We start from the raw sequence: 57,671 nt of genomic DNA on the forward strand, positions 1-57,671 counted from the left end.
CGCACCGGGTCCAGCGTCGCTGGCCCGACACGTACAAGATCGCGGGGTTTGATCGAGTGCCAGGCGGGAACGCCGACGGGATGCGGGCACTGTTGACGAGGATCGAGCAGGCGACCGGGCTGGATCGGATCGGCGACCGACTGCAACAGTCCGTCCAGCGACGGATCAGCGGCGAACGTGTCCGGGACCTGCTGCACGGGGTGTGGCTGGGCCATCCGCTGCACCCGGTGCTGATCCAGGTGCCGATGGGCGCCTGGCTCAGCGCGGCCGTACTGGACCTGCTGCCCAACCACCGACGGGCAGCGACCACCCTGATCGGAATCGGCACCGTCGCAGCCCTGCCAGCGGCGATCACCGGAGCCAACGACTGGGCCAGCCTGTCTCGGGAACAGCGCCGGATCGGACTCGTCCACGCCGCTGCCAACGCCATTGCCCTGGCCTGCTATGCCGGCTCAACGATCGCCCGGATAGGCGGTCGGCACCCGGCCGGGCGCAGGCTCGGTTTCGCCGGTCTCGCCGCCGCCGGTGCGGGCGGATTCCTCGGCGGACATCTCGCGTACAAACAGGCCGCCGGGGTCAACCAGGCCGTGCCGGAACTGCACCGGATCTCCGCCGGCTGGCACCCGATCGTCGAGTTCGCCAACCTGCCCGAATCGGGAATGGCCAGCCGGCAGGTGGACGACGTGCCGGTGCTGGTCTACCGGCATGGCGAGGATGTCACGGTGCTGCTGGCGCACTGCGCCCACCAGAACGGGCCCCTCGACCAGGGTGAGGTGATCAGCGCGGACGGCCATGCCTGCGTGGTGTGCCCGTGGCACGGCAGCGCGTTTCGGCTGACCGACGGCACGGTCGCGCACGGGCCGGCCGCCACCGACCAGCAGGTGCTGCGCAGCCGGGTGGTGGCCGGCGTCGTGCAGGCCCAGCTGCCCTGAGTCGGCTGGGACCGGGACCGGCGGTCATGTCCCGGTGACGGCGGTCATTCCCGGTAACGGCGGTGCCGGCCGGACTCCGCCGGCGCACCGGCGGCACGCCGCTTCAACCCCAGCATCGTCCCGATCTGCGCACCCACGATGCTTGCTGCGGTGATAACGGCGGCGACCGCGAGCGGCCGGTTCAGCTCCGGCTCCGGTCCGGACCGGCCGGCGGCGACGTTGCCGCCGAAGTTGCCGGTCGGCTGATCGTTGCCGACCTGCCAGGCCGGTTGTTCAGCCGGAGCCGTGCCGGGCGCCGACGGCACGGCCGGCGACACCGGGCCGTCGGCCGGGGCTGGTGGCGCCTGAGGAGGCGCCGGGGTTTCCACGGCCGGAGGGGTCTGCCCAACCGGCGGTGTCTGCTCGACCGGCGGTGTCTCCCGCTCCGGCGAGGGCTGCCCGGTCGGCGGTGCACCAGCCGGACCGACGACCGAACCGGTGGCGTGCCGACGTACCCCGGAATCGGCCGCGTCCGCTGGCAACTCGATCAGCTGTCCGGCCCGGATCCGGTCCGGATTCTGAATGTCGTTGATCTCGGCAAGCTGCCGGTAGTCGCCGAACTCACCGAGATAGCGATCGGCGATGTGGCCCAGATAGTCCCCCTTGGCCACCCGGTAGACCGGTGCCTCGTCGGGCTGGGCCGGACCCGACGGAGCGGCGGCCGCGAGCGTGGTCAGCGCGGCCGGTGCCACCAGTGGGGCGGGGGTGCCGGCACCGTCGCGGCCGACCGACGCGGCCAGCTGGTTGGGAGTCAGTTGGTGTCCGGCGGCCGTCGGCTGATCAGCGGCGGCAGGACCGGTAGTCGCGGTGGTGGCCGCCACCGTGGTGGCCACGGTGGAGACAGCCGGTCCGGGGCCGGCAAAGGCAGCGGCCGGGCTCGCCACCAGGATCAGCGAGATCGACCCGACGAGAGCTGCGGCGACCCGCTGTTGCCTGCTCAGCCCCGGCAGTTTCGGCGCCGACCGGCGGAGCAGCCGGGCGGGGATCTCGACCAGTACGGACAGCAGGAACGTGGCCCAGCCGAGCCAACCCGCGACGGCCAGCGCCCGCAGGAACAGTTGGCCGTCGTCGCGGCTGGTCAACGCCGTACCGATCTCGGCCAACCCGGGCAGGTGGTCGGGCAGCGGATTGCCGGCGAACGCGATCAGCGCGGCAGGCGCGCCGGCGAGCAGGATCAGCAGGATGATCAGGGCGCCCAGGCCGGTTACGACCTGCCCGAGCCGCCGGGCCGCAGAGACGCGTGGTGCGCGCATGGCCGCTCCTAATTGAGGGGGTCGATCCGCTCGTGGGGTCGTCCACGCCGGACTAGGGGTCAGACCGGAGCACGGCGGTGGCCTGCCCGGTGACCGTGATGGTGGAGGGGTATCCGAACAGGTTGAGCATGGTGGTCTGGTACGCCATGTCGATGGTCACGGTGATCCGTTGGTCGTTCTCGGTGAAGGTCGTGGTGTGGTCGGTCACGCCCGGCAGGCTGTCGAGGTAGCCATCGACCGCAGCTGTCGCCGCCGCCTTGTCGAGAAACCGGCCTTCGCCGCTCACCACCCCCGCGACGTCGATCTGCTGTCCGCCGGTGCGGGCCGCTTCGGCGGCGAGGTTGTCGGCCCGCTGGAGGGCCCGATACTTGCCGGCCGCGTCCACGGTGATACCGATCACGATGATCACCGCCATGAAGGTGATCGCGAGGAAGACACTGACCCGCCCGCCGTCGCGGCTGTCGGGTCGGTGGTCCCGGGTGACGCGCCTCATTGCCGCCCCCGGAAGCGATCAAGGGGCGATCGGAATTCGGCGCTGAGCTGCCGGTCGCCGGACACCCACGGTAGCCCCAGGTCGCCGAACTGGACGGTGCAGGTCACCCGGACGTGAATCAGGGCGGTGGCGGCGCCGGGCGCGGTGTCGAACGCCTGCGACAGGGTGTCGACGCCGTTGTGGACATAGCTGATCGTCGGCTTGTTGACGCAGGAGAAACCCTCCCAGTCGAGGCGTTGTTGGGCAGCTTCAGCCGCGCTGGCCTGCGCCTGCGTCACGGTGCGGGAGATGGAGGCGGCGCGGGCGGCGTCGTGCGCGGCCGCGTCGAGCGCATTGCGGGCCAGCACCGTCCGTCCACTGACCCAGGCGACGACGATCAACAGCAGGAACGCCTGGGCGAGGATCGCCACCTCCACCGAGACGGACCCGCGTTCCGCCGTGCTACGCCGCCACACGGTCAGCCCCCCGAAGCCTCGACGAACCGTTCGATCTCACCGTTGGCGGTCTCGCTGACGGTGAACTCGACCCACGGCACCAGCGACAGTGCCTTACCGCTGACCGTGTAGGACACGTACTGGCCGTCGGGGCCGACCACCGGCGCGGGCAGCGGATCGGCGTCGAGCCAGTCGCCGGCGTCGGCGAGAAACTCGGCAGCCCGTTGCGCACCGACGTCGGTGCCGGCGTTGCCACTGCCCAGAGCGTCGTACCCGCGCTCCGCGCTGACCGCCTGCTGGGCCGCGCTCAGCGCGACGGTACGGGCGAGGAACAGCGCGGCGACCTGGATGGAAGCGAAGAGCAGCAGCAGGATCGCGGGCATCAGAATGGCCAACTCGACCGGGCTGGCGCCGCGGTCGCCCCGCCCCGTGCCGGCACCGTCGACGAGGCACCGCAGCCGTACGCCGGTGCGGGCCACCGGGGTGGGGGTGGCCCGCACCGACATGCGGGTGGGGTGGCGGCGCATCGCTCGGATCAGTTGCCGCCCGGCACGTTCCCGGGATCCGGCAGGTCGTCACCCGGGCTCGGGTTGGAGTTCATGAAATCGAAGGCCAGGTCGGAGGCCCAGGTCAGGACAGCGATCGCGACGAGCGCGAGGCCGACGATGATCACTGCGGTCGGCACCGGGCTGTCCCCCCGGTCCTGCTCCCGGTCGTTACGGATCTCGCTGATCCGATCGGCGACCGTGAGGTACAGGTAGGTCAGTATGGCCATTGTGATGTCCTTTCGTGCGCCTGGCGGGGGTCCGCCCTCAGATGCGGGCCAGGAAGGGGTACAGAACAAATCCGATGAGGACGAAGACCAGGAACGCGCCCGGGATGTCGAGCCGGCCGGTGACCGCCTCGGCCCGGGCCAGGTTGTCCGTCCTGATCTGATCGCGCAACGAGTCGGCGCGGCTGCGCAACGTCTCGTGCACCTGGGCGCCTTCGGTGCCCGATGACTGCATGATCGATCCGACGTCGCCGAGTTCCGGCACGCCGATCTGTTCGGCCAGGTCCCGCAGCTCGTCCCAGGGCGAATGCATCTGCAACTGGGCCAGCCGCAGCGACTCCCGGATCCGCTCGAACACCCAGCCGTCGCACACCTTCGCCGCCCGTTCCAGCGCCTGCACCGGTCCGTGCGCGGCCGACAACTGCAACGCGACCAGGTCCAGGTACGTGCACACCGCCCGGCTGAACTCGCGCCGGGCCTGTTTGGCCTTACTGAGAACGTCCTGGTGGGCGAGCAGGGCCGCACCGGCGGCGATGGCGAGGCCGACGACCACCGGGACCACCACCGGCAGCTCGAATCCGACAGCGGACAGGACGATGCTCGCCACCGGTGGCGCGGCCAGCCCGATCAGCGCCGACAGCAGCAACGACAGGGCATACTGTTCGGGTGTCCTGCCGAGCAGGGCGAGTTCCTTGTGCGGTGGCCGCAGCCAGCGGACCACACCGGTCAGCCACTGCAGGTCCTGACTGCCGTCGACGTCACGCGCGGGCGCCCGTTCCGCGCTGTGATGCAGCCGACGCAGCGCCGGAGTGAGCGCGGGCGATGCCGGGCTGGCCTCCCGGACCAGCAGGAACACCCCGAGTCCGACGAGGGCGCCGGCGACCACCGCGATGGTCAGTTGCACGTTCAGAATCACCGGAGGACCTCCTCCGGATCCGGGGCGGCGAGGAACCGGGCCGGCCGGGGTGGAATGCTCATCTGCCGCACCCAGACGAGCAGTGCCACGAACAAGCCACCGAGAGCGATCATCACCAGCTGACCGCTCGGTGTGCCGTACGGGGCCATGTACTCGGGATTGATCAGCCCGTACCCGAGGACCAGCAGCGTCATCACGGTGAGGAACCGGACCGCGAACCGGGGCTGGGTGCGTTTGGCCTCCACCTCGCGACGGGTGGCCACCTCGGCGGCGGCGGCGTTGGCGATCGAGCCGAGTACGTCGCCGAGCCGCTCCCCTCGATCGGTGAGGTGCAGGATCAGCGCCGCCATCACCTGGTCGCAGACCGGGTCACCGATCTCGTCGGCGAACGCCAGCAGCGCGGTCCGGCCGAGCCAGCCGGCCTGCAGCCGGGCGGCCAGGTCGCGTACCTCCGGGTTGATCTCGGCCGGTGCGGTCGCGACCGTACCGATGATGGCCTGCTGCAGGCCCTGGCCGGTGCCGGAAACGTCCTTGAGCCGGCGGGTCCACTCGCCGACCGCCTCGATCCGGGCGATCGCCCGCCGTTCCGCCTTGCCGACGCTGAACAGCCACGGCGCACCGGGTACCGCGACCGCGACCAGCAGGCCGGCGACCGGCAGCCCGGTGATCAGGAACGCGAACGCTCCGGCGAGTACGGCGGCGGCCAGTAGCGCCTGATACTGCCGCTGCTCCCGGCGGCTCGCCCCGGTGCCCTGCCACAACCGGCGCAGCAGCAGACTGGTGCGCGACGGCGGTCCCGGCGGCCGGCTGGTGCCGATCACCGCGACGACGGTGAGTACCAGACCGGCGGCGCAGGCCGCGCCGGCGATCACCGCGATCACCTCGATGTTGGCGGGCAAATTCATTGGCGCACCCGCAGCAGGCTGTGCCGCGGCCGGCGCCAGCCGCCGACCCCGGCCTCGATGAAGCGGGACAGCCCCCGGGCGTCGTAGCCGACCCGCAGCAGTTGCTCGCGGATTCGTTCGGGCAGGTGCCGGGGGATGGCCCGGCCGTCGGCGCCGGGGCCGAAAACGGTGGTGGTCGCGATCCGGCCGCCTTCGCCGACGCCGACGACCTCTTCGATGTGCGAGACGAACCGGTGCTTGCGCCCGCCGATGCCGGTCTCGTCCTCGACCGTGACGTAGACGATCAGGTCGAGGGCGTTGCCGGCCATCCGCCGGGCCTGGTCGACGGTCATCTCCCGACCGTGTGACAGGGCCAGCTCGACGATCCGCTCACCGACCCCGGACGGGGTACGGGCGTGGATGGTGCACATCGAACCGCGGCTGGTGGTCATCGCCTGCAGCATCGGGACGATCTCCCGGGACCGGACCTCGCCGACGATGATCCGCAGCACGCCCATCCGCAGCGAGATCGGGATCAGATCGGCGATGCTGACCTCACCGGCCGGCCGTCCGTCGAGGCCGCGCTCGCCGTGGCCCTCGCGTGCCTCGAAGCTCATCACCGCCCGGTGCCGGTCGGTGCGCCGGGCGGGGAGCAACTCGCGACTCTCCTCCAGCAGCACGTACGGCTCGTCGGGCGGGATCTCGTTCATCAACGCCCGGATGATCGTGGTCTTGCCGGCGCCGGCCAGCCCGGCGACCATGATGTTCAGCCCGGCCCGCATCGCCGCCCGCAGGAAGTCGCGGCCCAGCACGTCGATCATTTCGTCGAGGTCGGGCCGGCCGCCGGCCACGTCGTCGAGGCTGATGTCGAGCGTGTTGTGCTTGCGGATCACCGCGTACGGGCGGTGGCTGACCAGGTAGACGGCGGCGAGCCGGCTGCCGTCGGGCAGCTGCAGGTCCAGCGTCGGTTTCGAGGTGGACAGTGACCGTTCGGTGGAGCCGGCCCGCCGGGCGGCGGCCTGCAGGATCTCCACCAGCTCGTCGTCGCTGTCCGCGATCGGGTCGTGCCAGTCGATCTGGCCACTGCGTCGGGTGATGCGTACCTGGTCGCAGCCGAGGATGTGCACTTCCTCGATGGAGTCGTCGACCAGCAGGGTCTGCAGCCGACCGAGCCCGACGAGTTCGGCGGTGACCTGGTCGAGCAGCACCCGCTCCTCGTACGCGGTGAGCGGGGTGCCGGCCCGGCGGACCTGATCGGCGTACTCGGCGACGACGGCGACGGCGATCCGCGCCCGCTCGACGTCTTCCTCGTCGATGGTGAACTCACGGCCCCGCTGCCAGCGGGTGAGCCGGGTGCTGAGCTCGCGCCGCAACTCCCGGACCAGGGCGAAGTCGGTGCGGGGCCGCTGTGTGGCCGGAGCGCTCGCGGCGGGCACCGCCGGCAGACTCGCGGTCGGCGGTCCGCTGGTGACCGCCGACTGGTAGCCGTTGGGCAGTGGCGGCTGGAGCCCATTGGGCAGTGGCGGCTGGAGCCCATTGGGCAGTGGCGGCTGGTGCCCGTTGGGCAGTGGCGGCTGGAGCCCGTTGGGCAGGGCCGGGGCGGCGGTGCCCGGTGCCGGCGGTACGGGCACCCCCGGGACCGGCGGCACGATCCCTGCGGCGGGGCCGGCGCCAGTGCCGTCGTGCCGGCTGCCGGGCGTCGTGCCGGCCGGTGCGGTACCTACGGCGGCGGCGAGCGGCCAGTTGTGCCGGGCGGTATGGCTGTGGGGGGCGGGTTCGCCGGGGATGCCGTTCGGGCCCAGCGGCGGGGTGATCGAGGTGACCGGATCCTGGTTGCCGGGCCACGGCCGCCGCTGGGCGTGTCGGGGTACCCCGTGCTGGGGTTGACCCTGGTGGGGTTGACCCTGCTGCGGCTGGCCGTGCCAGGGGTGGCCGGGGTGCTGCGCCGACTGCGGGTCCGGCCGTTCGCCGCCTGACGAGTGTCCCTGACCGGCCGGCTGGGTCCGGTCGATCGGCTGCACCTGACCGGTCGGCTGGGCCTGGTCGTCCGGGTCGTTGCGAGGGTCGCTCAGCACCGGTTCAAATCGCATTCGGCACCCCTTCCGCGACAGGCCACCGCAGCCGGGCCTGCCGGCGCTCGATCAGCGAGCGCACCGGAACCTCCAGCGCGTTGGCCGCGCGCAACAACGGCCGGTTGAGCTTGACGGTGCCGCCGTGGCCCAGCACCTCGGCGGTGCGCGGATCGGCCGGCAACCGGGCGATCACCGGCAACTGCAGCGCCTTGCTGACCTCAGACCGGCTGTGTCCGTCGCCGACCAGCAGCAACCGCAGCGACCCGGGTGGCACCCGGTGCTCGGTGAAGTCCCGCTCGATCGCCTGTACGGCGGCCCGGGCACTGGACAGGTCGGGCAGGTGGGCGGCGCAGACGACCAGCACGATGGTGGCGGCCCGCAGGATCGGCCAGGGTGGGCTGGTCACGTAGAGCCGGCCACAGTCGACAAGCACGTCGTACGGTGGTTTGCCGTGCTCCAGGCTGACGAAGAAGTCGGCGAAGCGCTGCCACAATGGGGTGACGCTGCCGATCTGCGCCGGGTCGATCACGCCGGGCAGCAGCAGCCGTTCCCGGCGTGGTGCGTCCAGGTCGACGAGCTGACTCCAGAACGCCTCTTCCAGGTTGCCGTCGCGCAACTCGCTCACCGCGAGCTCCCCGATGCCCCGTGGACCCTCCAACGCGCCACCGAGGTAGCCGGCCATCAACGACCCGCCGGCCGGATCGCACTCGGCGAGCACCACCCGGTGATGCCAGGACAGGGTGCAGGCCAGTGCGCTGGTGGTGACGCCGGGGGAGCCCTTGGCGGCGACGAGGGCGACGATCGCCATGGTCAGGCCGCCGAGGTCAGGACGACCGCGATCCGGTTCTCGGCGGCGAGCACGACGACCGGTGGTACGTCGCGTACGGCCAGTGCCAGGTAGAGGATGAAGCTGCCACGCTCGGACACGGTCACGTCGATGACGGTGGCGTCGAACCGGGTGACCGCCGCGTCCCGGGCATCCCGGTCGGGGGTGCCGACCAGCAGCAGCTTGTCGCCCGGGTGCAGTTGCCTGGCCGGCACCTGCTCGGCCCGTAGCCCGAGCGCGATCTGCTGCTGGTCCGCGCCGATCATCGGCTCGTTGGTCAGGTGCGCGGGGGTGAGCAGGCTGCCCGGCACCAGGGCGACCGCCGCCCGCAGGCCGATCACCTGGTCACGCTGGCTGGCCGGCACCGGCTGGATGCCCTGCCCGCCGGCGACCTGGACGGTCACCAGGTCGTCGGCGGACAGCACGGTGCCGACCGGTACGTCCCGGGCGACCGCCAGGTAGGAGCCGGTCGCCCGGACGGAGGTGACCGCGAACGCGGACCCGAGCCCGCCGAGCGCGATCAGCAGCACCGCCAGGCCGAGCAGGCCGGGACGCATCCGTCGCTGCCGGACGATCTTCGGCGGGCTGACCGGGCTGTCGACCCCACCGGCGCCGGTACGCGTGGTCGCCACGGTCATTCCCGTACCACCTGAAGCTCGTCGACCTCGATCGTCGCGGTGTTGGACACCTCGACCGTGTCGAAGACCTCCTGGAAGACGCCGTTGATCTCCCAGTAGACCTCCCAGTACGCGGTCGCGGTGATCGAGTACGTGCCCGGTGCGGAGTAGCCCTCGTCGTATCCGCAAGGTGGGTTCCACACGTTGCTGGTCTGCGGGTTGTACCTGGTGAAGGCATTCGCCCGGCTGCAGGTGACGGAGTCACCGTTGCCCATCCGGTACGTGACCCGGGTGACCTTGCCAGCTACTCGGACGGTCAATCCCCGGTCGGATCTTTCGGCGTCCAGTTCTCCCCAGGAGGCTTGGGTGTGTTCGGACCAGAGCCAGATCGGCACCCCGACCAGGCCGGGGTCGCCAGGGCCGGGCGCGGTGCGGATCGCCGGCTTGGCGAACGTGATCGCGGCGTAGGCGCGGCGGCGCAGCTCGTCCGGGTCCGGCGGGGCCTCGTATCCCGGTGGCGGGTCGTCCAGCCAGACCGGTTCCTCCCCGGACTGCCCGGCGACGCAGCTGCGCAGGTACGCGGTCTGCCCGTCCGCGCCACCCGGCGGCTGCGGCTCGGCGACCCGGTAGTAGCAGCCGTCGTCGCGGTTGAACCAGCCGAGGATGTCGTCGTAACAGTCCAACTCCTCGCCGTTGCGCATGCAGGGCGTGAACCCGCCGCCGGGATTGCCGGTGCCGGGACCGTTTCCGCCGCCCGGACCACCGGGGGTGCCCGGGTCCTCCACCCACGCGTCGCAGCCGGGCTGGGTGGGGCTGCAGCCGCCACCGGAGTCGCCGTCGTCCGCCGCGATGGCGGCGGACGGGCTGGTCAGGGCGAGGCCGGCGGTGGCCAGCAGGACGGTGATGGCGAGCGCGGTGACCGTACGCCGTCGGCGGCCGTGGACGCGGGTCAGCATGGCTGGTCCGGGTGCGAGGTTCCGGCGCTGATCAACCAGCGACCGTCGTCGTAGCGGGTGGCGATGGCGGTGGCCAGGTAGCGGCCGACGGCGGTGCCGGGGACGACCTCGTCCTTGTCGTCGGCGTACACCAGGCGGTAATTCGTGGCGTCCAGGCAGTCCTGGATCGCCACGGTCGCCGGAACCGTATCCAGATTGACCTCGGTCACCGCGGGTTCGGAGATTAGCGAGCCGGTACGCATGGCCCCGTGCTCCTTCGCGTCTCGAATGCTCAGCCGGACCCGGGTCAGGAGCGGGTCGGCCAGATACTTCTTCAAATCGGGATGATGTGGGTTGACCTCGTGTTCGGCTTCCTCCGCCACCGCGAGGTAGCCGGCGTACGCGGCCAGGGCGGCATCGGCTGCTTCGGCGGTGGCTGGGTCGTTCGTCGGCACCGGCGCACGTAGCGGTGGCAGCGCGGCGGACTGCTCCGTGGCGCACGCGGTCAGGCCGGCTGCCGCGACCGCCATCGCGGCGAGCAGCCCTGCGGCCCAGCGTGGTTGCCTTGCGCCCAACGGTCCGTCCTCCTCGGGTGCCCGTCCCGCCAAGCCGGGTACGGCGACACTCGCTATCACCAACATCGATATGTTGGCGTGTTCCTGCCTTGTCGACGGGAATTGTCCAGGCTTGCCTCCGGCTGATGCGACCAGCTGTCGACCGATGCAATTCCGCCGGTCAGCCAGAAGTTTCCCGGAGGTAGTGCACCGCTCAAGGGGGGAGCATAGGCTGACGTCCGCGACAGCAACAGGGGCAATTGAGAACAACACTCAGGGTTACGATCTTCGGGCTTGGCGCCGGTGGGAGGCGGTTCGATGTGTATCCATTTCGATCTTGCTTTCCGGGGTGGTTCGCGTCTTCGCGCCAAGCGGACCGATATGATCGAAATCGGGCAGCCGGACCTCCGAATTGCCGGAGACGGTCGTGTTCTGTCCGATTTGGAAGTAGGCTTCGCGGCGACCTGCTGCCGCTGTGTCGGTTGTCCGCCGCGGCGTGGCGTCAGGTCCGGCCGCGCACGTGTGTCGCCGACGCTACTCAAAGTTAGCGATCATGAAACTACTTTGAGTAGCCGAACTAGGGTGGGTCGGATCGTGAACGGTGGTGCCGATGCCTAGCGGTCGTCCGGTAGGTACCCGCACCCACGGACATCCGGCCACCGGTGGAGCGGTCGGGCAACAGAGCCGGCTGCTCGCCGTACTCATGATCATGCCCTTGCTGCGATGGGCGGTCGCCACCCACTCGGTGCCCGCCGGGGACCCCTGGCGGACCGGCTGTCCACAGTGCCAGGCGCCGATACGGGTAAGCGGACCACTACGGACGCTGTCACCGCTGGGCCGGTGCGGTGCCTGCGGTGCGCGGATCGGCGCACCGCCGCTGGCCGTCGAGATCGCAGCGGTAGCGGCGCTGACCGGCTTGGTCCTCGCCAGCCATCCGTGGCCGGTGAGCGTCGCGCTGCTGTGGTGGATCGGCTGGATGATCCCACTGGTCTTCATCGACGTCGCGGTGCACCGGCTGCCCGACCGGCTGACCTATCCGGCCGCGTTCGGCACCTGGCTGATGCTCGGTGCCGCCGCGCTCGTCACCGGTCGCCCTGACGCCTGGGTCCGGGCACTGGTCGCCGGGGTGGGCGTCGGACTGCTGTTCGCCGCGACGACGTTCGTGTTCGGCGCCCGCGGCTTCGGGCTCGGTGACGCCAAGCTCGCGCTCAGCGCGGCGGCGGTGCTGGGCTGGTTCGGCTGGCCACAGGTGATTCTCGGCCTGCTGATCGCCTTCGTCGCCTCCGGCGGATGGGCGGTGCTGCTGCTCGCCGCCCGCCGGATCCGCTGGACCCAGCAGTTGCCGTTCGGTCCGTTTCTGGTGCTGGGAGCGTTGGCCGGCGTGCTGCTCGCCAGCTTGTAGGGTTTCATAACCCGTGACGGAGCCTCATGACCGATGTCGGATGGATGTCAGATTCGACACTGATGCGGAATCGGGTCCGTTTCGTCCGAAGGGTGACTTCTCGGGGTACCGCGTTGGTGCGGCGTGACAGTGGCGCTGGAACCGGACAGGTCCACCGTCGGACGCGACACCTTAGCCAGCGCCGCAATGTCCTTCTTCAGTCGGCTCTCGGCATGCCACAACACGATCCGCGCCCGCGTCCCGACCACCGCCGATACTTCAGCACTGTTGATCAGCGCCCGAAGCTCAACCTGCTCGTCCGATGTCAACTCCACCAAGAAGCGAACCACAACGGCATCACGTAAAGACAACAGAATCACGAGACACTAGTCGCTGATATGGCAGCCCTGTGGTGGTTCGCACTGCTGCTTGTACCCGCTCAGCTCTGTACGCCCGGACGGCCACCCTGGCGGCCTTGACTTGGCACCCGCGCTCGCAGCTGGCTTGGCGCCGGGTGGGCTGCCAGGCGTATCGTTCGGGCAGTGATCAGCGCCGGATGACCGGAGTGGCCTAGCCAGGGATCCAATCCGCCCCGACGAGGTGGATCTGGTCCTCGTCGGCCGGCGGGCGCCCGTCTCCGCAGGTGATCTTCGCGTCGTGGTCGGTGATGACGTCGGCGGCCGGGCTGTAGACGTCGCGCTTGAGAAAGGTGAAAAACGTGGCCTGGTTCAGCACGACCGGTTCCGGTCGGCCGATCCAGCCCGCCCACAACACGGTAACCTGGTATTTCTTGCCGGGCTCGCGGGGTTCGACCTTGGCCCACACCATGCCGTAACCGACGCCGTGCACGCCGAACTCGCAGTGGGCGGTGCGGACCCCGGTCTCTTGGACCTGCATGGCGGCCAGGATGAACAGCACCCCGAGAACACCGGTGATCGCGGTGGCACGCCGGAAGCCCCGGGGGCGCTGTCGCTGTCGGCGCCACTGCACGCCGAGGTTGATCAGCCAGACCAACGCGGCCGACGAGCACACCAGAAGCGCCATCCCGAGTGAGCTGTTGATCTCGTAGGGCAGCGCGGGCTGGAACAGCATGACAGCGACCGCTAGCACCACACCGGCGAGGCCCAGCACGGTGCCGAGGGTGTCCCCGCCGCCCTGTGGCGCCGGGCTGCTGTCGGTGTGGGTAGTCATATCTCGGTTCTCCGCAGCTCAGTGGTAGTCAGCAGACCGGGACGTGGTTGTCGAAGTACGGCGTGCCCCGCAGGCTGCCGGAGGTGCTTCCGTTGTTGTAGAAGGCGTCGGCGGAGGCCCAGTAGGTGTTGTTCCACGGACTCGACGCGATGCGGTACCAGGCCGTGTTGCCGTTGGCGACCCGGAAGCCATCGGCCCGGCAGGCGACCTGCACCGTGGTCCCGGCTGAAATCACCGGGCCGGGAGAGCCTCCCGCGTTCTGCCGATTCGTCCAGGTATGGGTCATGCTGCCGGCGGTCTCCGCGAACGTGGCCGGCTCGGCCGGCTCGGGCTGTGCGACGGGCTGGTCAAGCGGCCTGCTCCAGTCGCTTAGGTTCCGGACGACGGCGTACATGCCATCAGCCTCCTTGAAGCAAACCTGCAGGTTCACGTACTGCGTCCAGTCGCTGAAGCGGTAGTTGCAGATTGACTTCATCTCCGCGCGGAACCGGTCGTCGATCCATCGGCGGGTGTTTTCGTCCCGCCGGAGCGTCAGGCTCTTGCCGTAGTTGCGGTAGCCGAAGTCGTGTTGCTGGCAGGCCGGGTGGAACAGCTTGCGCCAGCTCTCCGGCGTGGGCCTGCTGCAGCTGTCGGTGTCCCAGTCGAACTGGTTGTACGGCACCGGCTTCCGGCACTTGTCGATGTTGTCCAGCGTCCCGCAGCCCGCGGCGACGAAGTTCGCCTTGCGCTCGGCGAACTGCCGGTTGCCCAGCAGCATCGTCTCCTTGGCATAGCGGACCTGCTCGGCACGCTGAGCGGCGGTGATGGCCTCGGCGGAGGAGGCGGGCACCACGGCCAGAGCCAGAGTGCCGGCGGTCAACAGGGCGGCCAGCCGACGCCTGGTGAGTCGCGTCGTACCGCGCGGTTCCCGATGGCGGCCCGCCGTGGTCCGCCAAGACCTGTCGTTCATGAGATCGTTCCCTTCAGCGGTCAGTCGACGGCTCCCGATCGACGGTGCGATCGGGGAGCCGGGCGGCCTCACCCCCTCGTAGGCCGCCGAGTCGAGTGTGATCGCCACGGTGGCTCTCCGGCGTCCTGTGTTCACCCCACACAATGGTGTGAACTGCGCCGATACCGTTGGTCCGCAAACGTTTGCCGACGACGGGTAGGCTCTGATGCCGTACGTCCGACCTGGTCGGGTTGCAGAGACCGCGCGACTCGCTCGCTCCGGTGACGCGGTCGAGAGCCTTCGTGCAGCTGGCCGCCGATACGCTGCCATGATCAGAGTAGTCACGCTACCGATCGCCGCGGCGGTCGCGACAGCCGCCGCTGAGTCGCCGCGGATGCGATATGCCTGCGCCGCCGCCTCGCTGGTACTCGCGGGCTGGAGCGTCTTTTACGCCCGCCAGGTCTTTCGCAACCCGCCACGCTGGGTCACCGCAGTGGATGCGAGCATGCTGGCGGCGCTGGCTCTCGCCACGCCCTGGCTTGTCTCGGCAAGCTGGTTGAACAGCGGAAAGTCATGGATTGTGCCGTTCTGCACGTTCGCCTGCGTGGCGTACCAGTATTACGAAGGGCGGATGCCCGGCAGTCTCGCCGGTCTCGTCGTTATCACGGGCATGGTTGTCGGGACGGTCACCGGGCGCCCCGAGGGTTCGGTGATCGACGGTGTGATCACGGCGTGCTGGGCAGTGTTCGTCACGGGCTTGGCCCGGTTGCTCTGGACGCTGGTTCACCGGGGCGGCGAGCTGGCCGACCAGACGATCGCCGAGGCGGAGACCGCCCGGCGGCAGAGCCGGATCGCCGCGCTGGAACGCGCCGACGAGCGGGCCTCCAACCGAGACCTGCACGATCACCCGGCGACGACACTGTTGTTGGTCGGCCTGGGTTTGGCCGATCCCAGGATCGGCGAGCAAGCGGAGCGCGATCTGGCGGTGCTGCGCCGGCCGGCCGACGAACGGCCGCCGGCCCGGACCGATCTGTGCGGCCTGCTCGCGGTTGCCTGCGACGAAGCGCGGCTTCCGGTCATCCGCACCGGGGCCGAGCAGCTGATTGTGCCGACGAACGCTGCGCGAGCCATGACCAACGCGACGATCGAGGCGCTGACTAACGTCAGACGGCATTCCGGTGCAGAGTCGGCCGAGGTACATGTCGCCGAGGATGGGGACATCGTGATCGTCGAGATCCGGGATGAGGGGCACGGGTTCGATCCGGAGCGGGTACCCGCGAGCCGGCGCGGTGTCCGGGAGTCGATTCGCGGCCGGATGGCCGAGATCGGCGGGTGCGCCGCCATAGAGTCGGAGCTCCGGCGCGGCACCACCGTTCGTCTGCGGTGGACCCATGCCTGAGCAAGGACACCTAGCGGAGATCACGCGGCGGCTGCAACACGGCCTGCGGATCGCGGTGGTGATCATCGCTGCGGTCATTCTGATCTTGCCGCTGAGTTTCGCGCGCTACATCGATCGCTACCACCCGCTATGGCCGCAGATCATCGCATACGCCGTCTTGAGCGCCGTGGTCGTCGCCGAGGCGATGCTCGCCGCCCGGCGTCGTGGCTGGTCCCGTTGGCGGTGGCCGGTGCTCGCCATGGTCCTCGCGGCCGACGTGCTGGCTCGCGCCTTTCTGGCCCCCGGCGCTGCGGTCACCTCGGCGGACTGGATTTTCGGGGCACTCGGCTGGATGGGTGTGATCCTGCTGCTGGATCGGCCGCTCGGCTACCTGGTGGCCTTTCTCGGCATGCACGAGGCGGTGACGCTCGCCGCGATCCTGCTGCCCGGAGCCGGTACCCGAGACGTCCTACTCAACTTCGTCGCCGGCTCGCTGGGCACCATCGGGTATCCGCTGGCCAGCGGAATCGCCGCGGTCGCGCTGCGCGGGGTGGCCCAGGCAGCGGCCCGGGCCACCTATGAGACGGAGGAGAGGCGTACGGCCGAGGAGAGCTCGGAGCGCATCCACAGAAACCGCCAGGCGCGCCTCGCCGCGCTGGACGAATCTGCGGGCCGCCTGCTGCAAGGGCTGGCCGACGGCACGCTGGATCCCGCGGATCAGCAGGTAAGGCAAGAGTGTGCGATCGAAGCCGCACGCATGCGCCGGCTCTTCGCCGAGGCCGATGCCGCCGCCGAGCCGCTCAAGCACCTCCTGGAACAGGCCTCCGACGTTGCCACACGCCGAGGGGTGAAGGTCGACCTGTTCACGGTGGGCAGCTGGCCGGACCCACCGCCGGAAATCCGCCGGTCACTCACCGACGCCGTGCTCCCCGCCATCACCGCGGCGTGGTCCGAGGCCCGGATCGTCGTAATTTGCATCGGCGGTGTTCTGTCCGTCAGCGTCCGAGCCGACTGCAGCATCATGGGATCGTTCCCGACCACGGATCCGGCAGTGCGTGTCACTGCCACCTCGGATGACGACACGACCTGGGTGGAAGCACAATGGGCGACCGGTTGACGACCGCTGTACTGATCGAGGACCACGCCGGGATGCGTGAGGGCATCCAGAAGTGGTGCTCGGAGGCCGACCCCCCGATCGATCTGGTCGAGGCGGGCGGCCAGGTAGCCCTGGCCTGGACCGGGCCCGGCCGCAGCGCCGACGTGGTCATCCTCGACCTCCTCGTTGAGGGAAAGGACCAGTTCGACACGATCACCCGGCTCGCCGAGTCCAAGCGGCATGTGGTGGTGTACACGATGTACGAGGGCGAGGAGACAGCGGTGCAGTGCATCGACCGCGGCGCCTCGGCGTACATCGCCAAAAGCGAGGAAAAGGACCACCTGATCCGGGCCGTGCGCGCGGCCGCGATCGGCGAGACTTACACCACGCCGAAGCTGGGCGGCGCGATTCTGGTAGACCCCAAACAGCCCCAGTTGTCCGAGCAGGAGAAGAAGGCGTTGTTGCTCTGGTTGCAGCTGGGCTCGAAAGCCGAGGTCTCCCGCAAGATGTTCGTGTCCGAGAGCACTGTCGACGAATACATTGCCCGCGTCCGGGTCAAATACGCATACGTCGGCCGGCGGGCCTCGACGAAGTCCGAGCTGACCGTCCGCGCGATCAAAGACGGCCTGATCACGGTCGAGGAACTGGAAGCGCTCCTCGATCGTCGCGACACCTGACCGCCCTGACGCGCCGCACCATGCCGGGTGCCGGCGTCAGTCTCCGCGACGTCCAGATCGCCGCCCGCCACGCCGATCCCAAGACCACCGTGGGCTACGACCGGGCATGCAAGAACATCGACCGGCACCCAACTACATCCTCGCCGTCTACATGGCCTCCGGTACATAGCACGGACCGGCCGCCACGATCATCCTGGTGGCCGGGCAGCTGTTCACGTGCCGCAGGCCGGTCAGCTGACGACGATCCGGTCGATGTCCGGCGAGTGCCCGGAGAACCGTAGCGTGTTCCGGCCGGCGGACAGCTGAGCTTCAAAGGTGTGCGTCGCCGGCGTCTCCCACCCGCCGGAGCTGGCCACCGGATACTCCTTGATCGAACCGCCGTTGATCTGGACCACGATCTTCCGCTGCCCGTCGGACTCGTAACGGACCGCCACGGTACGGGTGCCGGCCACCGGCAGGGTGACGTACACCTCCAGAAAGTTGACGTCGTGGACGTACTGGACGCGGGCTCCGCCGTCACAAGTGGCGCAGTCGGCCACTTTGGCGTCACCGGCCAGGAGATTGCCCGGTGCCTCGGCCTCGACACTCACCGCTGTGAAGCGCGGCACGACCGGTGTGGACACCGGAGCGCCGGCCGGGGTCGACCCGGCGGGCCGGGCCGAGGGCGTGTGCGGTGGCGCCGATGTCCCGGCCGTTGGCAACGGCCCGGTCTGCTCCGACTCGGCCGGATCGAGGCTCGGTCTGGGCCACCGCGGCAGGGCTTCCTCCGGTGCGGTGACCGCTTCGCCGTCCGCCACGGTCGGGCCGGGCGCGGACGGCTGGTCAGGGCCGACGATCTGGATCAGCACCAGGGCGAAGGCGAGTGGGACCGCGGCCCACAACATGATCAGCGGTCGGCTCCGTGCTGATCCGCTGGGTGGCCCGCCCTCCGGCTCCATCCGCCACAGCCTATCCGACGATGTCGGAAATGGACCCGCCGCTGGGGCGGGGCAGGGCAGGTCGTTGCCGGTATCCTCGATCGGGTCCGGCTGTCGGCGGCCGGCGTGAGATGCCGCAAGGCGCGCGAGCGGCCCGGGAGGTCCACACCGTGCCAACCAGAGTCCCCGGTTTGGCGCTCGGCGCCGCCCTGATGCTGATTCCCAGCTCAACGCCGGTGACGGAGCAGAGCGTCATGGAGCTGATGGCGGCGCCGGCCAGCACGGGCCCGGTGAAGTACTACATCGTGGGCCCACCGGTGAACAGCCAACCGGAGTACCTGTTCGCCATCGCCGCCGCCACGCTCGGGGACGGCAACCGGCTGCAGGAGATCTTCGACCTGAACGAGGGGCGTCTGCAGCCGCACGGCCATCGGATGGTGGACCCCACCCGGATCGAACCCGGCTGGGTGCTCCTCCTTCCGCCGGATGCCTCCGGTCCCGGCGTGATGGTCGGAGATCCTCCGGTCGTCGCCCCGCCGGAGGTCGTCGCGATTGAGCCGCGTCCGGCCGATCGACCATCGACGTGGTCCCCGTCCGACCTGCTCCGTCGGCTGATCAGCGCAGTGCTGCTGACGACGGTGATCGCCCTTGTCGGCGCCGCGTTGCTGTTGCTCTGGCGGGGCAGCAGATGATGCCGACCACTGTCGGCGTCGCCTCCTGGCGGGCCGCAGCCTCCGTGGTCGGCAGATGGTCCGTCGGACCCGTCGCAGCCGTCGCGGTAGCTGTCGTCGTATCAGCCCCGGCGGTGGCCGCGCCGACCCCGGTGCCGGCGGCCGCACCGGGGCCGGGCTGTCCGACGCCGGTTGATCAGGTCGTGACCGAGGTGTCCTGGGCACAACTGCGACTGGCGCCGGATCTGGCGTGGCCGAGCGGCCGTGGCCGGGGGATCGCCATCGGTGTGATCGGCTCGGGCGTCGACGCGGCCGCACCGGCGTTGGCCGGTCAGGTAGCCGTAGGTGCCGACATCGTCACGGGCAGAGGTTTCGCCAATACCGACTGTCTCGGCGTGGGCACGGAGATGGCCGGGGTGGCCGTGGCCCGCTCCCGGCCGGGCAGCGGCCTGGTGGGAATCGCGCCCGACGCGACCGTCATTCCGATCCGGACCGGAGCCGCCGACGGTCCACGGCGTTCCGCCCAACTCTCCCTGGGGCTGCAGGTAGCGGTATCCGCCGGTGCCAGCGTGGTGATGCTCGCCGGGGCCGTGGACCTCACAGACGCGGACGTGGCCGGGGCCGTTCGCGCGACGACCGCCCGCGATGTGGTCGTCGTGGTCGCGGCGGACCAGCTCGTCGGCGACGATCGGATACCCGGCATGCTCCGGGTCGGTGCCGTCGACGCGGCGAATCGCCTGATCGGAGACCACCAACCGGACACGGTCGACGTCCTGGCCCCGGGCGCGGTGGTCGTCACGCTCAGCGCGAACGGTTCAGGCGAGGTGGTACGGACCGGCTCGCACCTCGCGGTCGCGTTCGTGGCCGGGCTGGCCGCCGTTGTCCGCTCGTCGTCCGCCGGGCTGTCGGCGATCACCACCACCGAACAGATCAAGCGGACGGCCGATCGCCTCGGCGGCGTACAGCCCGATCCGGTCACCGGCTGGGGGCTGATCAACCCAGGGAAGGCGGTCCAGGCACAGCCGGACGAGATAGACAGCAGTGTCGAGCCCGCACCGAGCAGCACTGCCCGCACCGACTGGAGTTTCGCCCTGATCGGCCTCGTCCTGATCAGCTCGATCCTGGTCGGTGCGTTGATCGCCGGCCGGACGTGGCGTGCCGCCGCTCGGCGGCCAGGCTGAGGACAGGACGGGAAGGTGTCCGTCGGCCTCGACCGGTGGATCGTGCCGTCCGGACGGTGCCGGTTGCCTCAGCAAGGGTTATCCCGCAGAAGAAATATGCGTCGATCGGGCCTGATCTGCGTCGGCAGCTGACGCGTCAACCTGTCAGCTGGCGAGGGAACGGAAATCGGGCCTCGTGGAACTGGAGGTCTGGTGGGTATGGCGTTGCCGCGGTGGCTCAGGCGGCGACGGCTGCCAGGCGGCGTCGGCGGGCAGCCGCACGACCTTCTCACACTGTGGTTCGGGCCGGTCGCCATCGTGACGCACATCGATGATCCGCCGGCGCTGCTCTGGCAACTGCTGCGAAACGCTGCCGACTTCTGCGGCCGGGACGTACTGGTCCTGGTCACCAGCACCGCACTCGTCCATCCCACCTGCGGTGCCCAGCTGCGCGGCGTGGCCGAACACGCGACGCGCACGTTGCGCATCCGACGAATCTGGCTGGCCGCCGACGGTCTCGGGAACCCGAGGGGTGCGCACGCTGCCTGGCTGATGCGGTTGGCCACCCACGTCGGAGCCGAGATCGTGGCGGCGGACGGGCCGGTTCACCTCACCCCGGACGGCACCCGCTACGTCGCTGTCGCCTTCGGTACCGATGCCGCAGGTTGGCGATCCTTCCGTCCCGGCACCGATGGTCTGGTGATCGCCCACCGCTATCCGACCCCACCGTGGGAAACGGCGCTGCCGGACGGGCCGGTGGACCTGCCCGGCCTTGTCGCCGACCCGATTCCCGCCGGGATTCTGCTGCGGGCCAGCACCGCGGCGGCGGTCGACCGCTCGGACCCGGCCTTCGACCTACCGGTGGACCGAGGCGGGCCGAAACTGGTGCTCCGACATGTGGGCGAGCCGCCGGTGCAGCCGGCCCACCTGGCTGTGCTCTTCGCCCGGCTGCCCGCCCGGAGCAGGGTCAGGATCGAGATCGGTCTGCTCGACTCGGCCTCGGTGCAGCCTCGGTCACACTGGCTGGACCGGCTGGCGCTGACGCTCGACCCGTCGTTCGACCACCGTCAGGTCACCGCTGGCGCGGAGCCGACCGGACGCGCCACGCCCGCCAGTCCGCCGCCGGCGGTGCTGCGCACCGGGTGGACCTGGGCGGGCGATCGCCTCTATCGCCACACGGCCGAGCCGCACCTACTGGCGGAGGTCGCCGCGACCGGGATTCTCCTACGCACGGCGGGTGGCTACCGCCGCGGGGACCAGGCCTTCATCGACCCGGCCACCGGCGTGCTGAGGCTCGATGTGGCGGCATCGGAACCTCTGGTGGCGGCGCTGTGCCGCGTCGTCGCGATGGCTCCTGACGGACTGCGACTGGATCAGGGCATCGCCCATCCCGCTACCGCTCGGCTGGCCGCCGGACTCGACCACCGCTGGGACGACGTACCGGTCGAGAAGGGACCTGACCTGCGGTACGTCGATCAGGTCGCCGCGCAACCGGCGCGTCCGGCTGCCAGGGCCCCTCGGCTGACCGTTCCTCTGCCGGCACGGGTGTCAGCACCGGCACGGGTGTCACCACCGGCACCGGTGCCCGTACCGCCGGAACCGGCCACGCCGTCGCTTGCCCACCCACCCGTAATCACCAGCTCCGGTCCGGATCTGGAGCTGTCCGGCGACGACAGCCCCGACGAGACTCCATCTACGGTGGATGACCCGCCGCCGGCCGTGATCGCGCTTGCGTCGACGTCCGCCAGCGTGCCTGAGCCTTCCGGGCCTGAGCCTTCCCGGCCGGAACAGGACACATCCAGGTCAGTCGACCGGTACGTGGCGGCGGTCGGGTTCCCGGTCCCTGATCGCGACAGCACCCTCCAGGAACAACGTGAGTTCACTGCGGCCCTCGGGCCCGCGTACACGGACTCGATCACCACGGTGAACGCCGCGCTGGCGGCGTGGCCCGCGCTGCGTCAGGACATCTCGGCGAAGGCGAAGATCGACCTGGTCGCGGTGCGGGTCTTCTTCGGTCGTTCGGAGCTGAGCGCGGCCCGACTCAACACCAGGCTGCGGGCCGGCCAGCAGCCGGAACTGTCCAGTTACCTGTCGTGCCTGGTGTCCGGCCTTCGCCGGCTGCCACCGTGCCGGCGGGCGATGCTCTGCCAGGGCCGGCTTGCGGTGCCGGCACAACAGCTCTACCCGGAGGGAACGACGTTGGTCGAGCCGGGGTTCCGCAGCGTGAGCGGCGCTGGTCTGGCAGCGGCGGGTGCCGACGTCGACTACCTGGTCTGGTCCCGTACCGCCCGGCAGGCCGGCGCCTTGGCCGAGCGACAGGAGCTGGATGAGGCCGTCTTTCTGGCTGGTGCCCGGTTCAAGGTCCTCGCTGTGCGGGAAGGCAGCCCGCCGCCATCGGAGGATGTCGCGATCCCGACGACCGCTGTGCTGCTGCGGGAGGTGCTGCCGGGTGAGCCGGACACCGCAGGCCTGGGCGAGGCGGACCGGACAGCGCTGAGCCGGCTCGAGCGTGCCCTGCGCCGACGGTGGTCTGCGGCACCCCAGGCACTGACCGAGGAGGAGGCGGTCGACCGACTGGCCGGGCCGCCGCTCGGCTATGTGACACACGACGCGACGACCGCCGTAGCCGGCGGCGCGCAACTCCGGTCCGGCTGACACCGCCCCGCCGGTACGCGGGGCCGGCCGGTGCCAAGGGATTTCCCTGTACGGATCAGTCGGGCCCGACGTGTCCGGTCGTCGCCGCGCCGACGAGCGGCATGCTGACCGTGCCGTTGCTAGGTGTGCGTCAGGGGGTGGCGACCAGTGGTGGGACGACCCCCGGGCGCGTGCCCGGCGGCACGTCCAACAGAAATCGACTGGTGATCTGTCATGGACACACAGATCCCGTCCTGGCTGAATGACATTCTGGAATTCCTGGTCGGTCAGCGGTGGCCGATCGGGAGTGAAAGCGGCATGCGGGCCCACGCGAGCGAGTGGGAGAACCTGCGTGATGCGTTGGACACCGCCCGCGAGAAGGTCGTGCAGCAGCGGTCCGTGGTGCCCGACGTGCTGTCCGGCAGCTTTGCGGACGGAGTTGACGAGTCACTCAGGAACGTCATCCAGAACATCGACATGCTGCGCGGCACCGTCGAGGAGATGCGCAAGGACCTGAAGAACGGCGCTGCCGACCTTCAGGAAGCGAAAATCATGATCGTCGTCCAGTTGGTTCTGCTCGCCATCCAGCTGGCCTGGCTGATCGCCTCCCTGTTCGGGGCACTCGCCATCCCCGCGACCATCGCCGGATTCCGGGCCATCATCACCGCGATCCTCCGGCAGATCTTCGTCGAGGTCGCCCAGGAGTTGGCGCAGGAGCCGCTGCTGATGCTGCTGATCCAGGCGGTCCAGGACCACCGGGACTACCGAGAGGGGATCAACTGGGACGCGATCCGCGATGCGACCATCCAGACGATCATCCAGGCTGGCGCGGCCGGTCTGACGAACTTCGGTGCCCAGTCGCTGGTCGGTTGGGCGGCGAGGAGGATCGCGAAGATCGACCGGGCGCTACCCGACGGGACCGTGTTCATCAAGAACGACTGGCGATTCCGGGCCGGATCGATCGTCACCAAGGGTGGGGCGCAGGGTGCGGTGGCGATTCCCGCCGAGTTGGCCGGTCAGGCCGCGGTCGGTGCGCCGATCGAGGTACGGTGGGGCACCGCCACCAGCGCCTTCGTGAGTGGTCTGCACGAGTCGAACGCAGCGACCCCCACCCAGCTCGCGGAATCGGTGAACCTGCCATCGATCACCGGATGGGACGGTGCCTTCCGGCCACTGCCCGACGACGGCGCGACCGAGATCACGGACGACGACAGCGTCGTCAGTGACGACAGGACGGTGTTCGGTGTCGACGACGACGCGACCCTGGTCGGCGACGACGACCGCGTCATCGGTACCGACGCGAGGCTGCTCGGCGGCGACGGCAGCGTGGTCGACGGCAGCGTGGTCGACGACCATGACCAGGACACCACATGGATCGGCGATGTCTCGGAGCAACGGCTGCTCGGCGGCGACGGATCGAGCGTCTGGTCTGACGACGACTCCCCGGACTGGGCGACCGACGACGAGGACGACCGGCTGCTCGAACACGCCGCGGGCACCGTACTGCCGAGTGGCGGCGTTCCTGGCCTGGTCCGATTCGGCAGCGGCCACCAGGCCCAGCAGCAAGGGCTCGCCGGGCAGGGGAACGCGCGGGCTGTCGGCGGAGTGGGCATCTCTCGTGGGGCGACCGACCCGCCCACTCTGGGCAGCGGCGATCTGGCCGGCGGTGTCCCGGTCACCAGTTCGGTCGGGAACGCCGTATCGCAGGTCGACGCCGACGGGCGGGTCAGCGGCGAGGAAGGCTCCGTCGACACCGTCAACAGCCAGATCGGTGGGGGCCAGGCCGGCGCGGACGCCCCTCGCGGGGCGAACGGGCAACCGGAAGCGCCGGCCGTCGAGCGGACGGCGACGGTGCCCGATGGTGGCGCGGTTACTGACATCGATGGTGAGGTGAACGGCGCTGCGGTCACCGGTCAGAGCGGTGGTCAGGCCGCGAATCGGGACGGCACGGACGGATTCACGCGGACCGGCATCGGCGACGCCGACGCCGGTCCGGCCATCCGGGACGGTGCCATACCAGAAGCGCCGGTCACTGCGGACCTCCCGGGCGACACCGACCATCAACAGTTGGGCCAGGCGGAAGGCGCCACGCGCGACGGCGTCGAATCCACCCGTACCGGACCGGCCGCCGGTGTGTCGGGCACTGGTGTGTCGGGCGGCGGTGCCGTGCCCGCGCAGACCGCTGAAAGTGCCCAGCGTTCCGGTGACACCCCCGGGCGCGCCGATCCGTCCCAACGCGGCGAGACCGGCAGCAACCGCCAGTCGGAAACCCAGACGCGTGCAGGGGAGGGCACCCGGGGTAGCGAGGGAAGTCGTGCCGGTGACGGCGCACGGCCCGGGACGGAGACGGTCGTCGACGATCCGGCCGTCGTGTCGACGACCACGGGTGACCCGGACCCTTCGGCGGACGGGGTCGTCGCTCCCGATCCGGTGCAGGGCGTGTCGGACACCTCGACCGAGCAAGTGTCGACCGAAACCGTCGGCGGCGGTCAGCAGCGCTCTGCTCAGGCCGACGGTGTGGACGTCCGGAACACCTCGGGGGTCCAGTCGGACGCACCGGTGCCCGTGGCGAAGGACTCCGGCGCACCGCGGGCGGCGGCGATCGCCCCAGCGACCACCGCAGCCCCAGCGACCACCGCAGCCCCAGCGACCACCGCAGCCCCAGCGACCACCGCAGCCCCAGCGACCACCGCAGCGCCAGCGACCACCGCAGCCCCGCCGACCACCAACAAGTCGCCTGTCGACGAGGATGCCGTCGGACGCCAGCCCGGGAGCCTCACCCAATTCCTCTCCTCTCAGGACGTTGCCGAAATCGACGACCTCGGGACGGTGGAATCCGGATCGAGCGAGACGCAGACCGGCGCCGCAACAGTCCGAACGCACACCCCCGACCATCGGGTACCCACTGCGGATCAACCACGGCAGCCCGCCGCTGAGGTCCCGGCGAACGCTGTCGAACGGAACGCTGTCGAACGGACAGTCCGTGACCTGGGGCGCCAGCAGCCCGATCAGGCCGTCGGCCGGCAGACACCGCCGGCCGTGGAGAGCGCGACCCCGCCGCGTCCAGCAGAGGCACGCGGCGACGGGGTACGGGGTGGCACGACACCTGACGATGAGATAGACACGGAAAGCGACGATCCGGTCGGTCTGGTCGGCGTACCGATGCCGCTGACCGCGACCCGGTCGCCAGCCGCCGGGTCCGCGTCGGATCCCGGCTCACGTCCGATGGACAGCGACCGGGAGACGGCCTCGGCCGCCACCGGTCCGCAGAGTTCCACGGACCCGACAGCGGACGGCGGCCCATCCGGGCAATCCGGTGCCCGGTCCACCGCTGACCGTTCCGACGAGATCTTCGGCGTGGCCGACCAGGCGATGCGGTTCCTGGCCGCGACACAACTGCCCGGCCTGCTCGATGCCGAGGTGGCGGGCAGCGGCGAGGGCCGGGTGCTGCACCTACGGATGGACCGGGGCAGCACATCGCTCGGCACCGACACCGGTCGCATCCCGATGCGCCTGGTCGACGGGCCGCCACCGGGAGCGCCCGACGGCTCGGTGCTGTCGCTACGGGACGACCCGGACGGCGCCGAGATCCTGATCAGCCGGGGCGCGGACGATGCCTCCGTGGCGGCCCAGCTTTCCGGGGCCGTCGCGACCTGGATGGCACGCCGTCCGGCACCGGACGGGACGCGCCGCGACGGCCTCGAACGCGCGGCCGCGATCGAGGGGATCCGGTGGGAGCTGCGGATCATGCAGCTGCGGCCCGACCAGCGGACAGACCATCTGGGCAGGGCCGACTGGCAGACCCGGCCGGACGGAAAGGTCACGACGTCGACGCTTCTCGACGGGTCGTCGCGGGACGTGGCGGCCGCCCGGCTGGAGACGCTGCTGGTAGCCCACGAAGGCGTGCTCGGCGACGCGGCCGAACGTTCGGCCGCCGCGTTGCTGCTGCGTGACGAGGTGAGATGGAACCCGTCGACGGCTCTGCCTGGAGCGCCTTCCGGCGGCACCGGACCGCCGTCGACGTCGATTCCCCGATTCAAGCCTGTGTCGTCACCTGCGTCGGCGACCGATGGTGTGGCTCGCGCGGGTCGGGTTCACCGGGCCGGCTGGGTGCCGGTGGGACCGGCGGTGGACGCGGACGAGTTCCTGGCCAGCAATCCGGACCTGAGTATCGACCGGGTCAATCCGGAGCGGTCCAGTACCAACTGCGTGTTCGCCTCGATCGTGAGTGACATGGTCTGGCGGTCGAAGCGGTCCGGAACCGGTGGCCGGTTCGTGGCACCAGCGTCGACGGCGACCGAGGTCGGAACCCTGGCGTGGTACGCGAACGCGGAACTGCGGGATGTCCAGGGTATCGACGCGGTCGAAGCGGCGATGGCGGACGCCTCGGCGGGCGCGTCGGGCATCGTGGTGGTGAACGGCGTCGACGGTGCGGTGACGCACGCGTTCAACGTTTTCCGCGACAGCGACGGCCGAGTGGTGTTCTGGGACGGTCAGGTGGGCCGGCCGGCGTCGGTGCCGCCAGCGGTGTCGCGGGTCCGCTTCGTCGCAACCGGCGGGGTGGTGCCGGCACCAGCGGCACCTGACGTATCGATGTTCCGGCAATCGCCACCCAGGGATGACCAGGATCGCGCCGGTGTGTCGGGCCAGGCACCAGCCGGCCCGGCTGCCGTCGAGCCCGGCACCACACCGGCCGGGCCGACGGCGGGAAGCGTCAGCATAGGCGCTGCGGCGGAGATCGTGCGGGAACTGTACGGCGACCTTCCGTCGTTCCATCCGCCCGACGGTGCCCCGGTGGTCGGCCGGCTGCTGGCCACCGCCGGTCAGCTGATCGCCCATGTCGCGGGCGGACCAGACAGCGACGCGGCGCGGTGGTTCGCGGCGGCGACGTCCGACGGGATCGACCTGACCGCCGCAGGTGTCCGCCTGGAGTCTGACCGGGCCAGCTACGACCGCGTCGAACAGACGATGTCGCAGGCGCCGCCGGGATCCGCCGGTGTCCTGTTGACCCGGACCACAGCGGACACGCCGCCGGCGGTCACGCTCGTCCACCAGCACGGCGGAAGGCCAGGCGTCGTGGCTTTCGTCGATGTCGAGACCCGCGAGCGAACCCAGTTGCCGGCACATCCGTTCGACGTCCGGTTCATCCCGCTGCACCAGGCCGGCCCGCTGGCGCTGCTGCACGTCTCGGGACTGGCCCCCACGGCTGCGGTGGACCGGATCGGCGCCGCGTACCGCCGGTGGGCCGATCTCAGCGTGGCCGATCTGCGGGCGCTGGCCGCGGGCGGCCATCTGGCTGCCGCGACTGCGGTACGCAAGCTCGACAGGTTCTCCAACGGCCTGGCGGCCCAGCGGAACCGCCTGTCTGCGAGCGGCACACCCGGCGCGGCGCAGGAGATCGCCCTCGCTGCGCTGCTGAGCGCCTACGACGACGCCCGGTCCGGCATGCTGGCGATCCCCGGAACGATCCCGCCCCCGCCGCTGGCGGCGCTGCTGGCTGCTCCGACTGCTCCGACTGCTCCGACTGCTCCGGCCGGACCGAGCCGTGCCGCCCCGCCAGCGATGCCCGATTCCGGTCTCGATCTGACATCGGCACAGGCCTTCGGCCGGTGGTCGCGGGAGCACGACAAGCTGACCGGGACGCAGGCGGATCTCGTCGCAGCCGCCAGCCGGCTCGATCTGGCAACTCAGCGGCATGCCGACGCGGTGCGTCGCGTCGCGCATCATCAGACCCGGATCGACGAGCTGTCGGCGCAATTGCGGCAGCTGAAACATGACCTGACCGCGTTACGGGGTCGGATCATTGAACAGGAAGGAATACTGCGCGCCCTGCAGGATGATCTGGACCGGACCCGGGGAGAGCAGAGCCAGGCTGAGACGGAACTTGAGAACACGAAGGCCGAGCTGAAGACACTGCAGAAGCAGGCCCAGGGCGCGGTTGAGGCGCTCGCCGAGTTCGACCGGACCCAGGCGGCTCTGCCGCCGAACGAGCGCACTCCGACGGCCCGACCGGCACTCGAGTCCACCAGCGCCCGAGCTGCCGAGGCGGTCGAGGTCAAGCAGCAACACCTGGCCGCTGCCGAGAAGCGGATCGAGTCCCTCGCAACGGAGATCGACCGGCTTTCGCCCCTGCACATCGCTGCTGGCGAAGAGCTGGCGAGCAGCAAGACCGAGGAAGTCGCCCTGAACAACCGGCAAGAATCGCTAGGCGAGACGTTGGCGGAAGCCCGGACAGCGTGGCACGCAGCGAGGAACGAGGAGGGCGCTCGCGCGGGGCGGTTGGACACCGAGCGGCGTTCGTACGGCGTCATCGCCGCGCGGTTCCAGCAACAGTTGTCCGTGGTGGAAGGCTGGCAGGCACGTCGCCGGGCGCAGGCCGATCTGACCGACCTGGGCAGCAGCATGTCGATCCTCGACCCGAGCGGTCAGACCATCGTCACCGACCAGGACGCGGTCAGGCTCCAGCAGGAGACGTTGGCCGCGTTGGACGAGTACTGGCAGCGCGCAGGGCAACCGCGCAGCTCTGCGCGGGCCAGCATCCGACAGGAAATCCGTCGGTTGACCGCGGCCGAGTCGCTGAGCCGGGGTAGGCGGGAGACAACCACGCCGAGCGGCGGTTCGCATGTGGTCGGTGACGGTGCCGACGCCGTCCGGGTGACACTCTCCGCGGAACTGGTTCGCCGGTCCGACGAGTCGTCCACCGGATCGCGCCGTACGGGGGTTCAGGCGGAGGGCCGGGGCCAGCACCAAACCACGACCGATACCAGTCAGACAGCGCAGACCAATCGGAATCTGGTGGTCCCACTGGGCAGCATCGCCGGTCTGCTCGACAGGATCCCGGTGCTACGTACGTTCAATGTCAATTTGCTGTCCAACATGGTTCACAACCAGTTCATCCGCCAGGTCCGGACGATGTTCGGGGTCAAGCACTCGCACATCCATCGGCTGCGTGAGCCGCATTACCCGCATGCCTATGACGTCGTCTGGCGGGTCCGGGTCGAGTCGGCAGCCGTCCCGTCGATTCCGCCCCCGTCGACGACGACCCCGGGGAGTTCCCCGGACGCGACAGCCGCGACGCGTGTGCCGGATGCGGTGGTCCGGATCGTGCGGTCGACTGAGGCGACGACGGTGATGTTCCCGGAACACATCGCACACCCCAAGGGCCCGCACACCGACGTCGACGGGCAGTTCGGGGACCGGGCCAAGCGCCTCGCCGGGCAGCCGGTCGCGATCCTGGACGCGGTGCACGATCCGGGGTGGGTCGAGCAGGAGTTGCGCCGCCGTATCGACAAGCTCGACCGACTGAATGCCGACTCGCAACGTCATCTGCTCCAGCTGACGCGTAACTCCAACCTCACCGGTGGTTTCGGCAAGCTGCGGCGTACCGGTCTGTTGTCCGCACCCTTGTATGACCGCGACGGGGCGTTCGTCGGCATTCTCCGGCTCAAGGCGCAACCGGCGCCGGCCCGCATCGTGACGTCGTCACCCGCCACGCGGATCGAGACCTTTCAGCAGAACCAGGTTGGGGAGAGCGGCACGGCCGGCCTGTCCAGCAGCAGCGGGCTCGGCCTCGGAATCGGCGGGACCATGGTCGGCGCCGACGCCACGATGGCGAGCACCGCGAATTTCGGCACCTACACCTCAGGACTGGTCGGTGTACAGGGCCGAGTGTCCACCGGTAGCGGCCGGTCCCAGCAGACCGGAGGCCCGGCATCGCTGCTGCGAGGCTGGGACAACGGCAGCCAGCCCGACGGGACGATGAAGCCCGCCGAGGTCGCGGACGTCGACATGAAGTGGACGGCCGAGCTGATCGGTGGTAGCCAGCCGGTCGATCCGGTTTCCTGGGTCGGCGAGGCCAGCCATCGGCGCGGCGGGCGGGTCCGTTGGGTACCGCTGAACCTGTCCGACCCCGATGCGGGTGTCCATCCACCCGCCGCCGTCGAGCACGGCGGGACCGGGGCCGCAGGGCACACCGTCTTCGGTGACTGGAAGGCGGAGGAGCTGGCAGGCGGCGGGGTGGACAAGCAAGTCGAGCAGCAGCTCCGCGATCGCCATTTCCTCCCGGAAGGTCCGAATCCCACCCCGGAGCAGGTGCGTAACCTACACCGGTTACTCGAAGTGACCAGCCCGGACTTCCGGGAAACGAACTTCGACGAACTGGACGGCGACTCGATCTGGATCCCGTTCGAGAAGAAGCACCTCGTCGAGGTTGAACGCGTGATGGTGCGGTGGAAGGTGAGTCGTGACGGCGACGCCGCCCACCGTGGCTCGACCACCGACGGTCAGCTGTTCTTCGGGGCGGAGGGCAGCACCGCGATGACCGCCGCCCGGCAGTCGGACGCCACGGCGTCCGCCCGGCTTCAGGGCACCGCCCTCATCGGCATCCGCAGTAGCCCGGCGGACGTCCCGGCGGCGATCCCCGTCAATAGCGCGTACGAGTACCGCCGAGGGGTCCAGCGGTCCAACCCGGCGGGGTCGACCGTCGGACGGTCGACGATCATCGAGTCGCCGCATGAGCCGGTCCACGCATTCGATTTGCCCCGGCGGCTCTCGGCTGAGCTGTACCAGTCCGGTGCCAACGACCCGGTCTGGACATCCGAGATCGACCGGGGAGACGGGTCGAATACGGCCCACGAGAAGGTCACCATCCGGGCCTGGGTGCCCGACCTGCTGGTGTTGAAAGAAGGAAGAGCTCCGGCGCCGGCCCCGGTGCTACCGCGCCCGGTCACCGACGACGACCGGGCCAACCTGAACCGGCGGCCGGACCAGCAGTACGGACTGCTGCCCGGTGCCACGACCGTCGCCGGCTCGCCGGCACTCAACCGACTGTTCGGGCAGCTGGCGACGCTTGTCTTCGGCGGGCCGAAGGGTGGTGTGTACGGCTGGTTCACCGGCCACAGTCCGGCCAGCGAGGCATCCCTGTCGGCTCAGGCCCGGCGGGCGTTCGTCAACCCGGTGCGGCTGCGGGACAAGCTGGGGCAGATGCTGACCAGCGCCTACACGAGCGAACAGATCGTGGAGGAGGGCCAGTTCTCCATGTCCGAGGGCTTCCTGGAACTGCAGGCCTATCCGGGGCGACCCCGCTACCTCGCGCCGCCTGAGGGTCGTGGTCCGAGCAGCGTCTACTACGAAGCCACCCAGGCGATCACGGACGGTGGTGGTGCGAGCCGGACCGTCACCCGTCAGCACCGGGGTGACGGTTCACTGTCCCTGATGCTGATCAAGGACCGGCACCGCGTCGAGGTGCCGACCGTCGGCGGCCGCTCGACCATCGACACATCTCAAAACCACGACGAGAACGAAAGCACCACGGACGTCCGTACCGCCACCTACGACGGCGAGGTGTATCCGGTCCGCGTCCCGTTGACCTTCGTCGGCACCATGAACGGCGCACAACGCAACGTCGCTACCACGGCTGCGGAGTCGGTGAACATCCACGGGTCCAGCGAGGAGCAGCTGGCGGTCGATGTGCCGGACGCGATCGAGGCATTTCTCAGTTTTGACGAACTGGTCAGCCTGTGGCGGGCCCGAGCCGCGCTCGGCGGGACGGAGCCGCCGATCGACGGTCTGCCGGCTGCGTTGGTCAGCCGGATCAAGGACGCGGTCACGCAGCGGCAGGCGGATGAGACCGCCCGGCGTGCCCACGAGACCCCGATCGCGGACGGCGTGCGCTATTTACCACGTCGGATCGTCGCCCGGCTGGGCCTCGGCGACGCCGCGATCGTCGATGTCACCGAGACCGGCCCGCCGGTTCCCAAGCCGCCGCCGGCCGGCGGCGTCGCGACCGAGCCCGGACCGAGTCGTGAGGTGGGCGCCGACGAGGCGACGCAGCTCGGCGTCCGGCAACCTCGCGATTCAGACGGCGGCGGCACCGCGATCGAGATGGGTGAAAGGCCGCAGGCCGGCCAGAGCACCGCGCCGGCACCGGCTGCCAAGAAGGTTCCGGAACCGTCGCATCGGACGCTGTACCGCGGTGGGCTGGCGGCCGTCGAGGAGGAAGTGCCCGGTTCCATCCGGCCGGGTTCGACGACGTACATGCCTGGCATCCGACAGGGCATCGCCGAGATCAGCGCACCCGACGTGGCGGCGGCGGGCATGGCCAAGTACTTCGCTTCCGGATCAACGGTCCACCCCGTCGTCATCGGCAGTCGACCGTTCACCACCACCTACTGGGGCCACGCCGTCGAGGGCTGGATCGAGCTGCTCGCGAAGCCGGCGGACGGCTTCGAGACCGACGAAGACCTCAGGAAGATCTTCGGTCGGCGTTCGACTGGTGCCGGCATCGAAGCCGAGGGGGTGCTCTCCTCATCAACGTCGGCGGCTGCCGGCAGCACCCTGGCCATCAGCGGGAGCACCGCGGTGCCGATCACCACGCCGGGAACCGGCAACGTGCGCTGGAGCAACGGCCGGATCCTCGGCGCGGTCGTCGACGAGGCCGGTAGGTCCGACTCGGAACAGCGAACCGAGCAGGAGCAGTTCACCGTCCGCAGCGATGACGCGATGGTCGACTTCGACGTGCCGGTGCAGCTGGCTATCCGGGTGCAGGTAAAGCCACTGAGAAACTCGCTGGTGAATGCAGCCCTCGCAGGTATCGCCGGCAATCGGTCGAAAACCTCGCAGTGGGTCGACACGAACGTGAAGCTGCGGGTACCACTCAGCGACACCAGCCCCAGGCCGATCCAACCCACCCCGCCCAGCTGGTACGCGGCGGCGCAGGTGTTCGACAGCGATCCCCGCACCCATCTGCCGGAGCTGGAACCGTTCGAACCGGTGACGCCGTCCATCCGGATGAGCTGGTTCAACGGTTACGAACAACTTGTGACAGTGGCCCGGCAGGTACTACCTGAGGTAGCCGCAATCTCGGATGGTCAACGGGAAATCGACAGCTACCTCGCTGGGCCGACCAGCGAGGCCAACGTCCATCGGTTGCTGCGGGCGAAAGGAACGGAGCGCACCTTCACGATCGAGGATCCCACGGGTGCTCTCGATCGTCGGGGAAAGCTGGTGATCGAACCGGTCGCCGCCACGCCGTGGGAGCTGTCCGACGACCGGGTCGACGGCGACCCGGAACCGTTCGTCATCGGCAGCGGCGGGAAGGGCGTCATCGAGCACGCGTCGATCCAATCGGCGACAGCTGGTTCGGTCAGCCTCGCCGAGCGCGAAGGCATTGTTCAGGGCGCGGCCGGGTTGGCAATCTGGGCCGCCCGTGACCAGGTCGACCAGAAATTCGAGATCGCTCCTGGCAATTTCAGTACCGTACAGTTCGACTACTTCACGCCGTCCGCGGCGGGGGGTGAACGGGTCGCCGCCGGCTCCACTATGGACGACGGCGACCGTCGTGGCTCGCGGTTCCCGGGCCAGCGCGGGGGAGCCGACACCGCGCCCAATGTCCTCGCCCACCGGAAAGTGCTGTTCAAGGTGACCGGTACTCCCGAGTGGAAGTTGCGGCCGGAATCTGACTGGCGCGACTCGCCCAGTGCGGTCCGCTGGGTGGTGGCGATGGTCGAGGCCCGCGTGCCGACCGTCGACGTGCCGGGGCTCGTCGTCTCCGGTGGTGACCAGCAGCAGGGCAGTGACCAGCAGGACGGCAGTGACCAGCAGGACCGGCGGCGGGACTCGGCAGAGCCGGCCCGCCGTAGGGAGTTGCTGGGCGAGTTGACGATGCCGGTAACCGACTCCGGCCCGTCGACGATCGGTGGCCGACCTGCGGGCGGTGGCAGCGGCAGGTCGACCGGTGATGTGGCTGGTGCTGCGCCGGCGGATCGTGCCGGCTGGGTGCCTGTCGGTCCGCGGGTCGATGAGGACGCGGTCCTGCGAAAGGAACCCTATCTACGGCCCGACCTGCTGAATCCGACCAGGTCCCGGACGAACTGCGTCTTCGCTGCGATCGTCGGGGACGAACTGCGGCGATCTGATGGTCGGGTGAAATTCGTGGCGCCCTCGTCGGTGGCCACCGAGGTCGACGTGTTGTCGTGGTATGCGGGTCGGCAGTTGCGGGATGTGGCGGGGATCGACGCGATCACAGCGGCGATGACGCATCCCGGTACGTCGATGGACGCTGCGGGGATCGTGGTGGTGAACGGCCCGGACGGTGAGCTGGCACACGCGTTCCGGGTGTTTCGGGATGCCGATGGTCGACCGATGTACTGGGACGATCAGATCGGTGGGCAGGCATTGGTGCCGGCGGATCTGTCCCGGGTGCGGTTCGTGCCGACCGATGGCGTGGTCCAGGATCCGACGGCGGCTGATCGGGGAGAATCCGGCAATCCGGGTACAGCGGATCGCGCTGCGGGGGGCGGGCTGGAAGGCGAGCGCACCATGCCGATCGTCCTGGTGCGGGAAGCGTCCGACCCGGACGATGCTCAGGTCGACCCCGACGTGGTCAAAGATCAGGCCCTCGCCTCCGATCCGGCCGGTACCTACCAGGTCGTCGTCGAGACCAAATACCTGCACGAGCAGTCGCGCGACACCGAGGAATTTCCTGCTGGTGCCCTCATGCTGGCACCGACCGAAGATAGTGAATGGAGTGAGTTCGTGATTCCGGAGTTGGTTACCGGAGTTTTGCGGACTCTCGACGAGGAGCGAGACCGAATCCAGGTCAATGATGATTTCTGGGATCGCCTCCAGAAGTTGGAGAAGAGCTTCGAGGAGGTGGACGGCGAGCCGGGAATCCTGGAAAACGATCTGGGTAACGTCCTCACGGAGGGGGGTGCGCGGCTGGAGTCGCTCGACGTCGATGGCACCGCCGTCGAAGTGGACGGTTATATCGCAACGCCGCCAATAGGGGATACTGGGGCATGGCATTGGCATATGACCTTGGGTGTTCCGGTCGAAGGTATTACTAGTTTTCTGACCCATGTGGCAATGAATACATGGCGGGATCATTCCGTTCTCTACTCGTCACCTATTGGCGAGATTGGTTACCACTCAAGAGAAAATCTCGAGTGGGCGCTCGAGTTCGCCGAGCGTGAGGCAGTGATGTTTCGGTCGTATTTCGGTGATCCCTCCGACCGGATGGTCAACGCGTTCAAGGGTGTACTCGCGCTGATCTACGCGCATTCGGCGGCCCTGGCCGACGATCTCGGCAATGATGCCCTGGTCAAGGCGCATCTTGCGGTGCTCTCCCGGCAACCCATGGCGCTGTACGTGAACCAGCTTCCGGAGTGGGCTCGTTGGTACCTGGCAAATCACTCAATGCCGATCCACGATCGGTTCGCCGAGTTTTACGCGGGGCACAGCGATACCCTCCGGCGTCGACTCGCCGTGGGGTCGGTCGTGTTGGCCGGATTTGGCGAGCCGTGGACGACCTCCGTTGACGGCGGAGACCATACGGTGCTCGATTACATAACCGCTGCGCTTGATGGTAGGTCCATCGACCAGAGCCTCTTTGGCTCGATGACTACATTGGACCTGTTGGACACCGACAACGGGCGGCTCACCGTACCGCTGGGTGTGTTGGAAGTTCGCTCGTACGGAGCGCGCCGGGGGACTGTCGCCGACGCTCGTGCTTGGTTCGAGACTCTCGCGGGTCTGGCAAAGTCGGAGTACGACCAGGTGAAGAGTTTGCCCCCGCTGCGGGACGAACCCCAGCCGGGTCGGCACGACCTCGCCGGTGCCGGGCCCGTGGATCGGCGTACGTGGGTGCAGGTGGGTCCGAAGATGGACACCGACCGATTCCTGGCGCGCCATCCGCAGCTGACCGTAGATCAGGTCAATCCGGAGCTGTCAGACACGAACTGTGTATTCGCGTCGATCGTCGCCGACTCCGCGTGGCAGTCGATGGGTGGTGAGCGGTTCACGGCGCCGACCTCGGTGGCCACCGAGGTCGACACCCTGCGGTTCTATGCCGATGCCGACCTGCGGGAGGTCGAGAGCCTCGACGTGGTCGAGACGCTGATGTCGGGTGCGTTGTCGCAGCGGGCGTCGGGAATCGTGGTGGTGGACGGGCCGGATGGCGAAATGTCCCACGCGTTCAATGTCTTTCGCGACGAGAATGGTCAGGTCGTCTTCTGGGACGGCCAGGTGGGCGCGCAAGCGTCGGCGCCGAGCGACGTCTCCCGCGTCAGGTTCGTCGTCACCAGCGGCGTCGTGCCTGGCTGGACGTTGTCGGACACGTCAGCCCTGCCCGGCGACTCCGCCGAAGCGGAATCTGTCGACACTGTCGACGTCCGGCCGGTGGCGTATCCGGCAACGTCGGCGGTCCATTCGGCACAGACGCTGAATCAACTCGTGCGTGATGTGGTCGACCATGGTCTACGGCTGGCATCGCAGCGCGACCGACCCTCCCTCGCCGAGTGCCTCGAACTGGCGCGGTCGCTGATCGCGCGGCTGCATCCGGCCGGCGGCGAGCCGTTGCCGCACTCGGTGCGGGTCCCCCGGGCGCGGGACGACAGCGACCTCGGCCGGGGGGCCGGGTCGTGGTTGGCGGACCGCCGGGACTGGGAGCGGTTCGACTCGTGGACGTCGTTGACCGACCGCCTGGCCGGGGCGGATCTCGGCCCGGGGTCGGTTGCGGTTGTCCTGCTCGACCGGACCCACCAGGACGCCGGCCATGTCTACGCCGCCTATCACACCGCCGAGGGCGTCCGGTGGATCGACCTGACGGCGGATGGTCGGCCGGTGCTGCTCGACGAGAACACCACCCCGAGCGGACTCGACGCGGAGATCGACGCTCGAGCCGTGGTGATCGACCCCGCTGGGGTCGTCCGGCCGGTGAACGACCACGGCGCGCCCCAGTCTGGTTCCCTGCCGCGGTCGATCACGGATCCGGCGCGAAGCTCGGGGTACCGGGGCGGCGGGATCGAAAGTGAACGCACCCTGCCGATCGAGGTGGCCGGCGGCCACCGGCCACGCCCCGGCGCAAAGATCGGGGCAGATCGGCAGGCCACGATCTCGGTCGTGGCGGAGACCAAGGATCTGCACCGTCGGGTCGATGCCGGGGGGACACCGAGCGGGGCGTACGAACTGCGTGCCGACCCGGACGGGGGGACCGTCAAGCGGGAAGCGCTCATCCCGGAGGTGGTGACCGGAATCATCCGGACCCTCGACGACGAGGAAGGACGGATCGAGAACACCGACGAGTTCTGGGACCGACTGGCAGCGTTGGAGGACAAGCTCGACGGAATCTCCGGCGTACCCGGATTGCCCGACGCCGACCTCTCCACCCTGCTCACCGAAGGCGGGCTTGACGTCCACCTGGATGGGAAGATCGGCCCGCCGCCTGCGGGCGACGCCGGCGGAGCGCAATCGCACATCACGATGGGCACGCCGGTCGAGTCTCTGTCCGAGTTCCTCGACTATGTCGCTCGGCACACCTGGCGGGACCAGTCGGTCAGCTACGAGTCACCGGGCGGGCCGGTCGGCTACCGGACGAAGGAGAATCTGGAGGCGGGACTCGACTTCGGACGCGAGGAGGCCGAACACCTCCGCTCGGTCTTCACCGGAGTCTCCGACCGGGTGACCAACGCGGTCGCTGGTGTGCTCGCACTCGTGTACTCGCAGACCGCCGGACTCGCCGACGAACTCGCGGCACCCCACCAACTGGTCAAAGCGCACGTCGCCGCCCTGTCCCGGCAGGCCATGTCGCTGTACTGGGCCGAGCTGCCGTGGTGGGCGCGGATGTACCTGACAGTTCGCGCGCAGCACCTCCACGACCGTTTCGCGGCGTTCCATGCCGAGCGCGAACCCACCTTTTCATCCCGGCTCAAGCTAGCCGGCGGTCATCCCGAGGTCCGGCTGGCTGCGCCCGATGAGCCGTGGACCGCGTCGGTGACCAGGGGCGGAGTCTCCCCGAGGAACTACCTGATGGCAGCGTTGTCGGGACGCCCGATCGACCAGCATGACGCCTTTGGTGGGATGACGACCCTGGACGCGCTGGACAGCTACGACGGCCGGCTCAAGGTGCCACTGGCCGTTCTGGAGGTCCGGTCCATCGGGGCGCGGCGTGGCCGGGTCCGCGCGTTGCGCGGCTGGTTCGATGCCCTCGCCGCGCTGTCGAGGCGGCTCTATGATCAGGCCGCGGAGCTGCCACCGTTGCGCGCCGAGCCGATGCCCGAGATCGCCGACACCGTCAACCCGGTCATCGCCGGACTCTTTCGGGCCACGGCGTCGGTCATCAGTGGTGTGCCGCCACGAGGAGATGACGCGCGCGGCCAGATCGGTCCGGACCTGACCGACGCCCAGCGGACGAGCTGGGCCGGTGGGCTCGCCCGGATCGGGCCCACCATGGAGCCGGCGGCCCGTGCGGCGGTGGCGGAGTTCGCCACCGACCTGCTCATGCCGACGGTCGACAGGTGGCTGAGCGAACCGGACGGGAACGCCACCACCTCGACCTGGCCCGCGCTCAACAGCCTGTTGTCCGGTCCGGGTAGTGACCTGTTGCCGAAGGTAGCCATCCGGCTCGCCGGCCGGGACGACGCAGCGCTGGCCAGGATGGCCGGTATCGGCGACAGGACGGCGGTCACCCGCGCGACGACCGTGCTCAGCCTCACCGGCCATGGATTCGGGCGGCAGGTCGCCCACCTGCTGACCGCGCCGGACGCGGCCGGACGGCAGGACGCGATGCGCAAACTCGTCGCCGTGGTGCCACTCGCGCGGTTCGGGAGCCTCGTGTCGTTGTTCTCCTCGGTCGAGCCCGACGAGAAGGGACGTAACGATGTCGCGATGGTGCGGGCGGTCGCCGCCCTGGTCCGTGGGGATGCACACACCGCCGGTCAGATCGTCGATGGCGTCGCGGATTCGCTCGACGGTCCAGCCCGGGCTGGTTGGGTGAGATTCCTGGACCAGCGGGTCAGCGCGCAGTACGGCAGCGCCAACGCCCTCGCCGGCCGGATTGTCGACAGCAGCATCGACGAGTTGCTCAACGCCCCGACCTGGGAGCAGTCCCGCGACACGTTCACCTCGTTGGTCGAGGTGACAGGTCGGGCGGGAGACGTGCCTCGATCCCGGGCGCTGGACCGGATCGACGAGCAGAGCCGCCGCGAGTCCGACGACGACCGGGTCGTCGCCACCCAGGGCGTCCTCCAGCTTTCCCGCAGCGGCCTGCGAGACCAGGCGTACGACTATCTGACGCAACCAGACCCGCAGACACGCCGACAGATCTTTTTCGGCCTGCTCGGCGATCCGGACCTACCGGACCTCACCACGCTGGCCAAGTTGGCCCGCGGCGTCGATCTGACCGAGGCCGAGCAGATCGACGTCGCACTGTTGAATATCGTGATCGACAGCGTGGCCGCAGACGAGACCGATGCCGAGGACCGGCTGCTGCTGCTGTGGGCGCAGCACCCGACGCAGGTGACAGCGGACCATTCGGTGCTCACCACGCTGGCGAACAGCCCGGATGGGTCGACGGTCTCTGGGGTAGGGCGGACAAGCGCACTGATCACCGCGTTCGGCCCGGCGGACGACCTGGCCCCGGGCGGCAGGCAGTCGGTACGGTCGCGGTCGAAACTCGCCGAGTTTCTGGCGCCGTCGCCGGCGACGAGCCGACCACCGAGCCCTGCTGATCAGCTGCTGACCAGGATCTTCGGCTCGGCGGTGCCGGCTGAGGAATTCGCGTACCGGCCAGCGAACGCAGAATCGGCATTCGACCTGCGGTCGATCACCCAGGCGCTGCTGACCGCTGCCGGCCTCGACCCGCAGACGCCGACTCCCCGCGACCGGGAACACAGCCTGGACCACCTGGCCGGACAGCTCGGGGCCAGCCGTGCCGACCTGCCGTCGATCGGTCACCTGGCGGCCAGGGCGTACGGCGTCGACGGGGTCACCATCGCCCGGCTCGCGGCCGCGCACCGGGCGGTCACAATGCTGAGCCGGGAACCGGGCGGGCCGGATTTGGTCGGTGAGCCGCTGGTCGAGCGGCTGCTCGCCGAGGTGAGGGCCGGCGACGGCGACTCCACCATCCAGCTCATGTGGGTGCTCGAACTCGCCGCGCGGATGCCCACCCGGCAGCTGGACATGAGGTCGCTGTCGAGGCGCTACGCGCGTTCCGTGCGTCTGATCGGCGAGTCGGGCGTGGTCGACCCGCTCGACGGTGCGGGCCGGGTCTGGTGGCTGGGCGGCGATGACGTGCCGGTCGGAATCGGTCCGGTGGACGGGACGCTGGTGATCGCGTACGCGGCGACCGCCGATCTCGCCCCGGCCGGATGGCCGGTGCCCGGCGGTGCCGCGCTGCTCGTGCAGCTCGCCGACGCCGTCCGCCGGGACGTTGGCGCGGACAGTTCGACTCCGGTGCTGCTGGTGCCGGTGACCGAGGAGCCGGTGGAACTCGCCGGAATCCGAGCCGACCTGGCCGGGCTGGACCGTCGAGCGGGCGGGCCGGGTGTATCGATCGCCGATGCGATGGACCGTGACGCGACCAGGCCGGAATCCGACTCGTCGTCGTCGGCAGCGACCGAGTCGTCGCTCGGAGCACCGTGGACCAGCGACGATCCGCAGTGGTCGCCCACGGCTCCGGATGGCACGCCGCTGACCGTGGTCTCGGAGACGCTGGCTGACGGCCAGACCAGGCGCGTCGCGGGCCGGCTGGCCACCCCGGACATGTTCGAGATCGTCGACCCGGGGACGGGCGCGACGATCTATCAGCTCAGCCGCGGCGTCGCCGGGGCCGGGGTCGTGACCTGGACCGGTGACCCGTTGCCCCCCGCCGAGATCCGGCACTTCTACCGTACCGCCCGCAAAGTCGGCTGGACCTCGGTGGCGGGCCGGTGGGATCGGGCGAGGCACTGGGTGGAGCGGGCGGTGGGCTGGCGGACACCGCGCGACAAGGCGTGGGAGTTCGTCCAGCGGATCGTCGCGGACGGCCAACGGGTCCGCGACGACTTCCTGCTCCCGGGCTACGGAGTGCACCTGGCCACCGTCAACGGCCAGAGTGTGCTGGTCCGGGCCCAGCTCGACGAGGACGGCACGGTGCTGCGGGCGCTGCGGCCGCTGCCACTGGACGAGGCGTTGCGCCATGCGGGCCTGGGCTGGCTGGTGGCCGACCTGCTCCGGGCCGGTTGGCAGGTCCGGCATGGGCCGGCACAGGAGATCACCACCGGGTCGCGGCGGCTCGGGGTCGACGTCTTCGACGCGACGGACACCAGCGCCTTCCTGGAGGCACACGACGCTCTGCTCGGTCTGACAGCCGCGCGGGAGAGCCGGTTCTTCCGGCTCGCGGACCCGGCGGTTCTCGCCGAGGTCCGCGCCACGGCGCGCGCCTGGTACCGGTTCCTGGACCGTGCCACCGACCCGGACGACCAGCAGCGGCAGGCCGAACGGATGAACGCCTGGCACCAGATTGTGATCCTGATCGCCCAACGGATCGGTCTGCCACCGCCGACTTCCATCTCCTTCGTGGAGCGCACCGCAGACGACGCACACGCCTGGGGCGCCTTCCGTGGCTACGACTGGCATCTGTCGCTGTCCATCGACCGCCCGGTCGACGACATCCTCGGCACGGTCATACACGAGATGCTGCATCTCGAGCAGCGGGCCGCCGCCTACCTCGCCACGCTCGACACCGGTCACGGTCCGGACACCGATTCGGACACCGGTTCGCTCCGGCGGAATCTCTTTTCGCCATCGAGTCGCGCAGCGATCGGGAACGGGGCCGTCCGTCACCTGCTGGCGCAATCCGGACAGCCGGGTGGCGAGCTACCGGCGCTCGCCCTGCGGCAGGTAGTGGAAACCGCCAACGGCGGGTACGCGATCGATCCGTCGGCCGAGATGGAGGACGCCGGGCGGGCGAAGGCCGATCCCGACTCGGCGCCGGCTGGCAGCCGGGTCCATCGACGTCTGCGGGCCGGCGATGCGAAGTGGCACCGTACGCAGAGAGAATTGGACTTCGAGTATCTTGCCCGTCCGGTGGAGGCGTCGGCGCTGCACCTGCAGGCCGAGTTCGAAGCCGGTGGATCGGTGCGTGACTGGAGCTCGGAGCCGCGCGGGCAGCTGCCGCCAATCGACGGGTACGAGCTGGTCAGCCTCGGCCCGGCGGGGATCTTCATCCGTCCGGCGGGATCGTCGGCCGAGCCGCCGCATCGACTGCCCCCGCCGCTGGACCCGCTGGTGGTCGTGCACGTGGCCGACCCGGCGCAGGCAGATCGGGTCCTGGCCGAGCTGCGGGATCACCTCCCGACCGGTGCGCTGGTGGAGTTGACCACCGACGGTGCGACGACCGGGCGCTGGGCGTCGGCCGAGCAGGCGGTGGGTCTCGCCCGGCTGCTCGGCGATTCCCACCGCCTGCTGCTCGGCGTGGACCTGGTCGATCCGGACGGCCCGCTGGTCGATCACTTTGTGGCATTCGGCCCGACATTCCATGGCACGATGCATCCGTTCGCCGCCTTCTACCGGGTGCACCCCACAGCCGTCCCGGTCGCGCCGGATGGTGCCGTCCCGTTCCGTTACCGTGGTGGTCGAAGATTCAGGCTGCCCATGATGGAGTTCCGGGTGGTCGGTGAGCGACTCTGGGTCGGAGCGCTCGACGGCGAGCCGCAGATCGAGGACGGTGATCCTCGAGTGGTCATCGGATCGCCGTCGCGGGACACCCCGTGGCAGCTGTGGTGGGAGGCGCTGGAGACCGTCAGGATCATCCAGGTCGCGGGTGGGGTCCCGCCGACGGCCGGCGACGTACGCGTCCATCGGCCACAGCCACGCCCGGCAGAGTTGCCGGACGTCGGGATCGAGTCCATTCATGACATCACCGAGCAGGACCGCGGGCTTTTCCGCGCCGCGTTCGGCGACAGGCGGGTTCTGGACCCGACGACGTTCGCCGTCGAGCGGCCGGGCGCCTCGTTCACCGCACACCACGTGGTCGACGCGCTGCTGGACGCGGCGGGTGTCGACCCGGCGGTCACCGATCACACCGCGCTCGTCGCCGCGCTCTCCGCCCTCGCCAACCAGCTGGGTATGGACGATGCCCTGCTGCCCGACCCGCGGCAGGCCCGGCAGACACTGTTCGCCGTCGGCCTTTCCGCCGCGCGGGAGCACGGGATCGGTAACCTGACCCGACAGCTGCTGGCAGAGACCTTCCAACAGCTGTCACCCGACCAGCTCGATGAGCTTCTGCGGCCCGACGCCCGGTGGTCGCCCGACGCCGCGAGTGCCGCCGACCAGTTCGACGTCGAGCCCTTCGAAGCCTTTTCGGCAGGGCCGGTCCGCGACCTCGCACCCGACGGCGATGGTGGTTTCCTGGCTGACGGGAAGCCTTTGGTGATGCGGCGCGACGTAGTCTCCGGCCGGCCGGTGCTGGCGCTGCTGTCACCCGCTGACTGGGAACAGGTGTCGCGCGGGGCGAGCGGGCCGCAACCGGCCGGTCCGGCAGAGCCACGAGGCCGCAGCTGGCTGCCGCCCGGCGAACTGCCCGCGGTGGTGGTGCACGGCGACGGCGAATTCGTCCGGGCGCTGACCCGCATCGGCATGTTCTCCGTAGAGGTGCTGCTGACGGCCGAGCAGCTGGCGACGGTGACCGCAGACCTACCACCGGACGTGGCCCTGCTGGCCTGCCGGACCGGCGAACTCGACGACGGGTTCGCGCAGCGGTACGCGACCGCGCGTGGCGGCACGGTGCTGGCCCCCCGCGACGACCTCTACATCCCCTTCGAGGACGTTGCGGTCGGGCCGTCCTCGCACGGGCAGCGCTCCGATCCGCAGCTGGTCACCCGTCCAGCGGGCGCGGCCGGGGCCGGGCGTTCCTGGGTGCTGTTCGTCGGCGACAGCGCGGGCGAGGGCTGGGACACGTTGAACGACATGACGCGGGAGGAGATCGGTCAAGACGTCGACTTCGACGGACTGCGTTCGACCGACTCCGGCGCGGACGGCATGCGGCTCGGCGGCGGGGTCGAGGAGGAGGAGACGGTCCTGTTGTTCTTCTCCGACGGCACCGACCCGGAATCGGTTCGCGGGCGTTCGCTGGCCGACGCGGCGGACGGATCGTTTCGGATCGTGGTGGAGACCAAGACGTTCTACGAGTCCGGCGGCCGGTACTACCGCACCGAGGAGGACGCGCTCGAAGACGATGACAACGACGACCACCGAGTGCGGTCGGTGAATCTCGGCATGATCGAGCGGGTCTCGTCGGTGCTCCGGGTGCATCCGCACGAGGTGGGACGCAACGATCCCGATGTGGTCTTCGCGGCGTTCGAGCGGATGGCGGCGGCGGCCGGGCAGATCCCGGGGGAGCCCGGCTCGGGCCCGACGATCGCGCTGCCAAACCTGTACGCCTCGACCGAACAGTTGGTCTTCACGGAGCTGGGGCGTAAGGCACGGGTGGGACCGCGGCCGATCGGGGACGGCCCGGGCAACCACTTCCATTTCACCTTCGGCGCGATCTATTCCGGTCTCGCGGAGTTCGTCGAGTTCACCCGGAACAACGTCTGGCGCGACCAGTCAGTGGGCTACTACACCAGGGACCATCTGAGCGACGGCATCACGCTCGGTGAATGGGCCGCCGCGCGGTTCGTGACAACCCTCCAACAGAGACGACTGCCCCCGGGTATGACCACCCCGGCCGTGGATCCACATCTGATCAGCCCCGAGGTCCGCCGGCAGGCCCGGATCGTCAGCGGGTACCTGACACTCGTCTATGCCACCGCCGCCGCCGCGCTGCAGGCAACCGTCGACCCCGGCCGGCTCATCAAGGCCCACGCCGCGCTGCTGTCCCGCCTGGCGTCGTTCCAGGACGCCCTGCCGGCGATGCCGGAACACGTGCGCGAGTACCTCGCGGCCGATGCCGCCGCGATCAGGACCATCGTCCGGGAAACCTTCCGGGCTCGGGTGCCGGACTACGAGTACCGACGTGGCGCGCCACCGGGCCACCGCTTCGACCTCGGCAGCGTCGACATCGGCTTCGGCAGGTTGGGCCGGGTCACGGTCGACGAATTCGTCACCAGCGCGTTGGACGCCTCCGCCCCGCGTGTCCGACAGATCGAGGTCATGGCTGGGCTCGGCACGGTGCCGGGGCCGGACCTCGGTGCCGGGATGCTGCTGGTCCCGCACTTCGTCGTCGAGGTGCGCTCCCACGGCAAGCGGCACATGTCCACCGCAGAGGCCAGGCAGCACTACGACGCGATGGCCGACATCGTTCGCTGGCAGTACCAGGATGCCATCACGATTCCTGCCGAACTGCAGCACCGTGACAGCGCCCAGTGGCTGGCTCCGCCGGCGCAGGCCGCAACCGGCCTGTGGTGGTTCGGGGACGGCGGCGCTCCGACATGGGCGCACGAGCTGGCTGATGCTGCGGCGCGGATGGGGCGCAGCCTGGTCGTGCTCGGCCCTGGCCGGTTCGGTGGGCTGTCCGAGCAGCAGGTGGCGGGCCTGGCCGATCTGCTGTCGTCAGACCCGTGGCTGGCCCGCAGGGCACTGTTCCTCACGGCGGCCTTCGACCCGACCGTGCATCGTCTGCGGAATCGGCACCGGCTGACGATGATCTTCCCCGTGCTGGGCAACGGACTCATGCCGAGCGCCGACGGCACCGGTCTGATGGTCGACGGCGGGATCTGGCGGTCGGTCACGTTCGACAACAGTGTGAACGACAGCCTTACCGTCTCGCCGTACCGGATCCAGGAGGTTCTGGCCTGGGTCGACGCGACGGCCCATCGGATCCGCGACGGGCAGACCTCCGACTAGCGGTCGCGGTGAACGGAACGTGCCCGGATTCCGTTCCAGAGGCGCGACCGGTTCACCGGACCCGGCCGCGCGGAGGTGAGCAACCGTGCCCGAGCCGGACAACTACCCGCAGCGGCGCTACCGGATGGTGTACGCCGCCGGCGGGTGCCACGTCGTCGCGGACGAACCCGAACTGCTGCTCGACCTGCTGATCGACGGGTACCTCAAGGTCCCCGGGGAGCTACGCCAGCTGGCCCGGGTGGGGCACGCTGGACAGATCCGCGCCCGGCTGCAGCAGCGGGTGCTCGCCGCGTACGGCCCCAGCGGCCTGGCACCGGACGACGAGCGGGCCTTTCTCGATGAGCCGGAGCCGACGCAGGCGCCATCATCGTGGTCGGTGGACGTACCGCTGATCCTCGTCGACGCCCACTTCGCTGACCGGCCGCGACCAGACCGGGCCGCCGGCCAGACCGTCTGGCTGGAAACCGGCGACGAGGACGGCTATCTCCGGTCGTTGGCCACCGCTGGCGAGATCCTGCTGATGATCCGGCAGGACGCCACCGACTTCGCCGATGCCGCGCGACCCGCAGCGGAGGCCTAGATGCAGCGCAAGCAGGTGCTGGCCGGCCGCCGGACACAGCTCGATGCCCTCGACGAAGCATGCCGGCAGGCATCGGCGGGCGGGCGGTTCGCGCTGGTGACCGGGGCGACGGGCAGCGGACGGACCGCCTTGTTGACCGTGGCCGGCGATGCCTGGCGGTCCGCTGGCGTCACCGTGCTGCGGGTGCCGCCGCCGGCGGCACCGGGAAGCACGCTCGACGGGTTCGCCGCGCTGCGCGACGTGCTGCGCGACCAGTACGGGCAACTCGCCAACCCGCTGCTGGCCGGACCGCTGAGCGCCATCGGTGCGCTCTGTGCGGACGCCGGTCCTCCGGTACCCGGCCGACCGGCCCTGCTCGCCCAGGAGACCTCCGCCGCGTTCGGGCTGATCGGCCGGAACGCGCCGACGGTGCTGATCGCCGACGACGCCGACGACGCACCCTGGCTCGTTGCGGCGCTGGCGGCGGCCGTGCGCGACAACTGTTTGGTGGTGGCGGCCAGCCGGGTCGCCACCGGCCGCCTGGCAGCCCTCGCCGGCGTGGTCGTCGATCTGCCTCCGCTGGACACCGCGGCGGTCCGGCAGATGCTCACCCGCCGACACGGCGCACCGGTCGACGATGCCGTACCGGTGGTCCTCGATGCCGCCCTCGGTCCGTTGGCCGGCAATCCCGCGACAGTGCTCCAGACCACCGCCGAGCTGGTCCGTACCGGTCAGCTCGGCATCGTCGGCGACCATCTGTGCCTGCTGAATCCGCAGCCATCGATCAGCCTGGCGTCCCAACATCCACTGGTGGCGGCGGCGCGCCGGCGCGGCGGCGCGGCCGTACGCCTGGCCACGATGGCCGCCGTCACCCGATTTCACGTCGGTGATTTGCCGCTGTTCGCGGACGCGACGCTTGGCCGGATCGACGGCGTCGGCCGGGTTCTCGACGGGCTGGTCGCCGACGGGGTGCTGGTGGTGCGGCCGGACGACGTGATCAGCCCGAGGTGCCCGGCGCTCGCCGCCAGGTTGGTCGCCGACGCCGGTGCCGCAGCGGTGACCCGACTGCACCGGGCGTACGCGGCGGCGATGCTCCGCCGGTCCGGATCCGGCGTGCCGGCGGACCGGGCGACTCTCGCCGACCACGTCACGTCGGCCGGCGTCACCCTGCCGACCGACCGCCGGACCGCGCTCGCGCTGGTAGCCACGGCGGCCGAAGCGATGGACCGGGAGCCGGACCGGGCGGCCGACTGGATGGCCGCCGCGCTGCGGCACTGTGGTGGCGGGCCGGCCCGCGAGGACATCCTCGCCCGGCTGCTGCGCCTGTTGGCACGCACCGGCCAGTTCGCACGTCTCGGCGAGGTGGTACGGGCGGTGCCGGCCGGCGCGGACCACGCAGACCTCGCGGCGGCCGGGGTGCTCGCCGCACTGCACACCGGAGTGCCGGTCGCTGGCGTACTCCGTCCGCTGCCCGACGGCTGGGCGATTCCGGCCATGGTGGACCGGTGGCTCACCGCGACCCCCGCCGCTGCCAGCCTGCCGGCGGGCGCCTCGGCGAACGTGGCATCGCCGCTGGTCACCGATGCCGAGTTCGCGCTCGTGGGGTGGGCGTGCGGCACCGGCGACCTCCCGGCGGTCGACCACGACGACGCCCGTCCGCCGTTCGACGCCGGTCGGCCGCTCGACACCGACCAACTGCTCATCGCTGGCGCGGCAGGCGACCTGGCCCAGGTGCTACGGCTGATTCTGGGCGCCGGTCGATACCGGGTGCCGAGCGACGGACCACTCGCCGCGTACCACCGCATGCTGGTCAGCCGGGCCCGGGGCGACCTGCCAGGTGTCGTGTCCGCTGCGCGGCAGGTTGGGCTGACCGGCGGTCAGGCATGCGTGCCGCGCCGGCTGGCCCGGCTCTGGGCAGCCGAGTCGCTGGCTCTGCAAGGCCACGGCGGGCAGGCGGCGGCCTGGCTGGCTTCGGTACCCGACGAACCACCCTACGCTGCGCTGCGCTGGTGGGTGGCGAACGGCCCGGCGGGTGAGCCCGGCACCGCGGCCGAGGCCGACCGGCGGCTCGACGCGGCCCACCGAGCCTGCCGACGGCAGCTACGGTACGGCAGCCGGATCGGCGTCGACCGTCTGCTCGTCCGGGCGGCCGGACTCGCCGCCCGGTTCGGCCTGGCCACCCGGGGTGCCGAGATCTCCCGGTTGGTCGAGGCGGACTTCGTGGACGGCCGACCGGACGACGGCAGCCTCCTCGATCGCGGTACCGCCCGGCTGGTGTGCGCGTTGACGACGGCCGATCCGTCCGCCGTGGCTGAGGCGATCGGCTCGATCCGGTCCCGAAACGACCGCGTCGAGCTTGGTTACGCCGTCCTGGACCTCGGCCGGGTCGCCGACGATCCGCTCCAGCGGCTGCTCGAAGCGCTGGAGACCGCAGCGGAAATCGGCGCGCCGTGGCTGCGCGCCGCCGCCGCCGACGCGATGCGTGCCCGGGGCGTACGCCGCCCACGCAGCCGTGCGCCCCGGACCGGGTTGAGCCCGGTCGAGACGCAGATCATCGAACTGGTCCGGTGCGGGTGCACCAATCGCCAGATCGCCGTCCAGATCCGGCTGAGCGAAAAGACCGTCGAGAACTACCTGACCCGCCTGTTCACCCGGACGGGCTGCCGGTCACGGGTCGAGCTGGCGGCGGCGAGCATCACCTCCGACACCCTGGACCTCGCGTCCTGAACCGACGGGAGACGCCTGATGACGGCCACCGCAGTACCGGTCGCTGTCCCGCTACCCGGACCGGCGGGGCCGGCAGCATCCACCGCCGCCGGGCTCACCCTGCTCGTCGGCCCGCCCGGGATCGGGCGTACGAGCGCCCTGCGCGCCCGGCGCGCGGCTGCCGAGGCGGCCGGAGAGCCGGTCCTGGACCTGTGTTTGTCCATCGAGGACCGCGATGAGCCCTGGTATCTGGCTGGGCGCGTGCTTGCCGGCCTCGCGCCGCTGCCCGCCCGACTTGCCGCCGGCCGGGGCCGGGGCACCCTGGAACCGTCGACGGCAACGCTCGTCCGGGCGCTGCGCCGCCACCGCGGGCTGACCGTCTTCGTCGACGACGCCCAGTGGGCCGACCCGCAGTCGGCCGCTGCCCTGCTGGCTGCCCTGCACGGCACCGACGTGAGTCAGACGCGCTGCGTAGCCGCGATGTGTTCCGGGTCCGACACCGCGGTCGCCGAGGCGGTGTCGGCCGCGTTCGACCGGCTCCGTGCCGCCGGACGGGCACGAATCGTCCCGATACGTCCATTCACCCGGGCCGAGTCCGACGCGCGGGCAGCCGAGATCCTGAACGCGACGCCACACGGCGCGTTGCGCGACGCGCTGCGCCGGCTCAGTCGTGGCCGGCCGGCCGCGTTGCTCGCTGCGGCGTACGGCTACCAGGGTTCGCCGGCCGTGCGGGTACTGGATCGACGGGCCTACCTGATCGACCCGGTGGCCACCCCGCGGATACCCGCCGACCACTCTCTGCTGGATCCGGTACGCAGGCTGGGCGCCGGTGCCTTCGCCACCGCCCGGGCACTAGCGGTGCTGCAGCCGTTGGGCTCGGTCGTACCGTCACTGGCAGTCCGAGCGACCGGCCGTACGTCGGCCGAGGTGGATGACGATCTGGCCGCCTTAGGTGCGGGGGGCGTCGCGAGCGAGCGCCCTCGTGGTTGGCGGATCACGGTGCCTGCGGTGACGGTGGCGCTCACCGCCTGCCTGGGGCCCTACGAGCGGCAGCGGGTGGCCCAGGTGGCGGTCGAGGCGATCTGGTCCGGCGAAGCGGCCTGCGCCGATCCCGACTTCCTGCCCGACCAGATCACCATCGCCGGGCGCCTGGTCGACCGGCACCGGGCGACGGACTTGTTGCGGGAGCGTGCACAGGCAGCCGAGGCCGCCCGCCCGTCGTCGGCCGCCCGCTGGTGGGCTGCCGCCGCCGCACTCAGCGCGGCGTGGCAGGACCGGTCGGAAGCGTTGCTCGCCGGCGCTGGCGCAGCCCTGGACAACGGCCGGCACGCGGCGGCGCAAACGCAGTTGAGCCGACTGCTCGGCGACCAGATCGGCCAGCTGTCCACAGCGGCCCGTCAGGAAGCTGAACTGCTCGAACTGGTCCGCATCAGCGGGGCTGACGATCCCGGGTCGGTGCTGGCCGTCGCGGCTGGCGAACCCTGGCGTCCGGGGGGCCTGTCGCCTGTCCCGGTGACCCGGGCCGCGGCCCTCGGCTTGCTGGACCGCTGGGGGGAAGCAGCCGATCTGCTCGGTGCCACCGGGCCCGACCCCGGGCCCGCCGGACCATCCGCAGCACCGGCGGTCGTCGGCCCCGGCCAGCTGGATCCGCTGACCGACATGGTCACCGCCCAGGTAGCGGCGGTGAGCGGCCGGACCGCGACGCTGCGTTCGCCGATCCACCCGGCGCCGTCCGGCGGTCCACCACCTCCGGCCACGCAGCTGGGTCCGTCCGCGCCCGGATCGGCGCCTCTGCCGGGTTCCCGCCGCCGGCAGGTGACCGCCGCTCTCGGCCGGTACCGTTTCGCGGTCGCCGCCGGCGATCCGACAGCCGCCGACGCGGTGCTCGTGGCGGCCGGCCTCGGTCGGGCCGACCTGCCGGCGCCCGAGCGTTGCCTGTCCGACTGGCAGCATGGGCGGTGGCCCGAAGCGCTCGACGCGGCGCAGGTCAGCATCGCCGCTGGCCTGGCGGCCGGTCGCTGGCCGGCTGTGGTGCTGGTGCACCGGGCCGGAGCGGAGGTGCTGCTCGGCCAGGGTTGGCCGATGCGGGCCCGCGCGATGCTCGACGCGGCCCGGATCCGTCGCATTTCCCTGCCGTACCTGATGGCAACTGCGGCGGTCGACGTGGAGCTGGCCCTCGGCGACGCCTCCGCAGCCGGCAGAATCGCCGAGGAGGCCCTCGCCGCCGCAGCCCGCTGCGGGGCACTGGTCGGCACGGACGAACTGTGGATGGTCACCGCGGAGCTGGCGGCGCTGCGCGGTGACCGGCCGGGCGCCCTGGCGGCGGCGGATCGCGCCGGCGCGGTCGCGGCCGTGCTGGGCGGCACCGCTGCGGCGCTGCGAGCGGCCAGCGCCGGTCTCGTCGCCGGCCGCGACCCGGCCCGGATCACGGAGGTGACGGGACTCGCCCGGGACCTGGGCCGGCCCTTTGAGCTGGCCCGGGCCCTCGAACGGGCGGTCCGGTGGACCGGCCACCGTCCGGAACTGCTCGCCGAGGCGTACGACATCTATGACGATCTCGGAGCGATCCTGCACCGGTCCCGGGTGCGGCAGGCGATGCGCGAGCACGGTGTCGCGGTGCCGGGCCGGGCGGACGCCCTCGCCGAGGGCGAACAGTTGCTCGCCACGTTGGTTGCCGAGGGACTGACCAATCGGCAACTCGCCGCTGTCACCCAGAGCAGCGCGAAGGGTGTCGAGGGCCGGCTGTCGCGGCTGTTCACCCGGACCGGCTACCGGTCTCGGGTGGAGCTGGCGGCGGCGGTGCTGGCCGGAGAACACCAGTCCCGGTGACCGTCCGTCCCGGGGGGTCCGACTCGAACAAGGCGGACAGCGGTACGTCGGCCCGCCGGTCGCGCCGCCGCCACCGGTCACCGTCGGCGTACAGCACCTGATCCACCCGGGCGTGGTCGAACGAGGCCGGCGGCAGCACCAGTTCGACACCGTCCATCAGCAGCTCGGACAGGCGGCTGCGGACTGAGCCGAGTCCGGTCAGGCCGGCGGCGCTGGCCGGGACGTCGATCGCCGTACCGGCGTCGAGTCGCACCCGGACCAGCCGATGACCGGCGCGTAGCGCCGGACGTTTTCGTCGCGCATCGAGGACATCGCCCGCCGGCACGTCCGGCGTCTGCGGCAGGATCACCCAGGCGTGTCCGGATCGTCGGCCGCCAGGCCAGCGCACCGCCTCGTCCGGCAGCCCATCGACGCCGTGCCGGGCACCGGTGCAGCGCAGCAGCACCGGCGCCCCGGGCAGCTTCGTCCGTGCCCGCGGTCGGCCGTCGTCGTCCACCTGGTAGCCGGCCAGCAGGCGGACCCGGTCGAGCCAGGCAGCCGGCAGCAGGAACCAGCCCGACTCGTCGTCCCCGTCGCCGAGACGGTGCCGCACCTCGTTCGGCACCTCGCCGACCCGGCTCAGGTCGATGGCGCTGCCGACACCGACTTGCAGGCAGAGCAGGTACGTACCCGGGTTGGCGCGGGCGACCCGGGTGCCGTCGAGATCGCCGACCAGGAACAGGCCCGCCGTCGGGATCCCCTCGACGGCAGCACGGCCGGGCGGAACCGGGCAGGACAACCACAGCCGCACCGGTTCCGCGTTGACCAGCGGGTGTTCCGGCACCCAGCGCACTCCGTGCGCACCGCCACCACACCGGCTGGACACCGCCACCCGGTACCGGCTCGGCGTGGGCAGCACCCGGTGCGGCGGCGGTGCGGCGGCGGTGTGCGCGCCCGTCAGCGGTGCCGGGGCGGGCGCACCCGGCGGGCCGGTGCCCCCACGGACCGGCAGCAGGCAGCCGTCGTCGCTGTACCACCGGCTGCCTGCCGGTGCGGATCCCGGTCTGCCCGCCCGCAGCCAGTCAACCGGTTGCCGCCGCTTGTCGACCGCGCAGGCCCGCCCGCGCCGGACCACCACGGACGCGTCCGGCGGCAGCGACCAGATCTCGATCCGGAGTGCGGATTCCAGGGCTGCGAGGTGCGCGCACAGCCCGTCGGCGACATCGGGCGGCACCGGGGTCAGCAGCACCAGGTCCTCCCCGGTCCAGCCGAGACCGGCCAGCAGCGCCCGCAGCACGTCGCCGCCGACGGCGAGGCGACTGCCGTCGGCGTAGCACAGCGCGAGGCGACCGTCGTCCAGCAGGGACAGGTCGAGCAGTGCGCTGCCCTTCTCCGCGCTGAGGCCGGCGTCGCGAGACCGCCGCGTCGCGGGTGCGGGCCGCCGGGTGCTGACCATCGTCACCGCGCCGACCGTGCCGGCCGTCGGACCTGTGGCCGGCACCAGCCGCCCGTCGAGGTCGGTGGCGAACCGTGGCTTCGCCCGGGCGTACGGCGGCCGGTACTCGTGCCACCGCGTCACGTTCCCCCGACGGTCCCGCGCACTGAGGTCCCGGCATCCCTGTATCAGCACCGCCTCGCCGCCTGTGGCTGGCACCCACACGGTGGCGCCGGTCGTCTCGGCGAGTGTCGCCAGTTCGGTCTCGACCTGGTGACGTTCGGTTGGGTCGTCCGGCCAGCGTAGCCACAGGCGTAGGTCGCCGCCGTACAGCTGGATCGGCGACAGCGCGGCGGCGAGATCCCGACCACCGTAGCCGGTCTGGACCGCCGCGTCGTCAGGTTCGTACCGCGGCAGGTGGAACCCGCCGTCGCCGGTCGCCACGGTGACGGTGACCAGATCGGGGTGTCCGCCGCCGAGTTGGGCCGCCGCCGCCCGACGATCCACGAAGTTGTCGGCGGCGACGAGCTCGACTCCCTCCGGCAGTGGCAGGGTCGCCAGCCCGGTCCGGGGCAGCACCAGCCCGCCGACCAGGTCGAACCAGCCGGGTAGCGTGGTCGCCAAACTGGCCGGCTGCACCAGGATCCAGTTGACGACCTCGCCGCTGTCCCGGTCGACCGGGACAGCTTCGCTCACCGACCCGTCGGGCTCGCGGCGCAGGTCGACCGACGCGCCGGCCGGTGCGGCGAGGATGTCGCAACAGAGCTGGTCCGCGACCCGGCCGAGCAGGTCGCCGTGGCGGGCACCGTCGTCGACGAGGAGACGTAGGTGGCTGCCCGAGGTGATCGAGGACCGCGCGTAGTCGGCCACCCGGTCGGCGGAGAGCGCGACGTCAGGTGCGTCCGGGCGGGCGAGATCCCCGTCCGAGGTGTGCACCAGCACCAGATCGTGCAGGCCCCGTACGGGTGGCGGCAAGTCCGGACCGGGCACCGATCTGGTCTGTCGCTGACTGATTCGCAACGTTCCTCGCTAGTGACGGGTCGCCGGCGACGGCCAGGGCTGGTCATGACGCGCCCGACCGGGGTCGCCGTGGGCGCCGCTGCCGGCCGCACCCATCCGGATCGACCACCGCGCCGCCGGCGCCGGTCCGACGATCACCGGCACGGGGCGTCGGCCGTCGCTGCGTAGCAACTCCCGTGACCGCTCACGCAACGCCGGGGCGTCCTCCGCGGAGCAGACCACCACCAGCGTCCGGGCGGTCGACCGGTCCGTGTCCAGGTCCGCCACCGCCGGTACCCATCGGGCGACGTCGGGGACGTCTCCGCCGAGTGCGTCTCCGGTGACGACGACGTCGGTGTTCCGGCCGAGCTGGGCCACCAGCGCCACCGCGTGCTGTCGGGCGGACGTCGGGTCGCCGACAATGGTCAGCGCGTCCGGTGCGCGGCTCAGGTCGACCCACAGCCGCAGCCCGTCACGCTCGCCGAGGATCAGCGCCGCGATCGACGGAGGTGGCGGCCGGTCAGCGGGCAGCCAGCCGTACGCAGAGCCCCAGCGGGTCGGTCGCGCTCCGACCAGGCGGACCCAGCCCGGCCGGCCACCGCAGTTCAGCTCGGTGATCAGCATATCGAAGGAGTTCGGTGGGCTGGGCGGCAGCAAGACGGTCGTACCGAGGTCCGGCGTGGGTGCCGCCAGCCGTCGCGCCGTCATGACCGGATCGGCGACCCGGCCGTCGGCCGTGGCACGCCGCCGCGACGCAGGCTCACCGACGGGCTCGGGCTCAGCGACGGGCTCGGGCTCACCGACGGGGCGCGGGCGCCGCCGGACGGCCAGCGCCACCCATGCCCAGACCACGAGGAGCACGGCGAGCACGAGCAGAGCGGCCCGCAACCCGGTACCGAGCCAGCCATCGGAACCACCGGCTGGCGTACCCAACCCGTCCGCCGCGGCCGTCGACCCGGCGGGCGCGGGCAACGCGCCGGTCCTGACGGCCGGACCGGCGGCGTCCGCCGGCAGAATGAGGATCCAGCCCGGCTCCACCGTGGTCGCATCGACCATCTGCCGCCCATCCGGCTGTGGTCGGCCCTCGTTCAGCGCGAAGATCTCGCGGTAGCGGCCGCCGTCGCCGAGGGTCTTGACCGCGATGGCGAACAGATACTCCCGCTGACCGTCGACGGGCGGACCGACCACGTAGTACTTGCCGGTCTCGGTAGGAACGTTCCGTGGTGGGATCGTCCCGTCGGCCGGCGCCGCCGCGGCGGCGCCGGCGAACACGACCGCGCAGTGGGCGATCAGGACAAGCGTGCCGCAGCGTGTCACGATGCGTCGTCTCATCCTGTCTCCTCCTTCGTCTGGGTTCGACGGTCGTGCGGTGCCACAAGCCGTGGGCGGATCCGTGAACCGAGGTTGGCTGCCGGCCGTTCTCAGGGTGTTCTCCCTGAGCATGGAGGCAGTATGAGCGGGATTACACCGTACAAACCGACGGCCGGCAACGCAGCCGACAGCTGCCTCGACGCCGCCGCCGACATCGACGCGCGACTGGGCCAACTCCGCCGTCATCTGGTGAGCCTCGACCGGGCCGGCCTGGCCGACATGCCGGCCGGTCGGCTGCAGGACCTGCTGGCCGGCTTCGACATCTACGCCCGGATGCTGGACGACGCACTGCACGACATCGCTCGTCACCTGCGGGCGACCCAGGCCACCCAGCGATCCGAGGTGGCACTGGTCGGCGGTGACTGTCGATGACCGGCGGCAGCCAGGTCGACCTGGCCGAGGTGGGCCAGGCCATCGACGCACTCGCCGGGCAGGTCGCCCGTCGCCTCACCGACCTGCGGCGTGAACTCGGATCCACCGGTGGGCTGTGGGCCGGCGCGGGCGTCGACCTCGATCCGAAAATCGAGTGGACCCTGGCAGCGGACGGCATCCTCGGCCCGGACGGCATCCTCGGCCTGATCAGCGGTGCGATCCACTACGAGTGGCCGGGATACGCGCAGGCGGGCTGGTTCGACTCGGAATCCGGCGTTGGCGGAGCATGCCGAGATATTGAATGACTTTTCGGGATACCACCCGCGAGCGGTGAACTTTGGGTACGGCAGAACTCGTTATCACTGCCGTGGATCCGGTATCGATGCACGTGCCTTCCAGTGGTTCGTCGCCTGCCCCGACGCGCGACGAAGCACTCAGGACCGCCTACGAGACGCATGGCCCGATCCTGCTGAACTACCTGCTGCGGATGACCGTGGGAAACCGCGCCATGGCCGAAGACATCCTGCAGGAGACGTTGATGCGGGCCTGGAAGCATCCGGAGGCGCGCGCCGTGGACGGCCAGTGGAGCCGCGGCTGGCTGTTCACCGTGGCCCGCCGGATCGCCATCGACCACATCCGGTCGAGCCAGGGCCGGTCCACCGAACGGCTCGACGAACGCGTCGAGGAGCGGCACGGGTCGGTCGACGGAATCGACCGGCTACTTGACCGGCGCGAGGTGCGGGCGGCAGTCGCCCGCCTGCCGGAGCGCCTCCGGAGCGCGCTCATCGAGATCTACTTCCAGGAGCACTCGGTGACCGAAGCCGCCCGTCGCCTGTCCATTCCGGAGGGCACCGTCAAGTCCCGTACCTTCTATGCCCTGCGCGCCCTGCGTGAGGATCTCACCTCGCGTGGGTTCACCCTCTGAGGGCCCGGCAGAGCACCGACGTCGCCCGAGAAACTTCGTCGGGTCGTGAACCGGTCCGAGACCCGATCCGTTCACAGAGCACATCCGGTCACTGAGCACATCCGGTGGAGAGGGAAACCAACCGTGACATCGAGA

The 57,671-nt window shown here is 70.6% G+C and carries 33 protein-coding genes; 15 read left to right on the forward strand and 18 right to left on the reverse strand.

Features of this window, described 5'->3' with window-relative positions:
- The first annotated feature begins 56 nt into the window (after positions 1–56).
- Positions 57–932 carry a Rieske 2Fe-2S domain-containing protein gene (locus ACN27F_RS19680; RefSeq protein WP_421435468.1) on the forward strand — a complete coding sequence of 292 codons (876 nt, stop codon included), beginning with the start codon at positions 57–59 and terminating at the stop codon, positions 930–932.
- A gap of 44 nt (positions 933–976) precedes the next feature.
- Here ACN27F_RS19680 and ACN27F_RS19685 read toward each other — a convergent pair whose 3' ends face one another.
- From ACN27F_RS19685 to ACN27F_RS19740, 12 genes are read right to left on the reverse strand one after another with little or no spacing between them, the layout of a single operon-like run.
- The gene (locus ACN27F_RS19685) at positions 977–2,224 is read right to left on the reverse strand and encodes a LysM peptidoglycan-binding domain-containing protein (protein WP_421435470.1); all 1,248 of its coding nucleotides are present in this window, start codon (positions 2,222–2,224) and stop codon (positions 977–979) included.
- 52 nt (positions 2,225–2,276) lie between these two features.
- Positions 2,277–2,717 carry a pilus assembly protein TadG-related protein gene (locus tag ACN27F_RS19690; protein WP_421435472.1) on the reverse strand — a complete coding sequence of 147 codons (441 nt, stop codon included), beginning with the start codon at positions 2,715–2,717 and terminating at the stop codon, positions 2,277–2,279.
- Positions 2,714–3,133 carry a pilus assembly protein gene (locus ACN27F_RS19695; protein ID WP_421435474.1) on the reverse strand — a complete coding sequence of 140 codons (420 nt, stop codon included), beginning with the start codon at positions 3,131–3,133 and terminating at the stop codon, positions 2,714–2,716. Before ACN27F_RS19695 ends, ACN27F_RS19690 begins: the two co-directional genes overlap by 4 nt.
- Positions 3,134–3,174: 41 nt before the next feature.
- Entirely contained in the window at positions 3,175–3,678 is a 504-nt protein-coding gene (locus ACN27F_RS19700; protein WP_421435476.1) for a TadE/TadG family type IV pilus assembly protein, read from the reverse strand.
- A gap of 8 nt (positions 3,679–3,686) precedes the next feature.
- Entirely contained in the window at positions 3,687–3,926 is a 240-nt protein-coding gene (locus ACN27F_RS19705; protein ID WP_421435478.1) for a hypothetical protein, read from the reverse strand.
- A 37-nt stretch (positions 3,927–3,963) separates the two neighbouring features.
- A complete protein-coding gene (locus ACN27F_RS19710; protein ID WP_421440328.1) occupies positions 3,964–4,836 on the reverse strand; it encodes a type II secretion system F family protein in 873 nt (290 codons plus the stop codon).
- Positions 4,836–5,744, reverse strand: a complete 909-nt coding sequence (locus ACN27F_RS19715; RefSeq protein ID WP_421435479.1) for a type II secretion system F family protein — start codon at positions 5,742–5,744, stop codon at positions 4,836–4,838. The genes ACN27F_RS19710 and ACN27F_RS19715 overlap by 1 nt, the downstream gene beginning before the upstream one ends.
- On the reverse strand, positions 5,741–7,813 hold the full coding sequence (locus tag ACN27F_RS19720; protein WP_421435480.1) for a CpaF family protein: 2,073 nt from the start codon (positions 7,811–7,813) through the stop codon (positions 5,741–5,743). Before ACN27F_RS19720 ends, ACN27F_RS19715 begins: the two co-directional genes overlap by 4 nt.
- On the reverse strand, positions 7,803–8,603 hold the full coding sequence (locus tag ACN27F_RS19725; protein ID WP_421435482.1) for a ParA family protein: 801 nt from the start codon (positions 8,601–8,603) through the stop codon (positions 7,803–7,805). Before ACN27F_RS19725 ends, ACN27F_RS19720 begins: the two co-directional genes overlap by 11 nt.
- 2 nt (positions 8,604–8,605) lie before the next feature.
- Positions 8,606–9,259 carry an SAF domain-containing protein gene (locus ACN27F_RS19730; RefSeq protein WP_421435483.1) on the reverse strand — a complete coding sequence of 218 codons (654 nt, stop codon included), beginning with the start codon at positions 9,257–9,259 and terminating at the stop codon, positions 8,606–8,608.
- Entirely contained in the window at positions 9,256–10,194 is a 939-nt protein-coding gene (locus ACN27F_RS19735) for a hypothetical protein (protein WP_421435484.1), read from the reverse strand. Before ACN27F_RS19735 ends, ACN27F_RS19730 begins: the two co-directional genes overlap by 4 nt.
- Positions 10,188–10,748 (reverse strand): hypothetical protein, encoded by a 561-nt coding sequence (locus ACN27F_RS19740; RefSeq protein ID WP_421435486.1) that lies wholly within the window; start codon positions 10,746–10,748, stop codon positions 10,188–10,190. Before ACN27F_RS19740 ends, ACN27F_RS19735 begins: the two co-directional genes overlap by 7 nt.
- Before the next feature lie 682 nt (positions 10,749–11,430).
- Here ACN27F_RS19740 and ACN27F_RS19745 point away from each other — a divergent pair.
- Positions 11,431–12,129: a prepilin peptidase gene (locus ACN27F_RS19745; protein WP_421440330.1), complete on the forward strand. Its 699-nt coding sequence runs from the start codon at positions 11,431–11,433 to the stop codon at positions 12,127–12,129.
- Between the two features lie 47 nt (positions 12,130–12,176).
- Here the strand turns inward: ACN27F_RS19745 and ACN27F_RS19750 are convergent, their stop codons facing one another.
- The 3 genes from ACN27F_RS19750 to ACN27F_RS19760 form a co-directional block, all read right to left on the reverse strand.
- Positions 12,177–12,488 carry a hypothetical protein gene (locus ACN27F_RS19750; RefSeq protein ID WP_421435487.1) on the reverse strand — a complete coding sequence of 104 codons (312 nt, stop codon included), beginning with the start codon at positions 12,486–12,488 and terminating at the stop codon, positions 12,177–12,179.
- A gap of 190 nt (positions 12,489–12,678) precedes the next feature.
- On the reverse strand, positions 12,679–13,299 hold the full coding sequence (locus ACN27F_RS19755; protein WP_421435490.1) for a hypothetical protein: 621 nt from the start codon (positions 13,297–13,299) through the stop codon (positions 12,679–12,681).
- Positions 13,300–13,327: 28 nt separating this feature from the next.
- Positions 13,328–14,248, reverse strand: coding sequence for a phospholipase A2 (locus ACN27F_RS19760; protein ID WP_421435493.1), 921 nt, complete (start codon positions 14,246–14,248; stop codon positions 13,328–13,330).
- A 484-nt stretch (positions 14,249–14,732) separates the two neighbouring features.
- On the opposite strand from ACN27F_RS19760, the gene ACN27F_RS19765 reads away from it, so the two are divergent.
- Genes ACN27F_RS19765 through ACN27F_RS19775 form a run of 3 tightly spaced genes read left to right on the forward strand, consistent with a single transcriptional unit; the run spans position 14,733 to position 17,378 of the window.
- Positions 14,733–15,626, forward strand: coding sequence for a sensor histidine kinase (locus ACN27F_RS19765; RefSeq protein WP_421435495.1), 894 nt, complete (start codon positions 14,733–14,735; stop codon positions 15,624–15,626).
- Between the two features lie 55 nt (positions 15,627–15,681).
- Complete coding sequence (locus ACN27F_RS19770) at positions 15,682–16,722, forward strand: hypothetical protein (protein WP_421435497.1); 1,041 nt, start codon at positions 15,682–15,684, stop codon at positions 16,720–16,722.
- Complete coding sequence (locus tag ACN27F_RS19775; RefSeq protein ID WP_421435500.1) at positions 16,707–17,378, forward strand: response regulator; 672 nt, start codon at positions 16,707–16,709, stop codon at positions 17,376–17,378. The genes ACN27F_RS19770 and ACN27F_RS19775 overlap by 16 nt, the downstream gene beginning before the upstream one ends.
- 230 nt (positions 17,379–17,608) lie before the next feature.
- Here ACN27F_RS19775 and ACN27F_RS19780 read toward each other — a convergent pair whose 3' ends face one another.
- Positions 17,609–18,316, reverse strand: coding sequence for a hypothetical protein (locus ACN27F_RS19780; protein ID WP_421435503.1), 708 nt, complete (start codon positions 18,314–18,316; stop codon positions 17,609–17,611).
- A 149-nt stretch (positions 18,317–18,465) separates the two neighbouring features.
- Between ACN27F_RS19780 and ACN27F_RS19785 the strand changes: the two genes are divergently transcribed.
- The 7 genes from ACN27F_RS19785 (at position 18,466) to ACN27F_RS19815 (ending at position 52,455) form a co-directional block, all read left to right on the forward strand.
- Complete coding sequence (locus ACN27F_RS19785; protein WP_421435505.1) at positions 18,466–18,987, forward strand: LysM peptidoglycan-binding domain-containing protein; 522 nt, start codon at positions 18,466–18,468, stop codon at positions 18,985–18,987.
- Positions 18,987–20,147: a S8 family serine peptidase gene (locus tag ACN27F_RS19790; RefSeq protein ID WP_421435506.1), complete on the forward strand. Its 1,161-nt coding sequence runs from the start codon at positions 18,987–18,989 to the stop codon at positions 20,145–20,147. Before ACN27F_RS19785 ends, ACN27F_RS19790 begins: the two co-directional genes overlap by 1 nt.
- Before the next feature lie 297 nt (positions 20,148–20,444).
- Entirely contained in the window at positions 20,445–22,781 is a 2,337-nt protein-coding gene (locus tag ACN27F_RS19795) for a hypothetical protein (protein ID WP_421435509.1), read from the forward strand.
- A gap of 213 nt (positions 22,782–22,994) precedes the next feature.
- Positions 22,995–46,361, forward strand: a complete 23,367-nt coding sequence (locus ACN27F_RS19800; protein ID WP_421435512.1) for a hypothetical protein — start codon at positions 22,995–22,997, stop codon at positions 46,359–46,361.
- Between the two features lie 85 nt (positions 46,362–46,446).
- Positions 46,447–46,941, forward strand: coding sequence for a hypothetical protein (locus tag ACN27F_RS19805; protein WP_421435514.1), 495 nt, complete (start codon positions 46,447–46,449; stop codon positions 46,939–46,941).
- The gene (locus ACN27F_RS19810; RefSeq protein ID WP_421435517.1) at positions 46,942–49,647 is read left to right on the forward strand and encodes a LuxR C-terminal-related transcriptional regulator; all 2,706 of its coding nucleotides are present in this window, start codon (positions 46,942–46,944) and stop codon (positions 49,645–49,647) included.
- 18 nt (positions 49,648–49,665) lie between these two features.
- Positions 49,666–52,455, forward strand: a complete 2,790-nt coding sequence (locus ACN27F_RS19815) for a hypothetical protein (protein ID WP_421435519.1) — start codon at positions 49,666–49,668, stop codon at positions 52,453–52,455.
- On the opposite strand, the gene ACN27F_RS19820 is transcribed toward ACN27F_RS19815, so the two are convergent.
- Together ACN27F_RS19820 and ACN27F_RS19825 are read right to left on the reverse strand one after the other, a co-directional pair.
- Positions 52,382–54,859: a hypothetical protein gene (locus tag ACN27F_RS19820; RefSeq protein WP_421435520.1), complete on the reverse strand. Its 2,478-nt coding sequence runs from the start codon at positions 54,857–54,859 to the stop codon at positions 52,382–52,384. The two genes, ACN27F_RS19815 and ACN27F_RS19820, sit on opposite strands and share 74 nt — an antisense overlap.
- 39 nt (positions 54,860–54,898) lie before the next feature.
- On the reverse strand, positions 54,899–56,200 hold the full coding sequence (locus tag ACN27F_RS19825; RefSeq protein ID WP_421435523.1) for a hypothetical protein: 1,302 nt from the start codon (positions 56,198–56,200) through the stop codon (positions 54,899–54,901).
- 120 nt (positions 56,201–56,320) lie between these two features.
- On the opposite strand from ACN27F_RS19825, the gene ACN27F_RS19830 reads away from it, so the two are divergent.
- The 3 genes from ACN27F_RS19830 (at position 56,321) to ACN27F_RS19840 (ending at position 57,536) form a co-directional block, all read left to right on the forward strand.
- Positions 56,321–56,611, forward strand: a complete 291-nt coding sequence (locus ACN27F_RS19830) for a hypothetical protein (RefSeq protein ID WP_421435524.1) — start codon at positions 56,321–56,323, stop codon at positions 56,609–56,611.
- Entirely contained in the window at positions 56,608–56,916 is a 309-nt protein-coding gene (locus ACN27F_RS19835; RefSeq protein WP_421435527.1) for a hypothetical protein, read from the forward strand. Before ACN27F_RS19830 ends, ACN27F_RS19835 begins: the two co-directional genes overlap by 4 nt.
- A gap of 77 nt (positions 56,917–56,993) precedes the next feature.
- On the forward strand, positions 56,994–57,536 hold the full coding sequence (locus tag ACN27F_RS19840) for a sigma-70 family RNA polymerase sigma factor (protein WP_421435528.1): 543 nt from the start codon (positions 56,994–56,996) through the stop codon (positions 57,534–57,536).
- The last annotated feature ends 135 nt before the right edge of the window (positions 57,537–57,671 follow it).

Source organism: Solwaraspora sp. WMMB335, assembly GCF_049179075.1.
Lineage (GTDB): Bacteria > Actinomycetota > Actinomycetes > Mycobacteriales > Micromonosporaceae > Micromonospora_E.

What these genes read in the sequence shown, in the direction of transcription:
- ACN27F_RS19685 (WP_421435470.1), bottom strand. Translation starts at nt 2,224, where the DNA reads ATGCGCGCACCACGCGTCTCTGCGGCCCGGCGGCTCGGGCAGGTCGTA.
- ACN27F_RS19690 (WP_421435472.1), bottom strand. Translation starts at nt 2,717, where the DNA reads ATGAGGCGCGTCACCCGGGACCACCGACCCGACAGCCGCGACGGCGGG.
- ACN27F_RS19700 (WP_421435476.1), bottom strand. Translation starts at nt 3,678, where the DNA reads ATGCGCCGCCACCCCACCCGCATGTCGGTGCGGGCCACCCCCACCCCG.
- ACN27F_RS19705 (WP_421435478.1), bottom strand. Translation starts at nt 3,926, where the DNA reads ATGGCCATACTGACCTACCTGTACCTCACGGTCGCCGATCGGATCAGC.
- ACN27F_RS19715 (WP_421435479.1), bottom strand. Translation starts at nt 5,744, where the DNA reads ATGAATTTGCCCGCCAACATCGAGGTGATCGCGGTGATCGCCGGCGCG.
- ACN27F_RS19720 (WP_421435480.1), bottom strand. Translation starts at nt 7,813, where the DNA reads ATGCGATTTGAACCGGTGCTGAGCGACCCTCGCAACGACCCGGACGAC.
- ACN27F_RS19725 (WP_421435482.1), bottom strand. Translation starts at nt 8,603, where the DNA reads ATGGCGATCGTCGCCCTCGTCGCCGCCAAGGGCTCCCCCGGCGTCACC.
- ACN27F_RS19730 (WP_421435483.1), bottom strand. Translation starts at nt 9,259, where the DNA reads ATGACCGTGGCGACCACGCGTACCGGCGCCGGTGGGGTCGACAGCCCG.
- ACN27F_RS19735 (WP_421435484.1), bottom strand. Translation starts at nt 10,194, where the DNA reads ATGCTGACCCGCGTCCACGGCCGCCGACGGCGTACGGTCACCGCGCTC.
- ACN27F_RS19745 (WP_421440330.1), top strand. Translation starts at nt 11,431, where the DNA reads ATGATCATGCCCTTGCTGCGATGGGCGGTCGCCACCCACTCGGTGCCC.
- ACN27F_RS19755 (WP_421435490.1), bottom strand. Translation starts at nt 13,299, where the DNA reads ATGACTACCCACACCGACAGCAGCCCGGCGCCACAGGGCGGCGGGGAC.
- ACN27F_RS19760 (WP_421435493.1), bottom strand. Translation starts at nt 14,248, where the DNA reads ATGAACGACAGGTCTTGGCGGACCACGGCGGGCCGCCATCGGGAACCG.
- ACN27F_RS19765 (WP_421435495.1), top strand. Translation starts at nt 14,733, where the DNA reads ATGCTGGCGGCGCTGGCTCTCGCCACGCCCTGGCTTGTCTCGGCAAGC.
- ACN27F_RS19775 (WP_421435500.1), top strand. Translation starts at nt 16,707, where the DNA reads ATGGGCGACCGGTTGACGACCGCTGTACTGATCGAGGACCACGCCGGG.
- ACN27F_RS19780 (WP_421435503.1), bottom strand. Translation starts at nt 18,316, where the DNA reads ATGGAGCCGGAGGGCGGGCCACCCAGCGGATCAGCACGGAGCCGACCG.
- ACN27F_RS19790 (WP_421435506.1), top strand. Translation starts at nt 18,987, where the DNA reads ATGCCGACCACTGTCGGCGTCGCCTCCTGGCGGGCCGCAGCCTCCGTG.
- ACN27F_RS19800 (WP_421435512.1), top strand. Translation starts at nt 22,995, where the DNA reads ATGGACACACAGATCCCGTCCTGGCTGAATGACATTCTGGAATTCCTG.
- ACN27F_RS19810 (WP_421435517.1), top strand. Translation starts at nt 46,942, where the DNA reads ATGCAGCGCAAGCAGGTGCTGGCCGGCCGCCGGACACAGCTCGATGCC.
- ACN27F_RS19815 (WP_421435519.1), top strand. Translation starts at nt 49,666, where the DNA reads ATGACGGCCACCGCAGTACCGGTCGCTGTCCCGCTACCCGGACCGGCG.
- ACN27F_RS19825 (WP_421435523.1), bottom strand. Translation starts at nt 56,200, where the DNA reads ATGAGACGACGCATCGTGACACGCTGCGGCACGCTTGTCCTGATCGCC.
- ACN27F_RS19830 (WP_421435524.1), top strand. Translation starts at nt 56,321, where the DNA reads ATGAGCGGGATTACACCGTACAAACCGACGGCCGGCAACGCAGCCGAC.
- ACN27F_RS19835 (WP_421435527.1), top strand. Translation starts at nt 56,608, where the DNA reads ATGACCGGCGGCAGCCAGGTCGACCTGGCCGAGGTGGGCCAGGCCATC.
- ACN27F_RS19840 (WP_421435528.1), top strand. Translation starts at nt 56,994, where the DNA reads ATGCACGTGCCTTCCAGTGGTTCGTCGCCTGCCCCGACGCGCGACGAA.